54 protein-coding genes, 1 pseudogene and 1 other annotated feature (2 of these 56 only partly in view) are annotated in these 57,671 nt (G+C 25.0%); of the genes and pseudogenes, 45 read left to right on the plus strand and 10 right to left on the minus strand.

What is annotated here, in order from left to right; genetic code table 11:
• From fabD to QZ321_RS01430, 10 genes are all read left to right on the plus strand, one after another.
• Positions 1 to 565, plus strand: the 3' portion of a protein-coding gene (gene fabD, locus QZ321_RS01385; protein ID WP_291748814.1) for an ACP S-malonyltransferase. 386 nt of this gene lie to the left of the window's left edge; the window shows 565 of its 951 coding nt (coding positions 387–951); the start codon falls outside the window, past its left edge; its stop codon occupies positions 563 to 565.
• Positions 559 to 1,302 (plus strand): 3-oxoacyl-[acyl-carrier-protein] reductase, encoded by a 744-nt coding sequence (fabG, locus tag QZ321_RS01390; RefSeq protein WP_291742855.1) that lies wholly within the window; start codon positions 559 to 561, stop codon positions 1,300 to 1,302. The genes fabD and fabG overlap by 7 nt, the downstream gene beginning before the upstream one ends.
• An 11-nt stretch (positions 1,303 to 1,313) precedes the next feature.
• Positions 1,314 to 2,549: a beta-ketoacyl-ACP synthase II gene (gene fabF, locus QZ321_RS01395; protein ID WP_291742859.1), complete on the plus strand. Its 1,236-nt coding sequence runs from the start codon at positions 1,314 to 1,316 to the stop codon at positions 2,547 to 2,549.
• A 5-nt stretch (positions 2,550 to 2,554) separates the two neighbouring features.
• The gene (accB, locus tag QZ321_RS01400) at positions 2,555 to 3,043 is read left to right on the plus strand and encodes an acetyl-CoA carboxylase biotin carboxyl carrier protein (RefSeq protein ID WP_291742863.1); all 489 of its coding nucleotides are present in this window, start codon (positions 2,555 to 2,557) and stop codon (positions 3,041 to 3,043) included.
• Between the two features lie 92 nt (positions 3,044 to 3,135).
• Positions 3,136 to 3,552 (plus strand): 3-hydroxyacyl-ACP dehydratase FabZ, encoded by a 417-nt coding sequence (gene fabZ / locus QZ321_RS01405; protein ID WP_291748811.1) that lies wholly within the window; start codon positions 3,136 to 3,138, stop codon positions 3,550 to 3,552.
• A 19-nt stretch (positions 3,553 to 3,571) separates the two neighbouring features.
• On the plus strand, positions 3,572 to 4,915 hold the full coding sequence (locus QZ321_RS01410) for an acetyl-CoA carboxylase biotin carboxylase subunit (RefSeq protein WP_291742868.1): 1,344 nt from the start codon (positions 3,572 to 3,574) through the stop codon (positions 4,913 to 4,915).
• A gap of 12 nt (positions 4,916 to 4,927) precedes the next feature.
• On the plus strand, positions 4,928 to 5,800 hold the full coding sequence (gene accD / locus QZ321_RS01415; protein WP_291742871.1) for an acetyl-CoA carboxylase, carboxyltransferase subunit beta: 873 nt from the start codon (positions 4,928 to 4,930) through the stop codon (positions 5,798 to 5,800).
• Positions 5,778 to 6,584 (plus strand): acetyl-CoA carboxylase carboxyltransferase subunit alpha, encoded by an 807-nt coding sequence (locus tag QZ321_RS01420; RefSeq protein WP_291742874.1) that lies wholly within the window; start codon positions 5,778 to 5,780, stop codon positions 6,582 to 6,584. The genes accD and QZ321_RS01420 overlap by 23 nt, the downstream gene beginning before the upstream one ends.
• A 583-nt stretch (positions 6,585 to 7,167) precedes the next feature.
• Complete coding sequence (gene htpG / locus QZ321_RS01425; protein ID WP_291748808.1) at positions 7,168 to 9,048, plus strand: molecular chaperone HtpG; 1,881 nt, start codon at positions 7,168 to 7,170, stop codon at positions 9,046 to 9,048.
• 187 nt (positions 9,049 to 9,235) lie between these two features.
• Positions 9,236 to 9,763: a hypothetical protein gene (locus tag QZ321_RS01430; protein ID WP_291748805.1), complete on the plus strand. Its 528-nt coding sequence runs from the start codon at positions 9,236 to 9,238 to the stop codon at positions 9,761 to 9,763.
• Positions 9,764 to 9,777: 14 nt separating this feature from the next.
• Here QZ321_RS01430 and QZ321_RS01435 read toward each other — a convergent pair whose 3' ends face one another.
• Positions 9,778 to 10,689, minus strand: a complete 912-nt coding sequence (locus QZ321_RS01435) for a radical SAM protein (protein ID WP_291748803.1) — start codon at positions 10,687 to 10,689, stop codon at positions 9,778 to 9,780.
• A gap of 126 nt (positions 10,690 to 10,815) precedes the next feature.
• On the opposite strand from QZ321_RS01435, the gene zapA reads away from it, so the two are divergent.
• The 19 genes from zapA (at position 10,816) to QZ321_RS01530 (ending at position 31,234) form a co-directional block, all read left to right on the plus strand.
• Positions 10,816 to 11,847 carry a cell division protein ZapA gene (gene zapA, locus QZ321_RS01440; protein WP_291748800.1) on the plus strand — a complete coding sequence of 344 codons (1,032 nt, stop codon included), beginning with the start codon at positions 10,816 to 10,818 and terminating at the stop codon, positions 11,845 to 11,847.
• Between the two features lie 150 nt (positions 11,848 to 11,997).
• Positions 11,998 to 14,358 carry a U32 family peptidase gene (locus tag QZ321_RS01445; protein ID WP_291748795.1) on the plus strand — a complete coding sequence of 787 codons (2,361 nt, stop codon included), beginning with the start codon at positions 11,998 to 12,000 and terminating at the stop codon, positions 14,356 to 14,358.
• A 16-nt stretch (positions 14,359 to 14,374) separates the two neighbouring features.
• Entirely contained in the window at positions 14,375 to 14,710 is a 336-nt protein-coding gene (locus QZ321_RS01450) for a hypothetical protein (protein WP_291748792.1), read from the plus strand.
• Positions 14,711 to 14,730: 20 nt separating this feature from the next.
• Positions 14,731 to 17,088 (plus strand): endonuclease MutS2, encoded by a 2,358-nt coding sequence (locus QZ321_RS01455; RefSeq protein WP_291748789.1) that lies wholly within the window; start codon positions 14,731 to 14,733, stop codon positions 17,086 to 17,088.
• Between the two features lie 77 nt (positions 17,089 to 17,165).
• Complete coding sequence (locus QZ321_RS01460; protein WP_291744296.1) at positions 17,166 to 17,630, plus strand: DUF523 domain-containing protein; 465 nt, start codon at positions 17,166 to 17,168, stop codon at positions 17,628 to 17,630.
• Entirely contained in the window at positions 17,617 to 18,624 is a 1,008-nt protein-coding gene (locus tag QZ321_RS01465; RefSeq protein WP_291748786.1) for a hypothetical protein, read from the plus strand. Before QZ321_RS01460 ends, QZ321_RS01465 begins: the two co-directional genes overlap by 14 nt.
• Before the next feature lie 159 nt (positions 18,625 to 18,783).
• Positions 18,784 to 19,020, plus strand: coding sequence for a DUF1292 domain-containing protein (locus QZ321_RS01470; RefSeq protein WP_291748783.1), 237 nt, complete (start codon positions 18,784 to 18,786; stop codon positions 19,018 to 19,020).
• 173 nt (positions 19,021 to 19,193) lie between these two features.
• Positions 19,194 to 20,075: a DMT family transporter gene (locus QZ321_RS01475; RefSeq protein WP_291744369.1), complete on the plus strand. Its 882-nt coding sequence runs from the start codon at positions 19,194 to 19,196 to the stop codon at positions 20,073 to 20,075.
• Between the two features lie 27 nt (positions 20,076 to 20,102).
• Positions 20,103 to 20,879, plus strand: a complete 777-nt coding sequence (locus tag QZ321_RS01480) for a tetratricopeptide repeat protein (protein WP_291748779.1) — start codon at positions 20,103 to 20,105, stop codon at positions 20,877 to 20,879.
• A gap of 51 nt (positions 20,880 to 20,930) precedes the next feature.
• The gene (locus tag QZ321_RS01485) at positions 20,931 to 21,281 is read left to right on the plus strand and encodes a hypothetical protein (protein ID WP_291744365.1); all 351 of its coding nucleotides are present in this window, start codon (positions 20,931 to 20,933) and stop codon (positions 21,279 to 21,281) included.
• 69 nt (positions 21,282 to 21,350) lie between these two features.
• Positions 21,351 to 21,884: an isopentenyl-diphosphate Delta-isomerase gene (idi, locus tag QZ321_RS01490; RefSeq protein ID WP_291748776.1), complete on the plus strand. Its 534-nt coding sequence runs from the start codon at positions 21,351 to 21,353 to the stop codon at positions 21,882 to 21,884.
• Between the two features lie 80 nt (positions 21,885 to 21,964).
• Positions 21,965 to 22,309, plus strand: coding sequence for a hypothetical protein (locus QZ321_RS01495; protein WP_291748774.1), 345 nt, complete (start codon positions 21,965 to 21,967; stop codon positions 22,307 to 22,309).
• A gap of 57 nt (positions 22,310 to 22,366) precedes the next feature.
• Positions 22,367 to 22,621 (plus strand) — a binding site (T-box leader).
• Positions 22,622 to 22,739: 118 nt separating this feature from the next.
• The gene (locus QZ321_RS01500) at positions 22,740 to 23,291 is read left to right on the plus strand and encodes a tryptophan transporter (protein WP_291748772.1); all 552 of its coding nucleotides are present in this window, start codon (positions 22,740 to 22,742) and stop codon (positions 23,289 to 23,291) included.
• A gap of 88 nt (positions 23,292 to 23,379) precedes the next feature.
• Complete coding sequence (locus tag QZ321_RS01505; protein ID WP_291748770.1) at positions 23,380 to 23,793, plus strand: hypothetical protein; 414 nt, start codon at positions 23,380 to 23,382, stop codon at positions 23,791 to 23,793.
• A gap of 179 nt (positions 23,794 to 23,972) precedes the next feature.
• Positions 23,973 to 27,161, plus strand: coding sequence for a type I pullulanase (gene pulA / locus QZ321_RS01510; protein WP_294196020.1), 3,189 nt, complete (start codon positions 23,973 to 23,975; stop codon positions 27,159 to 27,161).
• A gap of 126 nt (positions 27,162 to 27,287) precedes the next feature.
• Positions 27,288 to 28,253 carry a DUF523 and DUF1722 domain-containing protein gene (locus QZ321_RS01515; RefSeq protein ID WP_291750140.1) on the plus strand — a complete coding sequence of 322 codons (966 nt, stop codon included), beginning with the start codon at positions 27,288 to 27,290 and terminating at the stop codon, positions 28,251 to 28,253.
• 144 nt (positions 28,254 to 28,397) lie between these two features.
• Complete coding sequence (locus QZ321_RS01520) at positions 28,398 to 29,213, plus strand: TerC/Alx family metal homeostasis membrane protein (RefSeq protein WP_291750142.1); 816 nt, start codon at positions 28,398 to 28,400, stop codon at positions 29,211 to 29,213.
• Positions 29,214 to 29,290: 77 nt separating this feature from the next.
• On the plus strand, positions 29,291 to 30,238 hold the full coding sequence (locus QZ321_RS01525) for a hypothetical protein (protein WP_291743414.1): 948 nt from the start codon (positions 29,291 to 29,293) through the stop codon (positions 30,236 to 30,238).
• 75 nt (positions 30,239 to 30,313) lie between these two features.
• Complete coding sequence (locus tag QZ321_RS01530) at positions 30,314 to 31,234, plus strand: LD-carboxypeptidase (protein WP_291750144.1); 921 nt, start codon at positions 30,314 to 30,316, stop codon at positions 31,232 to 31,234.
• A gap of 69 nt (positions 31,235 to 31,303) precedes the next feature.
• Here QZ321_RS01530 and QZ321_RS01535 read toward each other — a convergent pair whose 3' ends face one another.
• On the minus strand, positions 31,304 to 32,260 hold the full coding sequence (locus QZ321_RS01535; RefSeq protein ID WP_291750148.1) for a prolyl oligopeptidase family serine peptidase: 957 nt from the start codon (positions 32,258 to 32,260) through the stop codon (positions 31,304 to 31,306).
• Positions 32,261 to 32,417: 157 nt separating this feature from the next.
• On the opposite strand from QZ321_RS01535, the gene pyrE reads away from it, so the two are divergent.
• Entirely contained in the window at positions 32,418 to 33,089 is a 672-nt protein-coding gene (gene pyrE / locus QZ321_RS01540; protein WP_291750152.1) for an orotate phosphoribosyltransferase, read from the plus strand.
• 37 nt (positions 33,090 to 33,126) lie between these two features.
• Here the strand turns inward: pyrE and ilvA are convergent, their stop codons facing one another.
• On the minus strand, positions 33,127 to 34,326 hold the full coding sequence (gene ilvA, locus QZ321_RS01545) for a threonine ammonia-lyase (protein ID WP_291750155.1): 1,200 nt from the start codon (positions 34,324 to 34,326) through the stop codon (positions 33,127 to 33,129).
• A gap of 184 nt (positions 34,327 to 34,510) precedes the next feature.
• Between ilvA and QZ321_RS01550 the strand changes: the two genes are divergently transcribed.
• The 14 genes and pseudogenes from QZ321_RS01550 to QZ321_RS01615 all read left to right on the plus strand — a co-directional run bounded on the left by QZ321_RS01550 (position 34,511) and on the right by QZ321_RS01615 (position 51,867).
• On the plus strand, positions 34,511 to 35,251 hold the full coding sequence (locus QZ321_RS01550) for a pseudouridine synthase (protein WP_291750158.1): 741 nt from the start codon (positions 34,511 to 34,513) through the stop codon (positions 35,249 to 35,251).
• A gap of 10 nt (positions 35,252 to 35,261) precedes the next feature.
• Complete coding sequence (locus QZ321_RS01555) at positions 35,262 to 35,801, plus strand: class I SAM-dependent methyltransferase (protein ID WP_291750161.1); 540 nt, start codon at positions 35,262 to 35,264, stop codon at positions 35,799 to 35,801.
• Between the two features lie 113 nt (positions 35,802 to 35,914).
• Positions 35,915 to 36,811 (plus strand): MurR/RpiR family transcriptional regulator, encoded by an 897-nt coding sequence (locus tag QZ321_RS01560; protein ID WP_291741866.1) that lies wholly within the window; start codon positions 35,915 to 35,917, stop codon positions 36,809 to 36,811.
• A gap of 81 nt (positions 36,812 to 36,892) precedes the next feature.
• Positions 36,893 to 38,107, plus strand: coding sequence for an NAD(P)/FAD-dependent oxidoreductase (locus QZ321_RS01565; protein ID WP_291750164.1), 1,215 nt, complete (start codon positions 36,893 to 36,895; stop codon positions 38,105 to 38,107).
• Positions 38,108 to 38,213: 106 nt separating this feature from the next.
• Positions 38,214 to 38,870 carry a (d)CMP kinase gene (gene cmk, locus QZ321_RS01570; protein WP_291741871.1) on the plus strand — a complete coding sequence of 219 codons (657 nt, stop codon included), beginning with the start codon at positions 38,214 to 38,216 and terminating at the stop codon, positions 38,868 to 38,870.
• 41 nt (positions 38,871 to 38,911) lie between these two features.
• Positions 38,912 to 40,817: pseudogene (locus QZ321_RS01575) on the plus strand (bifunctional 4-hydroxy-3-methylbut-2-enyl diphosphate reductase/30S ribosomal protein S1).
• 87 nt (positions 40,818 to 40,904) lie between these two features.
• Positions 40,905 to 41,840: a GNAT family N-acetyltransferase gene (locus QZ321_RS01580; RefSeq protein ID WP_291750167.1), complete on the plus strand. Its 936-nt coding sequence runs from the start codon at positions 40,905 to 40,907 to the stop codon at positions 41,838 to 41,840.
• Between the two features lie 88 nt (positions 41,841 to 41,928).
• On the plus strand, positions 41,929 to 42,204 hold the full coding sequence (locus QZ321_RS01585; protein WP_294196034.1) for a hypothetical protein: 276 nt from the start codon (positions 41,929 to 41,931) through the stop codon (positions 42,202 to 42,204).
• Positions 42,205 to 43,027: 823 nt separating this feature from the next.
• On the plus strand, positions 43,028 to 44,371 hold the full coding sequence (gene miaB / locus QZ321_RS01590; protein ID WP_294196316.1) for a tRNA (N6-isopentenyl adenosine(37)-C2)-methylthiotransferase MiaB: 1,344 nt from the start codon (positions 43,028 to 43,030) through the stop codon (positions 44,369 to 44,371).
• A 240-nt stretch (positions 44,372 to 44,611) separates the two neighbouring features.
• The gene (gene mutS, locus QZ321_RS01595) at positions 44,612 to 47,317 is read left to right on the plus strand and encodes a DNA mismatch repair protein MutS (protein WP_291749281.1); all 2,706 of its coding nucleotides are present in this window, start codon (positions 44,612 to 44,614) and stop codon (positions 47,315 to 47,317) included.
• Between the two features lie 9 nt (positions 47,318 to 47,326).
• On the plus strand, positions 47,327 to 49,255 hold the full coding sequence (gene mutL / locus QZ321_RS01600) for a DNA mismatch repair endonuclease MutL (protein WP_291749278.1): 1,929 nt from the start codon (positions 47,327 to 47,329) through the stop codon (positions 49,253 to 49,255).
• Positions 49,256 to 49,268: 13 nt separating this feature from the next.
• The gene (gene miaA / locus QZ321_RS01605) at positions 49,269 to 50,195 is read left to right on the plus strand and encodes a tRNA (adenosine(37)-N6)-dimethylallyltransferase MiaA (RefSeq protein WP_291749275.1); all 927 of its coding nucleotides are present in this window, start codon (positions 49,269 to 49,271) and stop codon (positions 50,193 to 50,195) included.
• A gap of 45 nt (positions 50,196 to 50,240) precedes the next feature.
• Positions 50,241 to 50,477 (plus strand): RNA chaperone Hfq, encoded by a 237-nt coding sequence (gene hfq / locus QZ321_RS01610; protein WP_291749273.1) that lies wholly within the window; start codon positions 50,241 to 50,243, stop codon positions 50,475 to 50,477.
• A gap of 112 nt (positions 50,478 to 50,589) precedes the next feature.
• Positions 50,590 to 51,867, plus strand: a complete 1,278-nt coding sequence (locus tag QZ321_RS01615) for a methionine gamma-lyase family protein (RefSeq protein WP_291749270.1) — start codon at positions 50,590 to 50,592, stop codon at positions 51,865 to 51,867.
• A gap of 42 nt (positions 51,868 to 51,909) precedes the next feature.
• Here the strand turns inward: QZ321_RS01615 and lexA are convergent, their stop codons facing one another.
• On the minus strand, positions 51,910 to 52,512 hold the full coding sequence (lexA, locus tag QZ321_RS01620; protein ID WP_291741118.1) for a transcriptional repressor LexA: 603 nt from the start codon (positions 52,510 to 52,512) through the stop codon (positions 51,910 to 51,912).
• 154 nt (positions 52,513 to 52,666) lie between these two features.
• On the opposite strand from lexA, the gene QZ321_RS01625 reads away from it, so the two are divergent.
• Complete coding sequence (locus QZ321_RS01625) at positions 52,667 to 53,047, plus strand: hypothetical protein (RefSeq protein WP_291741119.1); 381 nt, start codon at positions 52,667 to 52,669, stop codon at positions 53,045 to 53,047.
• Between the two features lie 132 nt (positions 53,048 to 53,179).
• Here the strand turns inward: QZ321_RS01625 and QZ321_RS01630 are convergent, their stop codons facing one another.
• The 6 genes from QZ321_RS01630 to QZ321_RS01655 all read right to left on the minus strand — a co-directional run.
• Positions 53,180 to 54,250 (minus strand): tyrosine recombinase XerC, encoded by a 1,071-nt coding sequence (locus QZ321_RS01630; protein ID WP_291749267.1) that lies wholly within the window; start codon positions 54,248 to 54,250, stop codon positions 53,180 to 53,182.
• A gap of 672 nt (positions 54,251 to 54,922) precedes the next feature.
• Positions 54,923 to 55,192 carry a hypothetical protein gene (locus QZ321_RS01635; protein ID WP_291749265.1) on the minus strand — a complete coding sequence of 90 codons (270 nt, stop codon included), beginning with the start codon at positions 55,190 to 55,192 and terminating at the stop codon, positions 54,923 to 54,925.
• A 58-nt stretch (positions 55,193 to 55,250) separates the two neighbouring features.
• Positions 55,251 to 55,784: a hypothetical protein gene (locus QZ321_RS01640; RefSeq protein ID WP_291749263.1), complete on the minus strand. Its 534-nt coding sequence runs from the start codon at positions 55,782 to 55,784 to the stop codon at positions 55,251 to 55,253.
• Positions 55,785 to 55,915: 131 nt separating this feature from the next.
• On the minus strand, positions 55,916 to 56,104 hold the full coding sequence (locus QZ321_RS01645) for a hypothetical protein (RefSeq protein ID WP_291749261.1): 189 nt from the start codon (positions 56,102 to 56,104) through the stop codon (positions 55,916 to 55,918).
• Positions 56,105 to 56,225: 121 nt separating this feature from the next.
• Positions 56,226 to 56,837 (minus strand): acetate uptake transporter, encoded by a 612-nt coding sequence (locus QZ321_RS01650; RefSeq protein WP_291743975.1) that lies wholly within the window; start codon positions 56,835 to 56,837, stop codon positions 56,226 to 56,228.
• A 70-nt stretch (positions 56,838 to 56,907) separates the two neighbouring features.
• Positions 56,908 to 57,671, minus strand: the final stretch of a protein-coding gene (locus QZ321_RS01655) for an ABC-F family ATP-binding cassette domain-containing protein (RefSeq protein ID WP_291749258.1). The gene runs 1,162 nt beyond the window's last position; only the last 764 of its 1,926 coding nucleotides appear in the window; its start codon lies beyond the right edge, outside the window; the stop codon is at positions 56,908 to 56,910.

The following is a 57,671-nucleotide window of genomic DNA, read 5'->3' on the forward strand; positions in this document are numbered from 1 at the left end:
AATGCTTGCAGTAATTGGACTTAATAAGGAAAAAATTAAAGAAATATTAAAATTAGCTAGTGAAAAAGGAATAGTAGAAATAGCTAATTATAATACAAACAATCAAATAGTAATAGGTGGAGAAAATACAGCTGTTGAGTTTGCTAGTAAGTTACTTAAGGAGAATGGAGCAAGGAGAGTTATTCCTTTAAAAGTATCTGGGCCATTTCATACTTCATTATTAAATGAAGCATCTATAAAATTAAGAAATGAACTAAAGGATATAAATTTTAATGATCCTAAAACAAAAATAATAACAAATGTTACAGCAGATTTTATTAAAGATAAATGTGAAATAAAAGATTTATTAGTAACTCAAGTTAAATCTCCTGTAAGATGGAGTGAAACTATTGAAAAAATGATTAATGAAGGTATAGATACATTTATTGAAATAGGTCCTTTAAAAACTTTAAGTAGTTTTGTTCGTGAAATAAGCAGAGAAAAAAATATTAATGTAAAAATATTTAATGTGGAAGATTTAAAATCACTTAATAAGATGATAGAAGGGATTGAATCTATATGTTAAAAGATAAAAATGTAATAATAACTGGAGCTACAAGAGGCATTGGAAGAGAAATCGCATTAACTTTAGCTAAAAATGGAGCTAATATAGCTATTAATTATAGAAATTTTAATAGTGAATTAGAAGCTTTAATCAATGAAATTAAAAGTTTTGGTGTAGATGTTTTAGCAATAAAATGTGATGTAAGTGTTAGTGATGATGTTGATAATTTTGTAAAGGAAGTTAAAAGCCATTTTAAAACAATAGATGTTTTAGTGAATAATGCTGGAATAACTAAAGATGGATTAATCCTTAGAATGAAAGAAGAAGATTTTGATGATGTTTTAGATGTTAATTTAAAAGGAACTTTTAATACTACTAAATTTGTTTCTTCTATTATGGTTAGACAAAAATGCGGAAAAATAATTAATATTTCTTCTGTAGTTGGTATAGCTGGTAATTCAGGACAATGTAATTATGCAGCTTCTAAAGCTGGAGTTATTGGATTTTCTAAGTCGGTAGCAAGAGAACTTTCGTCGAGAAATATAAATGTTAATGTAATAGCTCCTGGATATATAAATACTGATATGACTAAAAATTTACCAGATAAGATTAAAGAAGAAGTAATTAAGAGCATACCTATGAAAAGAATAGGTGAACCTAAAGAAGTTGCTAACTTAGTATTATTTTTATCATCAAATTTATCAGATTATATTACAGGTCAAGTAATAAATGTTGATGGTGGAATGGTAATGGCATAGGAGGGATTAACTTGAAAAGAAGGGTTGTAATCACTGGAGTTGGAGCAATAACTCCAATAGGAAATAATGTAGATAGTTTTTGGGAAGGAATTAAATGTGGAAAAAATGGAATAGATGAGATTTCTTCGTTTAATACTGAAAACATGAAAGTTAAAATGGCAGCTGAAGTTAAAAGCTTTGATCCTAGTAAATTTATAGATAAAAAAGAAGTTAAGAGAATGGATAGATATACTCAATTTGCTCTTATAGCTGCGGAGGAATCTATTAAGGATAGTAAACTTGATTTTAATACTTTAAATAAAGAAAGAGTTGGAATAATGTTTGGCTCTGGAATTGGAGGGCTTTGTACAATTGAAAATCAAATAAGAAACTTAGTTGCTAAGGGTCCTAACAGAGTATCACCTCTTACTATTCCAATGGCAATATCTAATATTGCATCTGGTACCATTGCAATAAAATATGGAATTTTAGGAAGTGTATTAAGTTTAACTTCTGCATGTGCAACTTCAACACACTGTATTGGAGAAGCTTATAGAAGTATAAAGAATGGATATTTAGATATTATTATTACTGGTGGTGCTGAAGCATCTATATGTGAATTTGGTATTTCAGGTTTCCAGTCACTTACAGCATTAAGTAAAAGTGAAGATAAAAATAGAGCATCAATACCATTTGATAAGGATAGAAATGGATTTGTTATGGGGGAAGGTGCAGGATCACTAATATTAGAAGATTTAGATAGTGCTTTAAAAAGAGGTGCAAAGATTTATGCAGAGATAGTTGGATATGGATCAACTTGTGATGCTTATCATATAACATCACCTTGTTTGGATGGTGATGGTGCATATAGAGCTATGAGAGATGCATTAATTGATGCTGATATAACACCCGATAATATATCTTATATAAATGCTCATGGTACTTCTACAGAAATTAATGATAAAGTTGAAACTTTAGCTATAAAGAAAGCTTTAGGAGATTATTATATGAATTCATATGTTAGTTCTACAAAATCTATGACTGGTCATTTATTAGGTGCAGCAGGTGCTATTGAAGCTATTATTTCAATAAAATCATTACAAGATAACTTTGTTCCAGCAACAATTAATTATGTAAATAAAGATGATGACTGTGATTTGAATCTTGTTGTTAATGAAGGAAAGGAAGTTAATGTGGAATATGCAATGTCAAACTCTTTAGGATTTGGTGGACATAATGGCTCTCTTATATTTAAAAAGTGGAGGTAGTTAAGGTGTTGGATTTTAACCAAATAAAAGAACTCATTAAAGAAATAGATTTATCATCTTTAAGAGTATTTGAATTAGAGAATAATGATATAAAATTAAAAATTAGTAAAAATGATGAAAGTTATTTATATAAAGAAACTACTTTTAATGCAAATAATATAACTTCTTCTGAAAAATTTAATTCATCTATGCAAGATATTAATATTTTAGATAAAGAAATTGTTTCTAAAAATGAGGAAATTATTAATGAAGATTTAAGTTTAGTTAAATCTCCTTTAGTTGGAACATATTATTCATCTTCTGCTCCTGGCGAAGCTCCATATGTTGAAGTTGGTTCTAAGGTAAAAAAAGGTGATGTACTTTGTATAGTTGAGGCTATGAAGATAATGAATGAAATAACATCAGAGTTTGATGGTGAAGTTATTGAAGTTTTAAGAAAAGATGAAGAAATTGTTGAATTTGGAATGGAACTATTTAAAATACGTTCTTTATAATAAAAAAATATTATAGATATTGGTGGTGGTAAAATATTTTTAAATTTTTGCTGCCATTTATTAAAATATCTATTATTCAAGGGGATTTTTAAATGGATATTAAAGAAATTATGGATATAATTCCTCATAGATACCCATTTCTTTTAATAGATAAGGTGATAAAAGTTGAGGAAAATAAAATTATTGCAATAAAAAATGTTACAGCAAATGAGCAATATTTTCAAGGCCATTTTCCAGCTGAGCCTGTAATGCCAGGTGTTTTGATAATAGAAGCTTTAGCACAAGCCGGAGCTGTATCACTTTTAAGTAAAGATGAATTTAAAGGTAAGATAGCATATTTTGCTGGAATAAATAATGCTAAATTTAGAAGAAAGGTTGTTCCTGGAGATACATTAATATTAGAGGTTGAACTTATTAAAGTTCGTGGTAAGGCTGGTATTGGATATGGAATTGCTTACGTTGAAGATAAAAAGGTTTGTGAAGGAGAATTGACCTTTATGATAGGTTAATAATATAAAGAGGTGTTTTATGATTAGAAAAGTTTTAATTGCCAATAGGGGAGAAATTGCTGTAAGAATTATAAGAGCTTGTAAAGAGCTTGGATTAAAAACTGTTGCTATTTATTCAGAAATTGATAAAGATGCTATGCATACAGAGCTTGCAGATGAAGCTATTTGTGTTGGAACTTCAAAATCTAAAGATTCTTATCTTAATGAAAGTAATATAATAAGTGCAGCAGTTGTAACAGGCTGTAATGCAATTCATCCTGGATTTGGATTTTTATCAGAAAAGTCTAGTTTTGCAAGTATGTGTGAAGAGTGTAATATTAAATTCATTGGTCCAAGTAGTGAAACTATAAATATTATGGGAGATAAATCTATAGCTAGGGAAATAATGAAAAAGTCAGGGGTTCCAGTTATCCCTGGTAGTAATGGTATTATTGTAAATATTGAAGATGCTAAAATAGAATCTAATAAGATTGGTTATCCTGTAATGATTAAGGCTTCTTTAGGCGGTGGAGGAAAAGGTATAAGAATTGTTAGAAATGAAAATGAGTTAGAAAATGCCTTTTTTACTGCAAAAAGTGAGGCAAGAAATAATTTTGGAGATGACTCTGTATATATAGAGAAGTTTATAGAAAATCCAAGACATATAGAATTTCAAATTTTAGGTGATAAATTTGGTAACATAATTCATCTTGGTGAAAGAGATTGTACTATTCAAAGAAGAAATCAAAAAGTACTTGAAGAAGCTCCGTCTTATATTTTAAATGAAAAACTTAGAGAGCAAATGGGTGAAGCTGCAATTAAAGCTGCAAAGGCGGTTAATTATGTTAATGCAGGTACAATTGAATTTTTAGTAGATAAAAATAGTAATTTTTATTTCATGGAAATGAATACTAGAATTCAAGTTGAACATCCTGTAACTGAAATGATAACTTCTGTTGATATAGTAAAAGAGCAATTAAAAATTGCTAATGGAGAAGAACTACAACTTACACAAAATGATATAAAAATAGAAGGTCATGCTATTGAATGTAGAATAAATGCTGAAAATCCACATAAATCATTTGCTCCATGTCCTGGAAAAATTAGTTTTTTAAATATACCAGGTGGGAATGGAATTAGAGTTGATACAGCAGTTTATAATGGTTATACTATTCCACCAACTTATGACTCTATGATAGCAAAACTTATTGTTCATGGAAAGACTAGAGAAGAAGCTATTAATAAAATGTTAAGAGCATTAGATGAATTTATTATTGATGGAATAGAAAGTAATATAGATTTTCAAATCAATATTTTAAATAACGATATATTTCGCTTAGGAACTTTTGATACAAGTTTTATAAGCAATGAATATAATCTATAAGTTGGTGAAATTATGGGTATTTTTAGGAAAAAACAATATGGCGTAATAAATATGCCAGCTGATGATAATAGTGATATTCCTGTTGTTCCAGATGGAGCATGGATTAAATGTAATCATTGTGGGAAAATTTTATATAAGAAAAATTTAGAGGAAAATTATAAAATATGTCCTAATTGTAATTATTATTTTAGATTAAATGCTTATGAAAGAGTAAATTTAATTTGTGATAAAGATACATTTTTTGAATTTAATAGATGTTTAGAATCAAATAATCCGATGGATTTTCCAGGTTATGATAATAAATTAAAAATTAATAAAGAAAATTCTAATATTAATGAGGCAGTTATAACTGGGAAATGTAAAATAGGTGGCAATAAAGCTATAGTTTGTATAATGGATTCTAATTTTATGATGGGAAGTATGGGAACTGTTGTTGGAGAAAAAATAACTTATTCTATAGAAAAGGCAATTGATGAAGAACTTCCAATAATTATATTTACAGCTTCTGGTGGTGCTAGAATGCAGGAAGGAATTCTTTCACTTATGCAAATGGCTAAAATTAGCTCAGCATTAGCAAGACACAGTGAAAATGGGTTGCTTTATATAACAGTTTTAACAGATCCTACAACTGGTGGGGTTACAGCTAGTTTTGCTATGTTAGGTGATATAATTATTGCAGAGCCTAAAACATTAATAGGATTTGCTGGTAGAAGAGTTATTGAAGGAACTATTAAAGAAAAATTACCTATTGATTTTCAAAGTGCAGAATTTTTATTAGAAAAAGGATTTATAGATAATATTGTTGATAGATCTGAACTAAAAAATAAGCTTTCTTTATTATTAAAATTACACAAACCTCAATATGGTGGTGAGAACTTTGAATAAAAATATTAAAGCATGGGATAGATTGTCAATTGCTAGAATGATTGAAAGACCTAATGCAGAGGATTATATAAAATTAATATTTAATAATTTTTTTGAGCTACATGGAGATAGAAATTATAGGGATGATAAATCTATTATTGGCGGAATAGGATTATTAGAAAATTATCCAGTCACTATAATAGGTATACAAAAGGGAAAGAATTTAAAAGAAAATATGGAAAGAAATTTTGGTTCCCCATATCCTGAAGGGTATAGAAAAGCATTAAGATTAATGAAGCAAGCTGAAAAATTTAATAGACCTATTATTTGTTTTATAAATACTTCTGGCGCATATTGTGGTGTTGAGGCGGAAGAGAGAGGTCAAGGTGAGGCTATTGCTAGAAACTTGTTTGAGATATCTAATATTTCAGTACCTATTATTTCTATAATTATTGGTGAAGGTGGTAGTGGTGGTGCCATAGCATTAGCTTGTGGTGATAGGGTATGGGCCTTAGAAAATTCAATATATTCAATTTTATCTCCTGAAGGATTTGCTTCTATATTGTTCAAAGATTCTTCAAAAGCTAAAGAAGTTGCAGAAATAATGGGAATAACTTCTTATGATTTATTAGAAAAAGGGATAATTGAAAAAATTATTAAAGAACCTGTTGGTGGTGCTCAAAATGATATTGATTTTGTGGCTAATGAAATTAAGTTAAATTTGTTAGAAGAAATAAACATTTTGAAAAATAAAAATAAGACAGAATTGTTAAAGGAAAGATATTTACGTTTTAGAAAATTTTAATAAATAAATTTAAAATGAGCAGGTAAGATTAACTCCTGCTCATTTATTTTAAGGTAATTATACAGAGGTATGTGTAGTTAATACATAAAAAATGTATCTACATTAAAGATTATTACCATTTTTCTTATTTTATACACGAAATTAAAAAAATTTTTATTATTTTAATTGAAAACTTTTCAATAGCTATATTTCTATTATTGTTATTATAAAATATAAGCCCTTTGTATAAATATTAAGTAAAAATTCAAAGGGCCTTTTTATAGGAGAATATTATGAGTTTTTGTTGTTATATATTATATTTAATATATATTATATTTATGTATAAGGTGGTATATCTAAGATAAGATTCTATGAATTATTTCTAAATTATTAATTATAATTTAATATGTATATTTTAAAGATTAAAATTATTATAGTGATAAAATTTAATGAGTAAATTTTATTAGGTATTATTGAAATAAATTTTATTAAAATATATTTTTAATGTGTTGACATTAAAATTTAAAAGAGTAAAATAATTATTAAGAGTTTAGCACTCGATAGATATGAGTGCTAATAAAATATTATTAAAGGAGAGTATTTTATGGAAATAAAGCAATTTAAAGCTGAATCTAAAAGATTGTTAGATTTAATGATTAATTCAATTTATACACATAGAGAGATTTTTTTAAGAGAACTTATATCTAATGCTAGTGATGCTATTGATAAAATTTATTATAAATCTTTAGGTGATGATAATATAAATTTCAATAAAGAAGATTTTTTTATTAAGATTTCTATAGATAAAGAAAATAGAACTATAAAGATTTCCGATACTGGAATTGGGATGACTAAAAATGAATTAGAAGATAACTTAGGGGTTATTGCTAAGAGTGGATCTCTTCAATTTAAAAAAGAAAATGAAATTAAAGATGGATATGATATAATAGGTCAATTTGGAGTTGGTTTTTATTCATCATTTTTAATAGCTGATAAAGTTACTGTAATTACTAAAACTTTTGGAAGTAATGAAGCTTATAAATGGGAATCTACTGGTGTTGAGGGATATACTATAGAGCCAGCTACTAAAAATACAATTGGTACTGATATTATACTACAAGTAAAACCTAATACAGAAGATGAAAACTTTGATGAATATTTAAATGAATATAAAATTCAATCTTTAATAAAAAAATATTCAGATTTTATTAGATATCCAATTAAAATGGAATTTACTGAAAAAAAACTTAAAGAAGGAAGCGAAAGTGAGTACGAAGACTACATAGAAGAAAGAGTAGTTAATAGTATGGTTCCTATTTGGAGAAAAAATAAAAATGAATTAACTAAAGATGAGTATAATAATTTTTATAAAGAAAAGCATTATGGATTTGATATGCCTTTAAAATATATTCATTTAAGTGTTGATGGAACTGTAAGTTACAATGCAATATTATATATTCCTGAAAATATGCCTTATGATTTCTATTCAAAAGATTATGAAAAAGGATTAGAGCTATATTCTAATGGAGTTATGATAATGAATAAATGTTCAGATCTTCTTCCTGATTATTTTGGTTTTGTTAAGGGAATAGTTGATTCTGAAGATTTATCATTAAATATTTCTAGAGAAATACTTCAACATGATAGACAGTTAAGATTTATTGCTAAAAATATAAAAAATAAAATTAAAAATGAACTTGAAAAAATGCTTAAAAATGAAAGAGAAAATTATGAAAAGTTCTATAAATCCTTTGGAAGAACATTAAAATTTGGAGTTTATGATAATTTTGGTTCTGAAAAAGAAGTTCTTCAAGATTTATTAATGTTTTATTCATCTAAGGAAAAGAAAATGGTTACTTTAGATGAATATATTACTAGAATGACTCAAGATCAAAAATATATTTATTATGCTGTAGGAGAATCTATTGATAAAATAGAAAAAATGCCTCAAACTGAAATTTTATTAGATAAAGGTTATGAAATTTTATATTTTACAGATGATATAGATGAATTTGCTATTAAAATGTTAATGAAATATAAAGAAAAGGAATTTAAATCTGTATCTAGCAGTGATTTAGGAATTAATACTAATGATGAAGAAACTGAAGCTGAAACAGCTAATGAAGAAAATAAAAAGTTATTTGATGCCATGAAAGATATATTAAATAATAAGGTAAGTTCAGTTAAAATTTCTAATAAATTAAAAAATCATCCTGTTTGTTTATCAAATGAAGGAGACTTATCTATTGAAATGGAAAAAGTTTTAAATTCAATGCCAAATAATCAAGATGTAAAAGCTAAAAAAGTATTAGAAATAAACATTCACCATAATGTGTTTAATTCTTTAAAAGATGCTTATTATAATGATAAAGATAAATTAAATTTATATACTAATCTGTTATATAATCAAGCATTATTAATTGAAGGATTATCAGTATCTGATCCTGTTGAGTTTACAAATGATATATGTAAATTAATGAAGTAATTTAAATTTAATATTAAAAAAATCTCTTATTTGATAAGAGATTTTTTTATTTATAGTTATGTATTTTATAAATATATTTTACAAACATATATTAAATCTTGTATAATCAACATTGCTAAAAGAAATTAAAATATTTAAATTTAATCTAAAGAGAAAACTTTTATATTTAATAATTGGAGGGAAATACATGGAAGTTATAGATAGAGAATTAAAAGAAAAAATTAGTCAATTAGAAAAAGGATTAGAAATAGTAGGCGGTAAATTTTATTTAAAATTAGATGATAATAATAAAATTTTAAATTATATAATAGAAAAAGTTTTTAATAATGATGTTATTAATTTTAATATTTATGATACTGAATATACTATTAATGAATTGATTAAATGTAAACAAGCTTATGAAATTTATTTCTTAAAAAATAAATCAATTACTTTAAATTCAATAGTTTATAAAATTAAAAAATATGATACATCTTTAGATTCATTAATAAGAAAATATAAAAAGAGTAAATCATTAGAAGAATATAATGAAATTACTAATAAAATAAAAAAAGCTTATAGATTTGATATTAATAAATTAGTTTTAAGTAGTATTAATAGTGAGATTTTAGATAGACTTAGTTTAGAAGAACAAGAAGCTTTTTATAGTGAATATTTAATTCAAAAAAGAAAACAAATAATAGATGGAGTTATTAGTAAAATGGGGATAGTTTAATATTAAACTATCCTTTATTTTATTACTCCTTCATTGTTGAAATTTGGTACAAATTTTTCTGAACTTGATCCTGAATCTTGAATAAATCCATTTTTAACCCCTATGGAAAGAGCATAATTAATTATAGAATCATAATGCTTTTCATTAATGGCTTTATTAATTTCAGGATATATTTTAGCATTATACATGGGAGTGTATTGATTCATTAATGATATATAAACATTATCACCAAAATTTTTATAAATAGTATCTATAATTTTTTTAGAGTCAAATAATAATCCAGGAAGTAAAAGATGTCTTACAATAACTCCTTTTATCATAATTCCTTCACTATTAAATAATGGATTTCTTACTTGATTTATCATTTCATTTATTATACTTATTGCATTTGTTGAATAGCCCTTTATTTTTGAATATTTTAAAGCATATTTATCATCAAAATATTTAAAGTCTGGTAAATAAATATCTATATATCCATTTAATGATTTTATAGTTTCTAATGTATCTAATGAATTTGTATTATAAACTATAGGCAAATTTAGTCCGTTTTTTTTAGCAACTTTTAAGGCTTCTATTATTTGTGGAACGAAGTGAGTTGGAGTAACTAAATTTATATTATTTGCTCCTTTATCTTGAAGCTCTAAAAAAATTTCTGCTAATCTTTCTATAGTGATTTCTGCACCGAAACCTTGATGAGATATTTTATAGTTTTGACAAAAGACACATTTTAAATTACAATTTGAAAAAAATACTGTTCCAGAACCCTTTTTTCCTGAAATACATGGCTCTTCCCCAAAATGTAAAGCTGCTCTTGCTATTTTAACAGTATTACTACTATTACATATTCCTTTAATTTCTTTATTTCTGTTTACATTACACTTTCTAATACATAAAGTGCAATTTTCTAAAACTTTCATATAATTCATATAAACACCTCGTAAAAATTAGTATATCAGTATCTTTTCAATTAATCAATTTAAAGCAACCTGTAGTTATTTCAAATCAAATATGTTATAATTGTGGCATCATAAAAATTTGAGAGGTGTAAGTGTATGAACACGGTAACAGTTGTAATAAATGGCATTGAATATAATTTAAGAGGAAAAGAAGATGAACTATATTTATCTAAGGTTGCCGCTTATGTAGATAATAAAATAAGAGAAATTTCTGGAAGTAATAAAAAATTAAGTACAAGCTCTGCTGCAGTTCTTACTGCTGTTAATATTGCTGATGAACTTTTTAAATGTAATTTTGAAATTAAAGATATTACTAATAAAAAAAATTCTCTTGAAGAAAATAATATAAAATTAGAAGAACATAATTTAACATTAAAAGAAAGATTACAACAACTTAAAAATGAGTTAGATGAAACTATAAAATTAAAAACAGCAGAGATAGAATCATTAAATTCAGTTATTTTAGAGATGGAATCTAAATTAAAAGATTTAGAAAATTATAAATCAATAAATGAAGATTTAACTGTAAAATTAAAAGCATTAAATGAAGTAAATATTAATAATGAATCACAAATTACAGAATTAAACAAAGGTGTAGTAGCATTAAAAGATGAAAATGTTAAACTTGAAGAGAAAATTAAAACTTGTACTGATGAAATAAATAATAGAGTATTATCTTCAGAATTTGAAGAAGCTATAATGAAATTAGAAAAGGCTCAAGAAATTAATCTTATATTAAGTGATGAAAATGATGACCTTAAAGAAAAAATACATACATACCAAGATAAAATTAATAATTATTCTACTATAAATTCTGAATTAAAAGAAAATGAACTTAAATTAAAAGAAAAAATTAAATTTAAAGAAGCTGAATTAAAGGAATTTAAATTATTAAATGAAAAACAAACTTTAGAAGAAAAAAGTATTATGGAAACAAAAATTAATTCATTAGAATTAGAGTTAAAAGATGCATTAAAGAAAAAAGATGCTTATAGATTACGTAATAAGGATATTAATTTTCAATTACAAAATTATAAGTATAAAGTTTTAGATTTAGAAAAAAAACTTATTGATACTCAATTTAATTTAGCAGTAGAAAAAAGAGAGAAAAATCCATTATTAAGATAAGTCTGTTCATAATGAGCGGACTTATCTTAATTAGTATAGAAAAACAATTCCACTTGTGTTATAACAATAATTAAGTCATTATAAATTAGCTTATTAAATAATTTATAAATTTTTAAACAAAAGACTATATTAATTTTAGGAGAGATTATTATGGATAAAATAGAAGTTCTAGCTCCAGCTGGGAGTATGGAAAGTTTGTATGCTGCTATAAATAAGGGGGCAGATGCTGTTTATCTTGGTGGAAACAAATTTTCAGCTAGAGCTTATGCATCAAATTTTGATAATGAAAACATGAAAAAGGCTATTGATTATGCTCATAGCTATGGTGTTAAAATTTATGTAACAATAAATACAATACTAAAAGAAAACGAAATTGAAGAAGCTGTTAGATATGTTGGATATTTATATGAAATAGGGGCTGATGCTTTAATTATTCAAGATTTAGGGCTTTTTAAAAGAATTAAAGAAGAATTTCCAGATTTTGAACTTCATGCTTCTACACAAATGACAATTCATAATGGAGAAGCTGCAATATACTTTAAGGAAAAAGGATTTCACAGAGTTGTACTTTCTAGGGAAATGACAATTGATGAGATTAAATACATATCAAAAGACCTAAATATAGAAACTGAGATGTTTGTTCATGGAGCAATTTGTGTTAGTTATTCTGGACAGTGTTTAATGAGTTCCATAATAGGTGGAAGAAGCGGAAATAGGGGAAGATGTGCTCAGCCATGTAGAATGGAATACATATTAAAAGGTGAAAAGTCTGGTGAACAAAAAGGATATTTATTAAGTCCAAAGGATATGTGTACTATAGATGATATTAAGGATATAGTTGAAAGTGGAACTAACTCTTTAAAAATAGAAGGAAGAATGAAGAGGCCTGAATATGTTGCAGGTGTTGTAGATAATTATAGAAAAGCTGTAGATAAAGTTTTATTTAAGAAAAAATACAATGAAAATGAAGGTAAGAAACAATTGCTTCAGCTTTTTAATAGAAGTGGATTTACTAATGCGTATTTAAAAGGAAATACTGGTAAGGATATGATGAGTTTTAATTCTCCTAAAAATGCTGGTATTCCGTTAGGAGTAGTTGAAAAATCTGGTGAAATTACACTAAAGGAAAGTTTAAGCTTAGGCGATGGTATTAGGTATAAAGATAAAGGATTTTCAGTTAGTAAAATTTTATTAAATGGTAAAGAAGTTTCTAGTGCAAATATAGGAGATACAGTTAAGCTTTTTCCTATAGATTATAGGAAAGGTGATAAGCTTTTTAAAAGTTTAAATAAACAACTTTTTGAAGAATTAGAGGATTATATTAAGCCTTATAGTAAAAAGATTCCTTTAAGAGGAAAAGTTAAATTTATAGTTGATTCTCCAATTGAATTAACTGTAATGTATAACGATAAGGAATATACTTTTTACGGTGAAATTGTACAAAAAGCTGAAAAAAAACCGTTAGATAGAGATAGAATTGAAGAATCTTTAAAAAAATCTGGTGATATTCCATTTAAGTTAGATATTATAAAGTTTACAGACTTTGAAAATGGATTTTTACGTATTTCTGATTTAAATAATTTAAGAAGAGAAGCATTAGAAGGTATTTCTAAAAGTATTTGTAAAGAATATAGGAGAAATAGAATTAAAAGGGATTGCACTTTAGTAACTAACAAGGTAAGTAATAATATTGATATTCCTGAAATATATAGTTGTATCACAAAAGATCAACTTAAAGCATTATTAGAATGTAATGTTAAGCATATAGCTTTTGATATATTTAGTAGAGAAATTGGAGCTCTTAGAATATCAGATTTGATAAATACTTTTGAAGCATTAGGCAATAGTGTAAGCTTATATATTAAAACCTCATCTATAATAAAGGGTGAATTTGATAGAGTATGTAAATTTATTGACAAAGCAAAACCTTATATAAAAGGAATAATAACTTCTAACATAGGTTTAATTAATGTATATAAAAATTCATTTAATATAATTGGTGATTATAAACTAAATATAATGAATTCTCAAAGCTTAGAGTTTTATCAAAGAGAAATTACAATCCCTACGTTAAGTATGGAGATTAATAGAACTGAAATTAAAGATATACTTCGTAGAAATAAGGGTAATAATGCTTATGTAATTTATGGTAAACCTGAGCTTATGATAAGTGAATACTGTCCAATAGGAAGTACATTTGGCGGAAGAAAAACAAATATAGAGTGTAATGCTATTTGTACTAGAGACAAATTTACTCTTATTGATAGAGTAAACGAAAAAAATAGGGTAATGACAGATTTATTTTGTAGAAGCTATATTTTAAATCCAGTACCTTTAAATTTATTTGATGAAATTAGTATATTAAAAGAAATTGGAATTAAAACATTTAGATTTGATTTTAGAGATGAAAGTTATGAAGATGTAAAAAAAATAATTAATATGTATAGAAATAATGAAGTTTATGATAAAAGTAATTATACTAAGGGACAATTTAGAAGAGGAATAGAATAAGTAAGGAGGGGGATAAATGAAAATACTAAACATAGTATTATTAATTTTTGTGTTTTTATTTGGTATTTTTCAAATGAAAAAGTCTTCAGCTATATTAAAGACAGATTGGTTTAAGGGCTTATCTTATAATGAAAAAATCAATATAACAGCAAAAATAAAATTTAATTGGAAAACAAGTATTATTTTACTTGCTGTTATTGTTTGTGAAATGTTAATTTTGATTTCTTCTTTTATTGGTAAAATTCATTATTATGAAAATATGATTAATATATTAATTTTGCTAACATGTATTGTTATAACAATATTATTAGTAATTAATAATAAAAAGTTATTAAATGATATAAAAAAATAGAGTTTATATAGGAGAAACTTATGAATGACAGAGCTTTAAGAATTTTAGAATTTGACAAAGTAAAAAATAAACTTAGAAAATATGCTATAACTAGCGGAGGAAAGGAATTAATAGACTCTCTTTCTCCATATAATTCAATTTATGAAGTTGAACATAAATTAGAGGAAACTAATGAAGCTTTAGATATATTAATAAAAAAAGGAGCTCCACCGTTTGAAGGTTTACATGAAACAAAAGAAGAAATTGAAAGAGCTGTAAAAGGAGGAACATTAAACCCATCTCAACTACTTAAAATTGGATCAATGCTTAGATGTTCTAGAAGATTTAAAGAGTATATTTCTAGAAAAGATGAGGAGGTAGGTTATAAGCATCTTGAGGATTTAGCATATATATTAACTCCAATTAAAAATCTTGAAAATGAAATTGAAACAGCTATTATTTCAGATGATGAAATAAGTGATAAGGCAAGTGGAGCTTTATATAATATAAGAAGAAGTTTAAAAGAAAAAAATTCATCTATTAGAGAAAAAATTAATTCTATTGTTAGATCTAATTCTAAATATTTACAGGATTCTATTTATACAATGAGAGGAGATAGATATGTAATTCCTGTTAAATCTGAATATAAAGGTGCAGTTCCAGGCCTTGTGCATGATCAAAGTTCTACAGGAGCAACACTTTTTATTGAACCAATTAGCTTAGTTAATTTAAATAATGAAATTAAAGAATTAATGCTTAAAGAAAAAGCTGAAATAGAAAGAATATTAAGTGATCTTTCCATAAAGGTTCATGATAATGTTGATGTTTTAAGAAGTAATTCTAATATATTAAGAGAATTAGATTTTATATTTGCAAAAGGAAAATATGCTTCTTCATTAAATGCAATAAAACCATGTGTTAGAAATGATAGAAGTTTTGAAATTTTAGGTGGAAAACATCCTTTGATTGATCCAAAAATAGTTGTTCCATCCGATATCTATTTAGGAAAAAAATTTACTACACTTATGATTACAGGACCAAATACTGGTGGTAAAACGGTAACATTAAAAACAGTTGGATTGTTACACTTAATGGCGTTAAGTGGTTTATTAATACCAGCAAAAGATGGTTCAGCAATAGGATTCTTTAAAGAAGTTTTTGCAGATATAGGTGATGAACAAAGTATAGAGCAGTCATTATCAACCTTTTCATCTCATATGACTAATATAGTTAGTATTTTAAATTCTGCTTCTTCCGATTCTTTAATACTTTTTGATGAGCTAGGTTCAGGAACTGATCCAACTGAAGGAGCTGCATTAGCTGTAGCAATTATTGAAAATTTAAATGAACGAGGATGTAGAATTATAGCCACAACACATTATAGTGAATTAAAGGGATATGCTTTAAAAACAGAGGGTGTTGAAAATGCATCTGTTGAGTTTGATATAGAAACATTAAGACCTACATATAGATTATTAATAGGCATTCCTGGAAAATCTAATGCATTTGAAATATCAAAAAGACTTGGATTAGGTGATAATGTTATAATAAAAGCTAAAGAATTTATTTCAGAAGAAAACTTGCAGTTTGAGGATTTAATTAGGGATCTTCAAGAAAAAAGTATACTAGCTAATCGTGATGCAAGAGAAGCTAAAAGAATTAAAGATGAAGCTGAATTAATTAAAAAGAAATATAATGAAAAATTAAAAAAATTAGATATGGTTAGAGATAAGGTTTATGATGAAGCACGTCAGGAAGCTAAGAAAATAATTTCTAACGCTAAAGATGAGGCTGATGAAATAGTTAAAGCAATGAGAGAGCTTGAAAAAATGGGAATAGCTGAAGGTGGCAGAAATAGACTTGAGGAAGAGAGAAGAAAGCTTAAAATTAGTCTTGAAGAAAAAGAAAAAGCTATGATAAAATCTAGAGAAAATTCTGGCGAAGCTATCGATAAAGTTACTCTTGGCATGGAAGCATTCTTACCATCTTTAAATCAAAGAGTAATAATTGTATCACTTCCTGATAATAAAGGTGATGTACAAGTAGAAGCAGGCATAATGAAAATTAGCGTCAAATTAAAGGATTTAAGAAAGGTTCCAAATGAACCAAAGAAAAAGGAAAAAAAGAAAAGAGAAGTTAAATTAAATACGAAATCTGTTGATAATAGAATAGATTTAAGAGGAATGGATTCGGAGGAAGCCTGTTATAGAACTGATAAATATTTAGATGAAGCATATTTAGGAAATTTAGGTGAAGTTACTATAGTTCATGGAAAAGGAACGGGGATTTTAAGAAAAGCTATTAATGATATGTTAAAAAGGCATCCACATGTAAAGTCATATAGATTAGGTGTATATGGTGAAGGTGGTGATGGTGTAACAATTGTAGAATTAAAATAGAGTTAAAATAATGAATGAAATTCATTTGAAACCCCTCTTTAGTATGCTATAATTAAAGCATACCAAGGAGGGGTTTTATGTATTTAATAAGTGCATGTTTATGTGGAGTAAATTGTAAATACAATGGATTAAATAATTATAATGAAATATGTAATAATTTATTTATTTCTGGAAATGCTATTTTGGTTTGTCCTGAACAATTAGGGGGATTATCTACTCCTAGAATACCAAGTGAAATTATTGATAAATCTTTAAATATAATAGATCATCATAGAAAGGTAATTAATAAAGATGGAGTAGATGTAACACTAAATTTTTTAAAAGGTGCACAAGAAACATTAAAAATTGCTCAGAAATTAAATATAACAAAAGCCATATTAAAAGATGGTAGTCCATCTTGTGGTGTAAATTATATATATGATGGTAGTTTTAGTGGAAAAAAAATAAATGGAATAGGTATAACAGCACAGTTATTAAAAGAATCATCTATAGATATAATAAGTGAATTAGATTTAGGAGGTAAAATGAATGGGGATATTTGATTTTTTTAAAAGAAAAAAAGAAATTGAAGATGATATTGATTTTGAAGAAGAATTAGAAATAAAAGAAATAAAAGAAGAAGTTAATAATATAGCTAACACAATTACTGAATCAGATAATTTTAATTATAATTTTATATTAGATAATGTAGAAGAGTTTCATAATAAGAAAGAGCTTACACCTGAAGAGTTAAAGTCTTTAATAACTAGGGAAATATTAAAAGTAGTTGATAAGTCTCAAAACTTTGATTCGATGGAAATATATGCGAAAGAAGCAGCAAAGGTAATAGGAGTTGAAAATATTCTACCTTTGACAGAATTTTTATATGGCGGCATTTCAAAGCCTAATGCTTTAAAAGGGAGATATAACGGATTAGGTGCTTGGCCTAATGCTGTAAAAAATGCCGTATTAACTATATTATATTCTTTTAATGAAAATAGTGTTGATGAATTATTAAAAATTGCTAATGATAAATCTAATAGCAATATAAAGGCTGTAAATTTATTATGTAAAATGGCTGCAAAAGGAATAGAGGAAGAAAAAATTATAGATTCTATTATTTATATAATGGAAAACTTTACTCAAGAAAATATAATTTCAACATTAGGGTTTTTATCACAAGTAAAAAATAATCCTAAAGTTTTAAAAACACTAGAAATATATTTTAAAAAGTACATTTATGATAATAATATTGAATCAGCTTATGATGTTACATTAAGTATAATAAATAATGTAGGTACATTTACAATAGAACAATTAATATTTTTAAAGGCTATTGCACTTAGTGATGAAGTGTTAGAGCTATCTTTAATTTTAAAAGGTGAAAATGGAGAATTTGACTTATCTACAGTATCTGAAGATTTAAGATTAAAAGCTGCTTTAAGTTTTTATTCTTTGCATAATAATGATGAAGAAATAAATAGTAAATTAATGTATCTAAGAGATAACTCATTAGATATGGAACTTAGAAAATATTTAAGTGATATTTTAGGGTAATATATTTAAAATAATATATAAACTTATTAACTTTAAATATAAATAATAATTTTACTATCATAGTACAAATCTTCTTGAATCATTTTTTAAAATTTACATTATAATTTCCTCTTCTTTTTATAATAATATTATTAGTAATATTTATAAGGAGAGATTAAAATGTTAGAAAAAACAATGAAATTTACAGATGATTCAGGAAATAAAGTTGAATATTCTATATTAGAACAAAAATTAATTAATAATACTGAGTATGTAGCTATGGCTCCTATACATAGTAAAGATGATGTAGAAATATTTAAAATAGCCTTTGATGATAAATGGAATGAAACATTAATTCAGGTTGAATCTGAAAAAGAGTTAAATATGGTTAGACAAGTATCTAATATAAAGTTTTAATCAAAGTGTGAAAAATTATCTTATATTATAATATAGGTAGTTCACGATAAAATAAAAGGATCTATATTTATAGATCTTTTTTTATTTATTAATTTTAAAAAATATTTATTATATATAGATGATATTTATTATTTATGATAATCTATAAAAAAACAAAATTTTTAGGAGGATATATGAAAAATATAATATCGAGTAATAGAACAAAGGGAGTTTTATTTATAATAATATCTGCATTTGGATTTGCTATGATGTCTGCATTTGTTAAACTTTCAGGCGATTTGCCATCTTTTCAAAAAACATTTTTTAGAAACATAACATCTTGCATAATTGCATTTGTATTAGTAGTCATTAATAAAGAAAGTTTCTTTGGAAAATTAAAAAATCAGAAGATTTTAATTTTAAGGTCATTATTTGGAACATTGGGAATAGTTTTTAACTTTTATGCAATAGATAAATTAGTATTATCTGATGCTAATATGCTAAATAAATTAAGTCCATTTTTTGTAATAATATTTAGTGCTATTTTCTTGAAAGAAAAAATAAATTTAAAACAAGGACTAGCTATTATTATAGCTTTTATAGGAGCTCTATTTATAATTAAACCACAATTTAATTTAGAAATTATTCCATACTTGATTGGAATATTAGGTGCTATATTTGCAGCAGCTGCTTATACTTGTTTAAGAAGTTTAGGTGGAAAGGAAAAGTATTATACTATTGTATTTTATTTTTCATTCTTTTCCACTATAGTAATACTTCCATTTATGATAATGGTATACAAAGAAATGACATTATCTCAGTTAATTTATTTAATATTAGCAGGTGTATTTGCTAGTATTGGCCAGTTTGGGATTACTCTTGCATATAAATACGCTAAAGCAAAAGAAATATCTATATTTGATTATAGCAATATAATATTTTCAGCATTAATAAGTATAATTTTATTTGGTGTTATTCCAGATTATTTAAGTATAATTGGATATATAATTATATTTATTGTATCATTATATATGTTTATATATAATAAAAGATTAGATAAAACAGAAAATAAATAATTGGTTTTAAACTAAAGAGGTGATATGATGAATTTAGATAAGTGCTTTTTAAAAAAGTATAATGATTTAATGAATGAAGATGTTAAATTAGCTCTAGAATTTTCAATAAATGCATTAAATGAAAGTAATAATGCTGATTTTTATGCTTATATTGCAGATTGTTATATGTCGTTAGATGAATTTAATGAAGCTATAAATGTATTAAAAAAGGGATTAGATAATAACTGTACTAATTCAATATATACAAAAAGTTTGCTTGGAGAATCTTTATTTTATTTAAATAACTTTAAAGAAAGTAAAGCTATATTTGAAGATTTAGCAATAGAAAATCCTAATAGTTTTTTTGTTATAGCTTACTTAATTGATATTAATATTAATTTAAAGAATTATAAAGAAGCAATTATATTAGGTGAAAATGTATTAAAAGCTAATGTATTAAATGATAATGACACTGCATATATTTTAACTAATTTAGGATGGATTAAACTAAAATATTTAAATGAAAAAAGTAAATCATTAAAATACTTTAATGAAGCATTGAAGCTTGATGAAAGTTTAGGAAATGCTTATATTGGTTTAGCAGAATATTATTTTAGCATTGAAAATTATAATGAAGCTCTAATAAATTATGAACATGCAATAGATTTAAACGAAGCTACAATTGATGTTTATTTTGGTATTGCAATGTGCTATAAAGAATTAAAACAATATGATGATGCTTTAACTTATTTATATATAGCTCATGATGCAGATAATAAAAATGAAACTTATATAAAAGAAATTAGTGAAATAGAAAAATTATAATTTTGAATTAACTTTAAAGAAAGTGATTATACTAACTTTGAGGTGATACTTATGTACCAACGTATAGGAATAAATTTAAGTAAAAACTTAGATAATGCTACAAAAAGAATTAAAGTTCCTGCTATTACTCAAAGGTATTATTATAAGGATTCTGATACTTGTGAATGTGAAGAAGAATTAATTAACTTCTATACTTCTGATAATAATTGCGATATTGATTATGATGATAGTATTAATTATTTAGATGATGATTATGATGATTGTGAATGTTCATGTGAAGAAAGTGGTAATGAATCATTAATTAACAAAATTAAATGCGTAGATTCTAAGGTTGCAATTATGGCAGGAGTAGGAGCTTTAATAGGATTTATAGGTTTATATAAGATACTTAAAAGAAGATAATTGTTTTTTAAAATAAGCGTCGTATAGTAATATCGACGCTTATTTTGTATAAATTAAGGAGATGATTAAATGAAAGAAATTATAATTTGTGTTGATAAAAATGATACTGAAGTTGGATATATTGAAAAAATGGATGCCCATATAAAAGGTGTACTTCATAGAGCAGTATCTGTATTTATTTTTAATTCTAAAAATGAATTACTTCTACAAAAAAGATATAAAGGAAAATATCATTCGCCAAGTCTTTGGACAAACACTTGTTGCACACATCCTAATAAAAATGAAAATACAGATAATGCAGCTAAAAGACGCTTGAAAGAAGAAATGGGAGTTTGTTGTAAGTTAACAGAGATATTTTCTTTTATTTATAATATTACTTTTGATAATAACCTTATAGAGCATGAATTTGATCATGTGTATTTGGGAAGATATTCTGGAGAAGTTTTTGTAAATCCTTTAGAAGTTGAAGATTATAAGTGGGTATCATTAAATGAAATAAAATATGATTTGAAAAATAATCCTCAAAATTATACTTATTGGTTTAAATATATAATTAAAAATCATGTAATAGAAATTGAAAAAGCGTTAAATTCATTAAATTAATTAATATATGCTATTGTAAGTATATTAATAGTACTATAAAATATTTTATATAATATTTTACAAATGAAAGGAAAATAAAAATGAATAATAAAAAACCTCAAGAATATATATCTAATATAGCAAAAGCTTCTTCTTATTTTATATTTAAAAATGGTCCTATTAAAAATTTGTACAAAGAAGGAAAAATATCTGAAGAAGAAATAAGAACAATTCAAATTTATATGCAGGATCATTTAGCATATCTTTATACAGTATTACTTGAAGAAAATAATATAAAAAAATTTGATTTAATAATTAGTACTATGAATAAGTTTTATGTAGATGATAAAGAAGAGGTAAAATTATCAGATGATGGATTTGATAATTTTTATGAAAATTTGTTTCCACAAACATCAAACATTTCAATAAATAATATAAAAAAATAAGTAGTATCATTTTTAAAGTTTTTGTATATTATTATATTATAAAATTTAATAATAGATTTAAATTCTTAGAAAAGGAATAGTAATATTTATTAGCTTCATTAAAGAGAGTTAAGGATGGTGAGATCTTAACAAGAAGAATTTATATGAATGGACCTTGGAGAAGTTAGGGGAAAAGATTTCTTAGTATCCGAAACCGCAACTTATACGTTACATAGGACAAGTATATTAAATACTTGGATTTTAAGTGATGAAATTTATTATTTATTTTTCATAAATTAGGTGGTACCGCGGAATCAAAACTCCGTCCTATTTTTAGGACGGAGTTTTTTTATTTTCAATATTATAAGAAGTAGGGGTGATTAATATGGTATGAAGAAAAGTTAACTTAAAGGTTTTTAATAATAAATATTTATTTTTAGGGGGAATAAAAATGAAAACAAATTTAAATGTTAAAAAAATGATTATTAATTCGCTTCTGTTAGCTATAGGTGCTATATTACATCAGTTAACCCCAGCTTTAGGATTACCTATGCAGCCAGATTTTGCATTAGCAATGCTATTTATAATAATTATAATTAATAATAATGACTATAAAATATCTATAATTTCAGCTATAATTACTGGAATATTTACAGCTTTAACAACTAAGTTTCCAGGAGGGCAACTCCCTAACATTATAGATAAAGTTATTACAGCAAATATGATGTACATTGCTTTATTATTACTAAATAAATTATTAAGTAGTTTAAATATTAGTCAGTTTATAAAGGAAAAGATACTGGTAATAATAACCTTTCCACTAGGAACACTTATAAGTGGAACAACGTTTTTATTATCAGCACAATATATTGTTGGATTGCCAGCTAACTTTTTAACGCTTTTTATAACTGTTGTAATTCCAGCTATTTTAATAAATACAATAGGAGGGTTTATTCTTTATCAAGTTGTAAATATATCTTTTAAAAGAATAATAAAAATATAAAATATATTTATTGATATTTATTTTTTTATTTGTTAAATTATAAATAAGATTTTTATGAAAAATAAATAAACTTAGGAGGAAAAAAGTTATGTATATAGCATTTGGAAATAGAGTTATAGATAGTAAAGATATTAAAGATATTATTGAAGAAAATACAGAATTTAAAGTTATAAAGGATATGAGTAAGGGATCTAAAAGAGAAGATATAGTAGCATTTAATTTAAGTGTAGATATTGATATTTTAAATAGGGAAATAGATGAAAGCATTAATATTAATGAGTTAGATGAGGATTCCTTGTTTAATGAATATATGGCATCTACAGAAGAACTAGGATTTGAATTAGAGGAATACTTACCCGAAGATTCTATAATAGATTTTAAATCATATAAATGGGATCCTTCTGATAATGATATAAAAGCTGTTTTTGTGATGGCTAATGAGGATTTAGGATATAATAAACTTAAAGATGTGATGAAAAGATTACTAACTCAAGTTGAATGAATATAATGCATATAATTTTAAATAAAAACAAGATAAAATATTTTATCTTGTTTTTATTTATTTCTATTCAAAATTAACATAAAAAATATTACAATTATTTTAGTCTATAATTAAAATTTTACTTATTTAATGTATTTCTTATTAAATTTTAGTCTAGAATTATATGGTGGGGTGTTTATATGAAAAGTACGGATTATATTGAAAAAATTGAAATAAATAATAATGGAAAAGGAACTTACTCATTAAACTTATGTTATCTATCTAATACAATAAGATTTACAGCAAAATATGATGGTTATCTTTTTGGTTATGTTGTAGGAGATTTTAACGGTTGGGAAAAGTCAGAAAAGTATAAATTGAATTGGCAAGTAGATACAACTGATGGCATACTTAAAATGATTAAAGAAGTAAAATTTTCTAACGGTCTTAAACCTGGAAAATACAGATATAAATATATATTAATTGATTGCAATGGAAATGAAGTATGGATAGATTCAGAAGGTAGTGAAAAAAATAGCTTTAGTTTTACTTGGGAAAAAATTACTGATTCTATAAAAATATATTCTTCAAATAACATAGTTACTTATAAAAGGCCTGTTGAATTAATTGGTGTTTGTAGTGGTTTATATGGAAGAATATCTCTACCTGAAATGAGATGGTCATTGCAAAGTGAAATTCAAGGTGTAAAAATAAAAGATAGATATTTAATAGTAGATGATAGTGTAAAAGAAGGAACTGAAATCATTGTTTGTGGTGAAGTTATTGGTAGAAATTTAACTGCTAAAAAGAAAATAATCGTTGATAATAATAAATATAGTGGAACATTTGTGCATTTTTATTTAGAAGATAGTAACTATCAAGGACATGATTATATATGGAATTGTTGGACATTTGGTGAAAATTCCAATGGTGAAGAAATAAATTTTAATTTTAATACTGATTATGGCTTTGCTTCATATATAACAGATGATTATTTAATTATTAGAAAAAAGCATTGGGGTAATAATTGGATAAACTACTGGGCAGAGCAAACTAATACCTATGATTTAAAGGGGAATTATAAAGATATATATATAATATATGGTGACTCAAGAAGATATACTTCTCTTAAATCTGCTATAATAGCAACACAAACTAATATAAGATTTGCTGTTATGGATGAATGTAACAAAGTAAAAATATATCTTTCAAGTGAGCCATTATTAGGAGTTGATTTTGAATTATATTTAAATGGTGAAAAAGTTGAAGGTATATCTTCAATAATAAAGGGAAAAGAAGTTATTATAACTAATATTCCTAAGCATATAAAAGCTAATGACTTACTTTTTGTTTCAGCTTCTAATGAATATAAACCTTTTAAAGTATTATTTAGATGTTTTTTAGATAAATTTTATTATTCAAAAGACGATTTAGGAGTAGTTTATTTAGATGATAAAATTTCATTAAAACTTTGGTCTCCTACAAGTTATAAAGTAGAATTATTATTGTATAAGGACTGGTATATAAATGAAGAGGAGCCGTCGGTAAAATATGATATGATATATGATCATAAAACGGGAGTATATACAGCTATTATAGATAAAGAAGATATAAATGAAATGTATTATTTATATAGAATTTATTTTAAGGATATTGATACTACTGGAAATTTATATGATAAAATTACTTATGCAATTGATCCTTATGCAACTTCTGTTTGTGTAAATGGGGATAAGGGATACATTATAGACATAAACGGCAAAAATATCAAACCTTATGATTTTACCAATCATAAAATACCTGATTTAAAAAGAAAGGAAGATTCTATTATTTATGAAATGCATATAAGAGATTTTACAATAGATGAAACTTCAGGTATAAATGATAATTTAAAAGGAACTTATTTAGGGGCAGTACAAGAAAATACAATATATAAAGATATTAATAGTAAAAAAAGTGTTAAAACTGGATTAGATCATTTAGTAGAACTTGGAATAACCCATGTTCACTTAATGCCAGTTTTTGACTTTGGTTCTGTAGATGAAAGATTTCCAAGTTCTAATAACAGAAATTGGGGATATGATCCTAAAAACTTTAATGTTCCAGAAGGTAGCTATTCTACAAATCCATATAACCCTATAACAAGAATTATAGAGTTAAGAGAAATGATTATGAAATTTCATTTAAACGGAATAAGAGTTGTAATGGATATGGTTTATAATCATATGATGAATACTATTAATATGGATAATATTGTTCCCGGTTATTATTTTAGAACTGATTCTTTAGGAAGATTTACTAATGGATCAGGCTGTGGAAATGAACTTGCAACAGAAAGACCTATGGTAAGAAAATTTATAGTTGATTCATGTATGCATTGGATAAGAAATTATAAAATTGATGGAATTAGATTTGACTTAATGGAATTAATAGATATAAATACTATTAAGGAAATAGTCCGTAAATCGCGTAAAATTGATGAGAATTTTTTAATTTATGGTGAGCCTTGGAGAGGTGGTAATTCACCTTTAATTAATGGAACATCTAAAGGGACCCAGCGAAATGAAAATTTTTCAATATTTAATGATAATTTTAGAAATGCAATTAGAGGAGATAATACTCCATCAAATGGATTTATAAATGGTAATCAGCATAATAATACTTTTAGCTGGAATATTGTTGAAGGTTTAAAGGGGTCTATTTATACATTAACATCTAACCCAAGTGAGAGCATAAACTATTTAGATGCACATGATAATTATACCCTTTGGGATCAAATAGAAAAAAGTCAAAATACTATTATATCAAACGGCTCTTATAGAAAAATTATAGATATTAATACATTAGATAATACTTTTGTAAAACAATATCTACTTGGGTTATCAATATTATTTACAGCTCAAGGAATTCCATTTCTTCAATATGGATGTGAATTTTTAAAGACAAAACAAGGGGATCATAACAGTTACAAAAGTAGTGATGAAGTAAATTCTATTAAATGGAGTGATAAATTTAAGTTTATAGAAGTATATAATTATGTTAAAGGATTAATAGATATAAGAAAAAAATTATCTTATTTTAGAATAAATGATAGTGATATCATAAGAAATAAAGTTAAAGTTACATTTATTAATAATAATGAAAATAGTGGTGTTATTATTAATCATATTGACTTAAATGAATATAGTAAGGGTGAAATTATGGTTGTTTATAATGCTACAAATATTGATAATTATGATGTTAATTTTTATGTACCTAATTCTAAAACAGGTTATTGGCATGTAATTGCAAATCATAAGTTAGCTGGATTAAATGCACTAGGAAAAGTTGAGTGTAATAATATTCCAAAACTAAAATCTTATTCAACTATAATTTTATATAATAAATAATTTTATATAAAACACTACAAAATATCTTATCTTATATTTTGATATTTTGTAGTGTATTTTATTTTGAATAAATAACACAGATTAAACAAAAAATAATTATACAAGCAGTAGAAAGGATAGATAAGCATGTTGAATACTAATAAACCAGTTATAGTTATAAGTAAATGTTTAGGATTTGATAATTGTAGATATAATGGAAGTATTGAACAAAATGAATTTATAGAAAAGCTAAGTAAATATGTTGAAGTTATACCTGTTTGTCCTGAAGTAGAATGCGGCTTGACTATTCCAAGGGAATCTACAAGAATAGTTGAAATAAATGATAGAAAGGAACTTATTCAATCTAAAGATAATAAAATTATAACAGAAGATATGAGAAATTTTTCTGAGGAGTTTTTAAATAAGTTAAGTATTGTTGATGGTTTTATATTGAAATGCAAATCGCCTTCTTGTGGAGTTAAAGATGCTAAAGTATATAAAACTTTAGAAAGAGGGAGAGCTATAAGACATGAAAAGAGTCTTTTTGCTGAAGCTATTTTAAATCATTTTCCTAATATACCTATAGAAGATGATGGAAGATTAACAAATTTTAAAATACGTGAGCATTTTTTAGTTAGAATTTTTATTTTATGTGATTTTAGAAATGCTAAATATAAACTTGATTTTGAAGAACTCAAAAAATTTCATTTAAGAAATACTTTATTGTTTTTATCTTATAGTCAAAAGTATTCTAAAATACTTGATGAATTTATTTATAAAGATAAAATAGATAATTTAGAATCATTATTTAAAGAATATGAATTTTATCTTTATAGGTTGTTAGAAAAAGCACCTAGATACACTTCTAATATTAATGTTTTATTGAAATCATTAGATCAATTTAGTGATAGAATAACAGCTGATGAAATGCAATTTATTTGGAGTACAATAGATAAATATAAAAATGGATATGTACCATTTTCTGTACCTCTTTATCTAGTTAAGAGCTATATTATTAGATTTGATCTTAACCATTTAGTTGATCAGACATTTTTTATCCCATATCCTGAAGATTTAGTTCTTGTTAATGATTCAGGTAAATTAATTCATTAACAAAAAAATAATTATAATTTAATTTTTAAAAGTCTTTATTAAAATTTCAGCATAATTTATGCTGAAATTTTAATTTGATAAATAAATTTATATATCAAATCATATAAATATTCTGTGAATTAATTTTATATAAGGAGATATATTTTGAGAGCAAAAAGTGCATTAAGAAACTTTATAATGTGGGCAAGCCTTGCATTTATAGTTAACTTATTTATTTATTTTATTTTTGGTGAAAGTTATGGGCTTGAATTTCTAGGAGGATACATAATTGAATTAAGTTTAAGTGTTGATAATTTATTTTTATTTCTAATTATATTTACATCTTTTAATATTACGATTCAATATCAAAAAAGAGTTCTTACTTATGGAATTATAGGAGCTATAATATTAAGATTTATATTTATTTTTTTAGGTGTAACTATAGTTAATAAATTTCACTGGGTTTTATATATATTTGGATTATTTTTAATATGTAGTGGATTAAAGATATTATTAAATAAGGAAGAAGAGGCCGACTTTTCTAAAAGTAAAATTTTAAATATTATGAGACGTTTAATTCCAGTTACTGATGAATTACATCATGAAAAGTTTTTTGTTAGAATTAATGGCATATTATACGCCACTCCTTTATTGTTAATTTTAGTTTTGATTGAAAGTTCAGATATAATATTTGCATTAGATTCTATTCCAGCAATTTTTTCAATTACTACTAATCCGTATATAGTTTATACTTCTAATATATTTGCGATTTTAGGGTTAAGAAGCCTTTATTTTTTACTTGCAAAATTAAACAGTATGTTTAGTTATATAAAATATGGAGTAGCATTTATTTTAATGTTTACAGGAATAAAATTATTTATAGCATTCTTTGGTATTAATATTTCAACTTTAATTTCTTTATTAATTATTGCTATTATTTTATTAAGTAGTATTTTATTTTCATTAATACTAAGTAATTAATTATAATATTTAGAATATTATAAATTGAAAAAACAATAAACTGTATTATATAAAACTCTATAGGGAGGTAATACCTTTTGAGTGATGCGCTAGACTTACTTATTTATCTTGATGAGGCATTAACTAAGAATTTAAATTCGTTAGTTATAGATGGATATATTGAAAAAAGAACCTCTAAATTTATAGAAGATAGAACCTTAAATGCAAAGACAGGAACCGAAGGTAGTAACCAACATTATGGTGAAGATAGATGTGTAAGAGATGAACGTGATGGATATAAGGGTAAAAATTTTACTGAAGCTGATACTATAACAACTGTAAATAGAGATAATCAATCATTAGAAGGCAGAAGATTTGTTAGACGTGAAGAAGAGCTAACTAGGATATATACAACATTTGAAATACATCAGCAATTAATTAAAGGCTTAAGTCAATCTAATTTAATTAAAGAATTTGATGGTAATAGTTATTCTAGTTATAATATAAATCCAGGTGATTATGTTAAATTAAGCGGAAAAATATCAAATGAATCTATAGTATCTTATATTGACAGCTTATCTAATTTATTATCTTGTATTGGAACAGATAATCTTAATTCTTATTGTCAAACATTAAAAAGTACTAATAGTTCATTTGTAAACTATGACACTATGTATAAACAAATTAATTATTTACACTCACTTTTAACTAATAATAATAGTCAAGATATGATTGTAAAATGTGGAAATAAAGATGTTGTATTAACAGTTAATAATAATAATTTTATTAGTACTTATGCTAATATTTATGATAGTGCTGATTGTCCATGTACCATAATTGGTAAGGTTATTAGAAAGTGTAGTAATAATGAGGCAATTCATTTATTAAGAAAGTCTGGTCAAGCTAATTTCTATGAAAACTTTTTAGAATGTTGTTCGCCTCTTATGGAAAATATAGAAATGTCTGGATTACATTTACCTGAAAAACCTAGATTTAAAGTTCCAGGAGAATCATTACTTTTAATTCCTATTAGTATGTTAATTTGAAATTATATAAAATTACTAATTATAAGTTAAATATAATATATTTTAATATATTATATTTATAAAGGAATGAGAAAAATGATAAAACCTAAACCATTACAGATAGGAGATAAAGTAGGAATAATAGCTCCTGCAAGTCCAATTGATATAAATTTAATTAATAAATGTATAGATTCTTTAAGTTCTTTGGGCTTAGATGTAAAAGTAGGAGAAAGCTGTACTTCAGAATATGGATTTTTATCAGGCACTGATGAAATAAGAGCAAAAGATGTAAATCTTATGTTTGCAGATAAAAGCATAAAAGGTATTTTTGCATTACGTGGTGGTTATGGATGTGCTAGATTGTTAAATTTTATAGATTTTAAATTAATAAAAAAAAATCCTAAAATTTTTATTGGATATAGCGATATTACAGCTCTTCATATTGCTATAAATCAAAAAAGCAATCTTATCACCTATCATGGACCGATGATAGCAAGTGAGCTAATAAAGGGATTAGATGATTACAGTAATAATTATTATAAAAAATTTATTTTTAATTATTACAATAATGAAGAAATTTTAAATCCTGAAGGAATTAATCTTGAAGTTATTAATACAGGCATAACTTCTGGAAAACTTATTGGTGGAAATTTATCTTTAATTTGTTCCTCTTTAGGAACGGATTATGAAATAGATACAAAAAATAAAATATTATTTATAGAAGAAATAGATGAACCTCCTTATAAAATTGATAGAATGTTTACTCAATTAAAACAAGCAAGAAAATTTAAAGATGCTAATGGAATAATTTTAGGATCTTTTAATAATTGTGAAGCTAAAGATAATAAAAAAAGCTTATCTTTAAAAGAAGTTTTTAATGAAATTCTTTTACCTCTAAATAAACCTATCATTAGTAATTTAGTTTGTGGACATTGTATGCCTACATTAACTTTACCTTTAGGAGCTAAAATTCTAATTGATGCAAATAATAAAAAAATTAATATAATTGGCAAGTAAAAATTAAAATAAACAAGAGTTATATTACTCTTGTTTATTTTAATTTTATAAGTTATTTTAAATTTTTTATTATCTTTGTTTTAATATAAAATCAACTATCTTCATATATAAGTTTAAAGCTTCTGTTTCTGATAAATTTTTCAAAGTATGTGTACAATTTTGTAAAGTATATAATTCAAAATTATTATTATATTTTATGGAAGCTTCATATAATTTTAAAGAGCTTTCATATGGAATAATATCATCCTTTAAACTATGTATAATAAGGGTGTCTGGTAATTTGCTTGTTATATACTCGATAGGACTAAATTCTTTAGATAAACTTTCTATACTATCATTTGTAAGATTATCAGTTATATTTTTTGGGGCAATTGATAAGTTTATTTCACTTAATTTAGATGGCCCAAACAAATCAACTATATATTTTACTTTAGATGAATATGATTTTAAAGAATAATCTCCTATAAATTCATCATCATCCGAGAAAGCGGCCATCATACAAAGGTGAGCTCCAGCAGAAGGTCCTATCATTCCTATATTATTTGTATCAAAATTATATTTATCTTTATTCTTATATATCCATCTAATAGTATCTTTAACATCTGATATTTGATCTTTTAATATAATTTCATTATTCATTAATTCATATGAAGTGCTTATTACTGCATAACCTTCATTTTTAAGTAAATCAATAATTGGCTCTATAGCAGAGGGGATAACTTTATCACCATACATCCACCCGTTTCCAAATACATATATAATTACAGGTGATGGTGTATTTATTTCTTTATTTTTATAAATATCTAGAGTAATTTCTTTATTATTTCTTGTTTTATACACAACATCTTTATATGTAACATCTTTAATTGGTTCATTATAAAAGTTACTTGATATGGTAGGTAAACTATTTCTTAGTTTTATAATTTCAAATAAAAATTTAAATTGCTTAATTTGACAAAATGAAATAATAAAAATTATTATTATACTTATTGAAGTAATAAATAATATTCCTTTTTTTCTTTTCATATTTACCTCCTAAAATTTTATTTATACTTGAATTATTGACAAATTAAAAATTTGATAATCAAAAATATAATTTTATTATTTTAAATATTATTGGCTTTTTTAACGAATAATGTTACAATATTTAAGAAAAATATACATATTAAAGGAGTTGTTTTCTATGGAAAAATACAAACAAGAGTTTATAGAGTTTATGGTAAAAAGTAATGTTTTAAGATTTGGAGAATTCGTTACTAAAAGTGGACGTCAAACACCTTTTTTTATTAATACAGGAAACTATACTACAGGAGAACAACTTGAAAAATTAGGTGAATTTTATGCTAAAACTATTAATGAACATATTAGTTCAGATATAGATGTATTATTCGGTCCAGCATATAAAGGAATTCCATTAACTGTTACTACAGCTATATCAATGAACAAATTATACAAATCAAATGTTGAATATTGTTCTAATAGAAAAGAGGTTAAAGATCACGGAGAAGGTGGTATTTTACTTGGAGCTAAATTAGATAATAAAAAAAGAGTTGTGATAGTTGAAGATGTTATGACGGCAGGAACTTCAATTTATGAAACAGCACCTATATTAAAAGCTCAAGGTGACGTTGAAATTGCGGGATTAGTTATATCAGTTGATAGAATGGAAAAAGGTAAAGGAGAAAAATCGGCACAAGCTGAAATTAAAGATACCTTTGGAATTACAACTTATTCAATAGTTACAATGGCTGAAGTTGTGGAGTATTTATATAATAGAGAAATTGATGGAATAATATATATTGATGATAAGATAAAATCTAATATAAATGAATACTATAAAAAGTATGGTGTTTAAAAAAAATAAGTCTTACCTTAATTGGTAAGACTTATTTTTAATACATAGCTTTAATGAAATATTTTTCCTTTTCAAAGGAATTAACAATTCTCTCAATATGCTCATGACCATTAGTTTCAACAGTAACCTCTAATAATACATTGTGTATTCTATTAATAGCTTTGAATTGATTATGTTCAAGCTTTACTACATTTGCATTTTCTTTTGCTAATATTTCTGATATTTTTAATAATTCTCCAGGAACATTTTTAAGTTCTACAGCAAAACAAAATAATCTACCTTTAGAAACAAGTCCATTATTTATTAGTTTTGAGATTGTAATCATATCGATATTACCACCACTTAATATGCAGCAGACTTTTTTATTTTTTACTTTTAATTTTTTAAGTGCCGCTAATGTTACTACTCCCGAAGCTTCAACCACTAATTTATGTTTTTCAACTAATAAAAGAAATGCATCTACAATGTCACTTTCTGAAACTGTTATAATTTTATCTACATATTCTTTAATTATTTCAAAAGTTATATTACCAGGAGTTTTTACTGCAATACCATCAGCAATAGTATTAACTGTTTCTAATGTACAAATTTTATTTTTTTTAACACTTAAATCCATTGATGCAGCTTCTTCAGCTTGTACTCCAATTATTTTTATATTTGGATTTAAAGATTTAGCAGCAATACTTATACCAGAAATTAAACCTCCACCGCCAATTGGAACAACTATATAATCTAAGTCATTAATTTCTTCAAATATTTCAAGAGCAATTGTTCCTTGTCCATAAATTACATTTTTATCGTTAAAAGGATGTATAAAAACTTTTCCGTCCTCTTCTTCAATTTTTTTTGCTTTAACAAAGGCATCATCATAACATTTTCCGTGAAGTATTATATTACCTCCATAATTTTTAGTAGATTCAATTTTTAAATATGGAGTAGTTTTAGGCATTACTATGCTAGAATTTACACCCATTAATGCAGCTGCATAAGCAACTCCTTGAGCATGATTTCCTGCCGATGAACAAATGACCCCCCTAGATTTTTCTTCTTCAGTTAATGATATAATTTTATTTAAAGCACCTCTAATTTTATATGCTCCTGTTATTTGAAGATTTTCGCATTTCATATATACATTATTATTACTAGCTTTGCTAAATATATCACTATATAATAACGGAGTTTTAATAACCACATTTTTTATATTTTTTCTTGCTTCTTTAATTTTTTCTAAACTCATCAAATTCTCTCCCATCATTTCAATTAACTATTTTTTCCAATATATATTATCATAAAAATATATATTTATAAAATTAAATTTAATTATTTATATTTAAGATAAATATAAACTATAAATATTTAGTTGTATTAATTAATTATAAACTATATAATTACCTTGAATATTAATAGACGGAGTGAATAAAATGGAAGAAAGATTACAAAAATATATGGCTAGATGTGGTGTTGCTTCAAGAAGAAAGTGTGAAGAAATAATCTTAGATGGTCAAATAAAAGTAAATGGTTTAGTTATAACAGAAGTTGGAACTAAAATTAATCCAGAAAAAGATATTGTAGAATATAATAATAATGTTATAAAGGTAGAAGAAAAAAAAGTTTATATAATGCTTAATAAACCAGAAGGATATATAACTTCTGTTAAAGATGAAAAGGGTAGAAAAACAGTATTAGATATAGTTAATGTTAAAGAAAGAATATATCCTATAGGACGATTAGATTATGATAGCTCTGGACTTTTAATATTAACTAATGATGGTAGTATTTATAATAATATAATTCATCCTAGGGTATCTATAAATAAAACTTATATTGCTGTATGTAAAGGAAAGTTTTCTGAAAGTGATATTAAACATTTTAAAAAAGGAATAGATATAGGAGGATATATTACTGCTGAAGCAAATATTGATATAATTTCTGAAGAAAGTAAATTTAATAAGAAAAAAAATTGCAATGAAGTTTTATCAACTGTTGAAATAACAATACATGAAGGCAAAAATAGACAAATAAGAAGAATGTGTTCTTCTTTAAATCATGAGGTAATTAGTCTTAAAAGAGTTGCAATAGGAAATATAAAGTTAGGATATTTAAAAAAAGGTGAATGGAGAGAATTAACAAATAGTGAATTAGAATATATTAAAGGATTATAGGAGTTATTTTATGTTTAAATATGTTTCAGATGTTAGTATATTATCACACAATATTATTAAGGAATATGTAAAAAATAAAAATGTTGCTATTGATGCAACCTTAGGCAATGGATATGATTGTGATTTTCTATCTTCATGTTTTAAAAAAGTATATGCATTTGAAATCCAAAAAGAAGCTTGTGAAAAATACATAGATAAAAATAATAATGTAATAATAATAAATGAATCTCATCATAAAATAGATAAATTTATTAATGAAGAAGTGGATTGTGTATGCTATAATCTTGGATATTTACCAGGCGGTAATAAAGAAATAACAACACTTGCAGAAACTAGTCTTAAGAGTATACAACTATCTTTAAACTTATTATCTAAAAATGGAATAATATCTATAGCAATTTATAGAGGGCATAATGAAGGTATGGAAGAAAAAAATTGCATTATTAAATATTTAAAGACTTTACCTAAAAATAGCTTTGGTGTTATGATACATGAATGTATAAATAGATCAGAGAAATCTCCTTTACTAATTATAGTAGAAAAGAAATAATTTTTATTAGAATTAGTACTTTAAAAATCTTGCATTTTTTAAAGTATTAACATTGATTAAATTTATAAATAGTGTTAAACTTATTTAAGTTAATTAAATGGGAGCGTATGATAATGGAACAAAGTATTAATGATGAATCAAAGGACTTAATGAAGTTAATTCAAATTAGATTTGCAAGATTAAGTAAGGGGCAAAAATTAATTGCTGAATATATATTAAAAAATTATGATAAAGCTGCATTTATGACAGCCGCTAAGCTCGGAACTTCTGTTGGTGTTTCGGAATCAACAGTAGTAAGATTTGCAATAGAATTAGGTTTCTCTGGATATCCTAAACTTCAAAAGTCTCTTCAAGAATTAATAAAAAATAAATTAACAACAGTTCAAAGATTAGAATTATCTAGTGATTATATAACTGAAGGTCATACCTTAAAAGGTGTTTTAAAGGCAGATATGGAAAATATAAGATCTACAATGGAAAAAATTGATTATAACACATTTGAAGATGTAGTTAATAATATTTTTTCAGCTAAAAGGATTTATATAATAGGTCTTAGAAGTTCAATGGCACTTGCAGAATTTTTAGGATTTTATTTAAATATCATTTTACAAAATGTAAAAACTGTAGGATACGGTATTTCTGATATCTTTGAACAAATGATAAATGTTGGTGAGGGTGATTTAGTAATAGGAATTGGATTTCCACGTTATGCAAGTAGAACAATAGATGCATTAGCATTTGCACAAGATAGAGGAGCGACAGTTGTGTCTTTAACAGATAGCTTTTTATCTCCTTTAGCAAGTAGAGCTGATTATGCATTAATAGCTCAAAGTAATATGGCATCATTTGTTGATTCTTTAGTTGCACCTTTATCTGTAATAAATGCTTTAATAATAGCTGTTGGAATGAGAGAAAAAGAAAGTATATCATCTACATTTAATAGTTTAGAGGAGATCTGGCAAGAATATAATGTCTATTCTTATAATAATAGAAATGTAGGAGATGATTAAATATTCTATTTAATAAAAGGAATTAACAAATAAAATGTTAATTCCTTTAGTTATTATAAATAATATTTAGGAGGAATTTTAATGTCAAAGGTTATTGTGATAGGGGCTGGACCAGCAGGAATTATGTCTGCAATAACAGCATCTAAAAAACATGAAGTTATTCTTTTAGATGGTAATGATCGAATTGGTAAAAAGCTTTTTATAACAGGGAAAGGCAGATGTAATGTTACAAATGCCAAAGATATAAGTGAATTTTTTGATTATATTTATGGAAATCCTCATTTTTTATATAGTTCACTTTATTCATTTACAAATGAAGATACTATAAATTTTTTTGAAAATCAAGGAATTAAACTGAAAACAGAACGTGGTGGAAGAATATTTCCATCATCTGATAAATCCTCTGATATTATAAAAGGATTATTTAATGAATTAAAATCTAATAATGTTCAAATTAAACTTAATTCTAAGGTTACTAATATTTTATATGAAAATAATAAAATATTAGGAGTGGAAATTAATAGTTCTCAAAGGATACTAGGAGATTATTTCATTATTGCTACTGGCGGAGCATCTTATCCTTTAACAGGTTCTACTGGTGATGGATATAAATTTGCAAAAAAGCTTGGACATAGCATAATTGATTTAAAGCCATCATTAGTTCCAATTGAATTAAATGAAAAATGGTTAAAAGAAGTAATGGGATTATCTCTTAAAAATATCTCATTAAGTATTTTAAAAAATAATAAAATTATATATAAAGAACAAGGTGAAATGTTATTTACAAGTTATGGAATGTCTGGCCCTTTAGTATTAAAAGCTTCTAGGTTTATAAAAAGTGATTTTGATTACATAGCAATATTAGATTTAAAACCTGCTTTAGAAATCAATGAACTTGATAAAAGAATTCAAAAAGATTTTTTAAAGTACCAAAATAAAGAATTTAAAAATTCTTTAAATGATTTATTACCTCAAAAAATTATTCCTCTAATAATTAAATTAAGTGGGATTTCAGAAAATAAAAAAGTAAATGTTATAACAAAAGAAGAAAGAAAAAATCTTGTATATGTAATAAAAAATATAAAAATGAATATTAAGGGTTTAAGACCTATAGATGAAGCAATAGTAACAGCTGGTGGAGTTAATACACTTGAAATTGATCCATCTACTATGAAATCAAGGGTGATTAAAAATTTATCATTTGCGGGTGAAGTTATAGATGTAGATGCATTTACTGGTGGATATAATGTTCAAATAGCATTATCAACAGGTTATATTGCTGGAAATAATCTTTAAAAACAATAAATTCTATTATTTTCTTAAAGATTGTTATATTTAAAATTTAATTATATAATTAATAGGAACATAATATATGTATTTTTGAAAGGTGGAAAAAAATATAATGAAAATATCAGTAGCGATAGATGGTCCTGCTGGAGCAGGTAAAAGTACAATAGCTAAATTAGTCGGTAAAAAATTTGATTTAATGTATATAAATACTGGAGCAATGTATAGAGCTGTAGCTTTATTAGCTAAAAGAAATAATATAGATACTACTAATGTTGAAAAGTTAATATCTATGATAGACGATATGGATATGCGTTTTGAAAATGATGATTTAATATTAGATAATATAAATATTCAAAATGAAATAACAATGCCGGAAATAAGTGAAATAGTTTCTGATTATGCTTCTATTCCTGAAGTAAGAAGAAAACTTGTTTTTTTACAGAGAAAAATGTCTGAAAAATATAATGTTATCATGGATGGTAGGGATATTGGAACTGTAGTTTTAAAAAATTCAAGATTTAAATTTTTCTTAACTGCATCAGCAGAAGAAAGAGCAAGAAGAAGATATAATGAACTTATAAATAGAGGTTTAGATGTTAATTATGATAAGCTTTTAGAGGATATAATAAAAAGAGATCATATTGATAGTACTCGTGCAGTTGATCCATTAAGAAAAGCTGATGATGCTATAGAAATTGATAGTTCTAATTATAACATTAATGAAGTTACTGAAATAATTTGTAATTTTATAGAAAATGATTTACAATAGATTTAAGAGAATTAAAAAATAAAATATGCAGGAGAAAATTTATGAATGTATTATTAGCTGAAAATGCTGGCTTTTGTTTTGGTGTTAAAAGAGCAGTAGAAGAGGCAATAAAGACTCAAAAAAATTTTAATAAAAAAATATATACTTTAGGTCCATTAATACATAATGGTGATGTAGTAAAATATTTAGAAGAAAATAATATATATTCTATAGATATAGATAATATAGATACTTTAAATAAGGGAGATGTTATTTTAATAAGGTCTCATGGTATATCTAAAGAAACATTTGATTATTTAAATGAAAAGGAATTAACTGTTATAAATGCAACATGTCCTTTTGTAACTAATATTCAAAAAAAGGTTAATAAATTTTCAAATGAAGGATATAAAATTGTTATCCTTGGTGATGAAAATCATCCCGAAGTTATTGGTATTAATGGATGGTGTAATAATGACGCTATAATTACCAATGATGGTAGTTTTAAAAGTAAATTACCTAATAAAGTTTGTGTAGTTTCACAAACTACAGAAAAAGAAGAAAATTGGGACAAAACAATTAATAATTTATCTAAGGAATCAATTAAGGATTTAAAATCATTTAATACGATTTGTGCTGCAACTGAAGAAAGACAAAAGAGTGTTTATGATTTATCAAAAAAAGTTGATTTTATGATTGTTATAGGTGGTAAACATAGTTCAAATACAACTAAGTTATATCAAATAGCAAAAGAAAGTTGTGAAAATACAATTCATATAGAAAATGCTAGTGAACTACCTAAAGATATATTAGAAAATAAAAACTTTGAAAGCATTGGTATAACAGCTGGAGCTTCAACTCCAGATTGGATTATAAAGGAAGTAATTAATATTGTGGAGGGATTGTAAAATGGAAGAACAATTATTATTAATGAATGAAATGGACAGACGTTTTAAAATTGGTGATGAAATTGAAGGAGAAATACTTTCAATAAAGGATGGTCAATTACAGATATCTTTAGTAGGATATAAATCTGATGGTGTAATTCCATTTAAGGAACTTACATCTGAAGATAAACTAAATTCGTTATTGGAAAGCTTAAATGTTGGAGATAAAATAAAAGCTAAAGTAATAAAATTAAAAAATGAAGATAACTATGTAGTTTTATCTAGATTAGAATATGAAAAGGAAGAAACATTAAATAAATTAGAAGAATTATTTAATAGTAAATCTGAACTTAACGTTGTTGTTAAAGAAGTTAAAGAAAAGGGATTAGTATCTTACTATAATGGTATTAGAATTTTTATACCAGCCTCTCAAATAGATACAAAGTATGTGGAAGATAAAGAAAGCTTAGTTGGGACTACTTTAACTGTAAGATTAATAGATTTTTCAAGAGATAACCTTTCTAAAATAGTTGCATCAAGAAGAGTTATATTAGAAGAAATTAAGGCTGAAAAAGAAAAACTGATTTGGGATTCTTTACATGAAGGAGATATTGTTAAAGCTGAAATTAAGAGATTTACTAAATTTGGAGCCTTTGCTGAAATTAATGGAATCGATGGCTTAATTCATTTATCTCAACTTTCATGGAAACATGTTAATTCTTGTGAAGAAATATTAAATATTGGTGATGTTGTGGATGTTAAGATTTTAAGCTTAGATAAAGAACAAAAGAAATTATCTTTAAGCATAAAAGCTTTAACTCCAGAACCATGGAGTGTAGTAAATGAAAAATATTCTGTTAATTCGGCTGTTTTAGGTAAAGTAGTTAGAATTAATGATTTTGGGGCATTTGTGGAATTAGAACCAGGAATTGATGGTTTAGTTCATATTTCTAAAATAAGCCATGATCATATTAAGCATCCTTCTGAAGTATTAAAAATTAACGAAGAAGTAAAATGTATAATTTTAAGCATTGATTCAGAAACAAAAAGAATTGCATTAAGTATAAAAGATGCACAATAATTTTAAAAATAATAAAAAGATTACACATATATAAGTGTAATCTTTTTATATATATTAATAATTAATAAAATTAAATAGGGGTTAAATATGGTATTGTTAGAAAGGTTATCTAGTAATAACTTTGAGAATTTTAAAACTTTAAATTTAGAGAGATTTAGCAAAGAAAACTATGATAAAAACTTTTTTGAATACTATGAAAATGAAAAGTTTTTTTTGAAGGTTTTTTTAAAAAAGTTTGTTAAGTTATTTACTTATAATAAAACTGTTATAGGATTTATTTGGTATGAAGTTCCAGTTGAAATTCCAGTGCGTGTATGGTCATTATATATTAAACCTGAATATTTAAATTTAATATCATCTAAAACTTTAAGTAGTTTTAATAATACTGTTCTATCTTATGAAACTTTAGATGATGAAATTGCTAATGAAACGCTTTTAAGATTAGGATTTAAAAAAGTAAGACCCTCAATTTTAATGAATATGGATTTAAGTAATTATAGCAAAGAAAAAGAGGTAAATAGTTTAATAACTTCATTAAAATATAATAATGAATTATTACAAAAATTAAATCTATTATATAATGCTAATATGAAAGAAATAAAAATATCTATAGAAAAAGTAGCTTTAAAAAAAGACGAAGAACTCCGTTGTAAATTACAAAATTCTATTTTTTCCTCTTCTACTAGAATTCCTTTAGAAATTGAAGATATAGAAAGTGATATTGAACAAGATTATTATATCGAAGACTTATCATTATTTATTAAAGTTAATAATATATCTATTGGATATGGTCAAATAATTTATAATAAGGATATGTATACTGTTGTTAATTTTGGAATACTAAAAGATTTTAGAGGATATGGATTTGGTAAAATTCTATTAAACTATTTAATTAAAAAAGCTAAAGATAGTAAAATTGATAAACTATTTATACGAGTTGAAGAAAGTAATTATAAGGCTTTAAAATTATATAATTGGATTGGCTTTTCTCCAAAAACCATAATTAATATTTGGGAAAGATAAATTTTCTAAAATATTAATTTTTTTCTAAAATATTATTATAATATTATAATGTAAATAGTTATTATAAGAAGGGTGAAAGATAGTAGTAATGAGTGTAAATTTGATTGATATAACTAAAACTAAAGATATTATTGAAATAATAAAAGGATTTAGGATGAAACTTAGCCTTAATGATGATGATTTTAAAAAAGAGTTTTGGGATAGATGTGTAGAAATAATGTCTGAGGATGAAGACAAGGCAATACAGTTTATAAAGGATAATTATAATTCTGAATATAGAAATTATATTGAAGAAATATTTGAATCTTATTGTGAAGAAAGTAAATCAAAGAAATTTGTAATGGAAATGTGGGATTTTTTTTAAAATACTAATGAGGAATTTTATAAGGATACACTTGAATTAACTGCTTTTTATAATGATTGGGATGAAGAAGAGTGGCTTGATATTCCATAATGTAAAGGAATCTGTTATTTAATAATAGATTCCTTTATTTTGTTTAAAATTAGAAACAAAATAAAATTAATGATAAAATATTATTATTACTAATAAAGTAAATTCTGGAGGTAAATATAAATAATTCTTTATATAGCCTATGTTTTGTAATATAATTATAAAGAGGTGAAAAATAAGGGAGAAAATAAAAGAGCTAATCAAGATAATAGATTTACTTGAAAAGCTCGTCATAAAATTAATATCGCTTATCGGCTGGATACTGATATTAATAGCGATATTAAAATAAAACCTTGGGGTTAGGGTAAAACCTAACTCCTTATAAAAATAATAACAGAATTATCCTTCAATTTCAATATGATAAAATTATACAAAGAATTAGCATTAAAAATCTTTTGTAAATCTATGTTTTCGAATTTCTGTGTATTGTATCTTCATGTAACTATCATGATATAATATTTCTTTTTCCATTATCCTAAAACCTTACTTAATTTATGTTAAATTTATTATAACATAATCTTGTTTAATATGTATAATAATTTATAATAATAAAAAGCTAAGATTTATTTCTTAGCTTTTTATTTTACTATAGAAGGTTATATATTTTCTTTTAATATTTACTATTTATTTATATAATAATTTTATGCTATAATACATTAAGAATTTATATAATACATAAATAACAATGGAGGAAAGATTAATGTCGAAAGAATTTGATTATACATTATTAGATAATATGAAGGAACAAGATAATAGAGAAGAAAAACACTTCTATATTCATACGTATGGTTGCCAAATGAATGAAGAAGATTCAGAAAAACTATCTGGAATGCTAAAAAGACTTGGATATACAAGAACTGAAGATAAAAATGAAGCGGAAATAATATTATTCAATACATGTTGTGTAAGAGAAAATGCTGAAAACAAAGTATTTGGTAACTTAGGACAATTAAAAAAATTAAAAGAGAAAAATCCAAATTTAATAATTGGGATATGTGGATGCATGATGCAACAAGAAGGAATGGCAGATAAAATATTGAAGCAATTCCCATATGTTAATATTATTTTTGGAACCCATAATGCCTATAAATTCCCTGAATATTTAAATAGAGTGAGAACAGAAGGTGTTCAAATAAAAGAAATATTTAATAAAGAAGAGGAAATTGTTGAAGGATTACCAATAGATAGACAAAGTGATGTAAAGGCTTTTGTAACTATTATGTATGGATGTAATAATTTTTGTACTTATTGTATAGTTCCTTTTGTAAGAGGAAGAGAAAGATCTAGAAAACCAGAAGATATAATAAACGAAATTAAAGATTTAGTTTCAAATGGATATAAAGAAATCACTTTATTAGGACAAAATGTTAATTCTTATGGTAAGGGATTAGAAAATGAAGTTTCATTTGCTAAGCTTTTAAGAATGATAAATGAAATTGAAGGTCTAGAAAGAGTTAGATTTATGACTTCTCATCCAAAGGATTTAAATGATGATGTTATTAATGCAGTAAAAGAATGTGATAAGTTATGTGAACAAATCCACTTACCAGTTCAAAGTGGATCTGATAGAATTTTAAAGAAAATGAACAGACATTATACAAGAGAATACTACATGTCTTTAGTAAATAAAATCAAAAAGGAAATACCTGATGTTGCTATAACAACAGATATAATTGTTGGTTTTCCTGGAGAAACAGAAGAAGATTTCTTAGACACTTTAAATTTAGTAAAAGAAGTTCAATATGATTCAGCTTTCACTTTTATATATTCTAGAAGAAATAATACGCCAGCTGATATGATGTTAGATCAAGTTTCTGAAGAAGATAAACATCACAGATTTAATAGATTAGTTGAAGTTTTAAATAATTCTGTTATAGCTAAAAATAAAGCTTACGAAGGAAAAGTTGTTGAAGTGTTAGTTGAAGGTACTAGTAAAAATGACGAAAGTAAACTTTCTGGAAGAACTAGAAATGGTAGATTAGTTAATTTCTCTGGAGAAAACATTAATATTGGAGATATAGTTAATGTTAAAGTTACTAAAGCACAAAGTTTTTCTTTATTAGGTGAAGCTATAAAATAATTTTTAGGATAATTTCTATATAGAAATTATCCTTTTTATTTTTGTTTATTATTATATTTTTTTTTGATATAATGAATTTAAATTTGCTATTTTTATAATATTTATTTAATTTTATTAATTAAAAAACTAAGATTATTTCTTAGTTTTAATATTTTTTAATAGTAAAAAAATAATAAACAAATATATAATTCTAAATATTTAAATTATATATAAATTTAAAATACAAATGAGGTGATTAACATGGGACTTACTCCAATGATGAGCCAATATATGAATATAAAAGAAAAATATCAAGATTGTATACTTTTTTATAGATTAGGCGATTTTTATGAAATGTTTTTTGAAGATGCAAAAACTGCATCTAAAGAATTAGAATTAGTTTTAACAGGTCGAGAATGTGGACTTACAGAAAAAGCTCCTATGTGTGGAATTCCTTTTCATGCTGCTTCTAATTATATTTCTAAATTAGTATCAAAAGGATTTAAAGTTGCTATATGTGAACAAGTTGAAGATGCATCTCAAAGCAAAGGAATTGTTAAGAGAGATGTAATTAAAGTTATTACTCCAGGAACGTTTTCTGAATCGTTAGGAGAAGATGAATATAAAAATACATATATAATGGCTATATATAATCAAGATGGATACTATGGAGTTGCATCATCTGATATTTCCACAGGTGAATTTAAAACTACATTTTTTAAAGAATTAAAGACAACTCTTTTAGATGAAGTTTCTAAAATTTCACCTAAAGAAGTTATTATAGATATTAATTTTGATGAGGAATTAATAAGTGATATTTATAATATAAGCAATGCATTGATAACAAAAAAAGATATAATTACTTTTAATTGTACTGACGATGAACTTATAAATCAATTTGGTGAAGTAGAAGTTACAGGCTTGGATTTAAGAAGTAAAGTAGCCTCTTCAGTATTATTAAAATATATATTAGACACACAAAAAATGAGTCTTTCTAATATAAATACTCTTCAAACTTATGACATAGTTAATTATATGACTATAGATAGTAGTTCTAGAAGGAATTTAGAGTTAACTGAAAACCTTAAAGAAAAATCAAAAAAAGGTAGTTTAATTTGGGTTTTAGATAAAACATCTACTACAATGGGTGGTAGAACATTAAGAAAGTGGATAGAAGAACCTTTAATTAATATAAATGAAATTAATAATAGATTAAACTCTGTAAATGAATTATTTAATAATATTTATTTTACAGAGGAATTAAGAGAATCTTTAAAAGACATATATGACATTGAAAGAATAGTTGGTAAAATTGCTAATAAAAATGTAAATGCAAAAGATCTAGTATCTTTAAATATATCTTTGAAAAAACTACCTGAAATAAAAGAAAAGTTATCTTTATTTAAATCAGATTTATTAAATAGATGGTTTAAAAATTTAGATACATTAGAAGATATAAGTGTCTTACTTTCAAATGCATTAATAGAAGATCCGGCAACTTCTATTAAGGAAGGAAATATAATAAGGATTGGTTACTCTAATAAGGTAGATGAACTTAGAGAAGCAAAATCAAATGGAAAACAGTGGATAGCTTCATTAGAAAGTAAAGAAAGAGAATTTACCGGGATAAAATCATTAAAAATAGGATATAATAAAGTTTTTGGATATTATATAGAAATATCTAAAGCTAATTATAATTTAATTCCAGAAGGAAGATATATAAGAAAGCAAACTTTAGCAAATGCTGAACGTTATATTACAGAAGAACTTAAAGTTGTAGAAGAAAAAATTCTTGGAGCCGATGAACGTTTAATGGCACTTGAATATGAATTGTTTATAGAATTAAGGGATAAAGTAGAAAAGCAAATTCCTAGATTAAAAAATAGTGCAAATATAATTTCATCCTTAGATGTCCTTACAACCTTAGCTAAAGTTGCTATAGATAATGATTATATTAAACCTAGTATAAATAATGAAGGAATAATAGATATAGAAGATGGTAGACATCCTATAGTAGAAAAGGTAATAGGTAATGGAGAATTTATATCTAATAATACTTTTATAAATAAAAATGATAATAGATTACTTTTAATAACAGGTCCTAATATGGCTGGTAAATCAACTTATATGAGGCAAGTTGCATTAATTACTCTTATGGCACAAATAGGTTCTTTTGTACCTGCTAAAAAAGCTAATATATCTGTTTGTGATAAAATTTTTACAAGAATAGGTGCTTCAGATGATTTAGCAGGTGGGAAGTCAACGTTTATGGTTGAAATGTGGGAAGTATCTAATATATTAAAAAATGCAACTCCTAATAGTTTAGTCTTATTAGATGAAGTTGGAAGAGGTACATCAACTTATGATGGTTTAAGTATTGCATGGTCTGTTATAGAATATATATCTAAAAATATTAACTTAAAATGCAAAACATTATTTGCTACTCATTATCATGAATTAACTAAATTAGAAGGAATAATTCCTGGAATTAAGAATTATTCAGTTGCAGTTAAAGAAACTGAAGATCAAGTTATATTTTTAAGAAAAATAATTGAAGGTGGAGCAGATCAATCTTATGGTATTGAAGTTGCTAAACTTGCTGGCTTACCATTAGAAGTAATAGAAAGAGCTAAACAAATTTTATATAAATTAGAAAATGAAAAATCAATAGAGATAGATAAGTTATTTAATAATAAAAAAGATGAAAATTTAAATAATAAAAAAGAAGCGGCTTTAGATTTAGATAAAGACGATTCTTTTGAAGAAATATATATAAATAATATTAAAGAAGAAAATAAAGTTAATATTGTTAAAGAAAATAATGAGCCACTACAAATAGATTTTTCTATGATTGAAAAAGAAGATCTATTACTTAGAATTTCAAATATAGAAGTTATGAATATGACTCCTTTAGATTCAATGAATACTTTATTTAAAATAGTACAAGAAGCAAAGAAATTAAAATAGGAGGTTTCTATGAATCGAATTAACATATTAGATGAACACACATCCAATAAAATAGCTGCTGGAGAAGTAGTAGAACGTCCTTCATCTGTAGTTAAGGAGCTTGTAGAAAATTCCATAGATGCTAATTCTAAAAATATAACAATTGAAATAGAAGATGGTGGAACATCACTTATAAGAGTTATAGATGATGGTATAGGAATTCATAATTTAGATATAGAAAAAGCTTTTTTGCCACATGCTACGTCTAAAATAAAAACAGTTGAAGATATATATTCTATAAACACTTTAGGATTTAGGGGAGAGGCTTTACCCTCTATAGCCTCCGTATCTAAATTAACCTTTAAAAGTAAGCCTTATGGATGTGATTTTGGTAAAGAAATAATATTAGAGGGTGGAGAAAAGATATCATTAAGCGATATTGGAATGAATAATGGTTCTTTAATTGAAGTTAAGGATTTATTCTTTAATGTTCCTGCAAGAAGAAAATTTTTAAAATCTAACTCAAGAGAAGGAAGCTTAATAAGTGATATTGTTTTAAGAATAGCTTTGTCTAATCCAAATGTATCTTTCAAATTATTTAATAATGGGAAAAAGATATTGCACACATATGGTGATGGTAATTTAAATAATGTTATAAGAAATATCTACGGTAAAAGTATATCTGAAAATGTACTAAATTTTAATTTTGAAAGCGAAACTTTAAAAATTTATGGTTATATAGGAAAAGAAATAATAGCTAAGAGATCTAGGAATAATGAAAGTATATTCGTTAATAATAGATATATAAAAAATAAAACAATTGTAGCAGCAGTAGAAAATGCATTTAAATCATTTTCTACTGTTAACAAATTTCCGTTCTTTGTGATTTTTATAGATTTATTACCTGATTCTATAGATGTTAATATACATCCTACAAAAGCTGAAATAAAGTTTAAAGATGAAAGATTTATTTATAAAAAAGTATTTGATATAATACATGAAACTTTAAAAGAAGATATATTTAATTCATTTTCAATAGAAAACAAACCAGTAAATAAGGAAATTATTGAAGAAATTAAGTTAGATTTAGATATAGAAAATACTATTAATAAAGAAAGTGCTATTTCTAATAATAAATTTGAACATTCTATAAATGATATATATAAGAATATTACAATACAAGATGTTACTGTAGAAGAGGATTTATATAATAAATTAAAAGAAACTAATAGAAATAATAATTCTGAATCATTAAATAATGAAACTGTACATGAAAATAATAATATTAATTATTTTATTAAAGATAACAAATCAACTTCCTCTTCAAACTCTGTGATAAATGATGATAATTTACAAGGCTCAAAAATAAACTCTGCTAAGTTTCCTGATTTACGTGTTATTGGTCAATTTAGTAAGACTTATATATTAGCTGAATATTTAGATACACTATATATAATAGATCAACATGCTGCACATGAAAAAATAATTTATGAAAAATATATTAAAGATATAGAAAGCAATGATATTATAGTTCAGCAATTATTAATTCCTTGTATAATAGATTTATCTTTAGACGATTATGAATGTTATAAAGAAAATATATCTATATTTACTAATGCTGGATTTATTATAGATGAATTTGGCGGTAACACCATTGCAATAAAAGAAGTTCCTTACTTTTTAGGTAAATTAGATACTAAAAACTTTTTATTAAGCATAATTGATAATTTGAAAAATTTAGGTGGTGGTAAAACTACAGAAGTTAAATTAAATAAAATTGCTACTATTGCATGTAAAGCTGCAGTTAAAGCTAATGATTACTTAACTCAAATTGAAATGGAAAAACTTATTTCAGATTTAAGATATATAGATAATCCTTTTAATTGTCCACATGGAAGACCTATAATAATTAAATTTACGGAATATGAATTAAATAAAAGATTTAGAAGAATAATATAGAAAGGTTTATAATATGAAAAATAAAATACTAGTTTTAACAGGCCCAACTGCAGTAGGAAAGACAGCCTTATCTATAGAATTAGCTAAAAAACTAAATGGAGAAATAGTTTCTACTGATTCTATGCAGATATATAAATATATGGATATAGGATCGGCAAAAATACCATATGATGAAATGAACGGTATAAAACATCATATGATAGATATAATAACACCTGATAAACCATTTTCAGTTGTAGATTTTAAAAATATTGCTGAACCAATAATTGATAATTTATTAATTAATAATAAATTACCAATTCTAACTGGAGGGACAGGACTTTATATAAATTCACTAACTTGTAATATGAATTTTACAGAAGCATCAAGTGATGAAGAATATAGAAAGAGTTTAGAAAAACTTGCTATATCTAAAGGAGATTCTTATATTCATGAAATGCTGAAAGATATTGATCCCATAAGCTATAATTCAATACATCCTAATAATAGAAAAAGAGTAATAAGAGCATTAGAAGTATTTAAAATAACTAATAAACCATTTAGCTCCTTTAATTCTAGTAAAGATTTTTATAAAAGCAAATATGATGTTCATTACTATGTATTAGATATGAATAGAGAAAAGCTTTATGATAGAATAAATAAACGTGTAGATATTATGTTTGAAAATGGACTTTTAGAAGAGTGTATTAAATTAAAAGAAAATGGGTATAATTCATCTATGCAATCTATGCAAGGAATAGGATATAAAGAATTACTTTTATATCTTGATAATTTAATAACTTTAAATGAAGCTATAGAAATGATAAAGCAAGGCTCTAGAAATTATGCAAAACGTCAATTAACTTGGTTTAGAAAAGATCCAAGGGCTAAATTCTTAAATAAAGATTTATTATCAGATAATGAAATAATTAAGATAATATTAGATGATTTAAATAGGTAATTTTAATTGTTTAATTTAGCTATTTCAGTTATGGAGGTATTTATTGTGAATAAACAAAGTAATAATATTCAAGATATTTTCTTAAACAATGCAAGAAAAAATAAAACTTTAGTTTCCATTTATTTAATTAATGGATTTCACCTAAAAGGACTTGTTAAAGGCTTTGATAATTTTACTGTTATTTTAGATTGTGAAGGTAAACAAATGTTAGTGTATAAACATTCAATAACAACAATAAATCCATCTAAACCTCTTCCTTTTTTAGATAATGAGAATTTTTAAGAACTGTTTTTAACAGTTCTTTTCTTATATATAATTATAATAAAAATACTTTATATTTTCACAATAATTATATATAATTTATTATGAAAATATAAATAATGGAGGAGTTTTAATGTTAAAAGAAACAGAAAAGTTAATGATAGAATATTATAATATAAAACCATATGTATTTGAATTATATAAAAAAGCGTTGCTTGATGTTGAAGAACAGTTCAAAATATATGATGAGATAAGGGAATATAATCAACTTAAAATTCTTAATGCTTTCCAAGAAGAAAAAATAAGTGATATGCATTTTACAAATTCATCAGGATATGGATATGATGATATAGGTAGAGATACTTTAGATAAAGTTTATGCAAGAATATTTAATACTGAAAGTGCTTTGGTTAGACCTCATTTTGTAAATGGAACCCATGCTATTGGTTGTGCATTAATTGGAAACTTAAAAACAGGAGATACAATGCTATGTATTACAGGTACTCCTTATGATACATTACATAATATAATTGGAATAAATGGTAAAGAAAATATAGGATCTTTAAGAGATTACGGGATTAATTATAAACAAGTAGATTTAAAAAATAATACTTTTGATACTGAAAAAATTATAAAAATAATAAAGGAAGATCCTACAATTAAATTAGTACATATTCAACGAAGTACAGGATACGGATGGAGAAAATCATTTTTAGTTTCTGAAATAGGTGAGATAATTTCAAAAATAAAAGAAGTTAAAAATGATATTTGTATTTTTGTAGACAATTGCTATGGAGAATTAATAGATAAAATTGAACCTACAGACGTAGGAGCAGATTTAGTTGCTGGATCACTTATAAAAAATCTTGGTGGTGGTATTGCACCAACAGGAGGGTATATAGCCGGTAAAGAAAAATATGTAAATAATGCAGCTTATAGATTAACAACCCCTGGAATAGGAGGAGAATGCGGATCGACCTTTGGAGTAATGAGGCAATTGTATCAGGGTTTGTTCTTAGCTCCACATATAGTTATGGAAGCACTTAAAGGGGCAGTATTTTGTTCCAGAATAATGGAACTTTCAGGCTTTGAAGTTTTACCTAAATATACAGATAAAAGAAGTGATATTATTCAAGCTATTAAATTCAATAATAAAGAAAATTTAATTAAATTCTGTAAGGGGATTCAAAAGGGTTCTCCAATAGATTCTTATGTTGAATGTGAACCATGGGCTATGCCTGGATATACTGATGAAGTTATAATGGCAGCTGGTGCATTTATTCAAGGTTCATCTATCGAATTATCTGCTGATGCTCCTATAAGAGAACCATATATAGCATATTTACAGGGTGGATTAACATTTGATCATGCTAAAATAGGAATTTTAATTTCATTAAATAATATAATTTAAAAATAAAAAAAGAACTTATAAATTTTATAAGTTCTTTTTTTATTAATAAGATCTAAATAATCCAACTAATCTACCTAAAAGTTTACAATTATTAACTATAATTGCTTCCATATTATCATTTTCCGGCTGTAATCTTATATGATTTTTTTCTTTATAAAATCTTTTAATAGTAGCTTCATTTTCTATTAATACAACAACTATTTCACCGTTTTTTGCTGTTTTACATTTTTCTATTATCGCTAAATCTCCATCAAAAATTCCTGCATTAATCATGCTGTCTCCGCTTATATTTAGTATAAATAATTCTTGATTATGACTTATATAATCAAGGGGAATAGGGAATACATCTTCTATATTTTCATTAGCTAATATTGGTAAACCTGCAGTTACTTTTCCTATTATAGGAACATTTATTATTTCTTTTTTTATAGAATCATCTTTTATTTCTAATGCCCTTGGTTTAGTTGGATCTCTTTTTATTAACCCTTTACTTTCTAAACGTTTAAGATGACCATGAACTGATGATGTAGATTTTAATCCTACAGCTTCACAAATTTCTCTTACAGAAGGAGGGTATCCTTTATTATCGGTGTAAGTTTTTAAAAATTCGTATATTTCATTTTGCTTATCTCTTACTTGACGCATTTTCAACACCTCACTTAATTTAGGTATATTATAACACATAGATATTACAATATCAAACTTACGTTCTTTTTCTATCAATTATTTTATTATATTATTGAAATATAATAAAATAATTGATAGAATTATAAAGTTAATAAAGCAAGGTGGTGATTTTATGACTTATAAAAATATAGAAGATGATTATTGTGATTTATTCTCAAAAAAAATTTGTGATAATTGTGGAAAATGCTTAGAAGAAGAGGGAATTGATATTAGGGCAATTAATATTGAAGATATAGCTAAAACTGTAGAAGAAAATGAATTTATTGAAGAAGAACTTAAAAATGCCATGGACTTAATCAAAGAAGAAAAAGAAAATATTTATGAAGAAGATGAAATTTTGCTAGAAAATCATGAAAATATTTTAAATAATGATGATTATATTGATGCTTTTGATAATATTGTTTACTTTGATGAGCTAGGAGTAGAGGATTATACAGATTTAGAAGACTTAACAGAAGAAATTTATCCTGGTATAAGAAAAATTAAGAAATAAAAGTTATTTAAATTAAAAGAAACTCTTGTTATTATTGAGTTTCTTTTAATTTTTTTAGATATTTTTATTAATTTATCAATATATTTAAATTTATATGCTTTTTCCTAACAAGAACATTTGTTCTTAGTAGAATTATTTTTTTAAATTAGCTAGAGGATTTGAATTAGCAGCCTCTCTTAAAATATCTTCATCAACATGAGTATAAATTTGTGTAGTAGATATATTTTCGTGACCTAATATATTTTGTAAACTTCTAATATCAACATTTCCATGTTTATACATAAGTGTAGCAGCAGTATGTCTAAGTTTGTGAGGAGTATATTTATCCTTTGTTAATCCAGCATTTTTAATATGTTTTTTTACTAATAACTCAACAGTTCTTTTATTAATTGGAGTGTTCCTAGATGATAAAAATAAATATTTTTTATTTTCATCACTAGCTTTAGAATCATTTCTATTTGAAATATAATTATTTATAGCTTCTAAACATGCATTATTTAAATAAACTGTACGTTCTTTATTTCCTTTTCCTATTATAGTTAAAGTATCACCTTTTATTTTATCTATTTTTATAGAACATAACTCTGATAAACGCAATCCACAATTAAGGAACAAAGTTAAAATACAATAATCTCTCAAGTAATTGCAATTAGAACTATCAAGAGATGAAAGAAGTGAAATACTTTCGTCTAAAGTAAGATATATTGGGTGACGTTTATTTATTTTAGGAGATTCTAATTCTGCTGCTGGATTACAATTAATTATTTTTGCTTTTACGTATAAATAATTAAAAAATGATTTAAAAGTAGCTACCTTTCTTGCTCTTGCATAAGCTCCATTTGATCTTTGTTTTTCTACAAAAGATAAAAAGCTATAAAGATCTGTTAAAATAATACTTTTTACAAATTCTTCTCCTAAATCATTAATAGGTATTTCTTCAAATTCTACGTCGTCTGGAATATAATAACCTTTATATACTTTTAAATATTTAAAAAGCAAACATAAATCTATTTTATAAGCTTCAATTGTATTTGTTGATTTACCTTTAATAGTTTCTAAATAGTTAAAAAAATCTATAATAACCTTAGGAAGAGAATTTACTTCTTGAATATCGATTCCAAATCTATTTTTTATATTAGTTTTATCATTTTTAATAATTGAAGTTATATTAATTTTAGTTTTTGTATTTTCTATTCTATCCATAAAGATCTCCTTTTATATTATAATATTTAATATTAGTATATCATAAGAAATTTAAATCAACAATTAATTTCGCTAAATAATCATTTAGCGAAATTTTTATAAGCTTTTAATAGCATTTTTATTTATTATAAAATTATAAAACTAGTTTTAAATTTTTATTTAAAGTATTATAATGAATAAAGTATAAATTTTGAAATATTCATAATAATAAAGCTTCACAACAAATACCTATTGTATAAAATTTTAAATTCAAACTTTTTATTAAAACTAGTAAATGTATATGTTTTTGTAATATAAAATTTAAATTTAATTACAGAGCGTCTTCAGTATCAACAGTACAATCAGCCCTAAATACATCACCATCAGCCCACGCTACACTAGGCATACACGATAACGATACCATACTAGCTAGAAATAAACCTAAATACCTTCTAGCTTTCTTAACCATACCTATAACCTCCTTTATTAAATTTTAAAAGAACATATAAGCTATACAGTAATCTATAATTTAAAAGTAAATCTACCAAATAAAGACACTATATAAGCCCACAAATACAATAAACACATCTAAAGTCATATACCCCCATTCCCTAATAAAGAAAGCTATGTAACAAAAAAGAGAGTACCTAAACGATACTCTCTATATTTAAATAACATATATAAATATTCTAGCTATTTCTTAGCACCACAACCACTACAAGTATGCCCCGTAGTAACAGTTTCTACCCATGCCGCCTTATCAACTATCCATTTCTTTTCTACTACTGCTGGATGGTTAATTGTATTAGTCCCAACTTGAACTTGCTGATAATCCCCATGAAAACTACCACAAGCCATATTTCCCGCTAAAGCTTGGTCTTCTATATGACCCCAAGGGTCAGAAGTTATATCCGCTCCACAACCATTACATATTAAAACTTCTTTTTCTTCATATATAGGCACAGACTCTGTCCAAGCCTCCTTAACAACTACATCTTCCCAATGACCTACCTCATCATGTTTAACCTGCTGTAACAGCTACCCAATTATGAACATGCTCAGGCTTAGGAGTTTCAACAGGCTTACTAGGCTCTTGAGGTTTAGGAGTTTCAACAGGCTTACTAGGTTCTTGTGGCTTAGGCGTTTCAACTGGTTTATTTTGAGTAGGCTTATTTTGAACTGGATTATTCTCTACAGGCTTACTCTCAGAAGGTCTAACAGCAGTACCCCCATTGTTTGAATTACTAGAATTATTATTTCCACTACCTACATTATCATCCTTAATATAATCACTAGGATTAACTACAGGAATATCTTCCTCATCAATTATTATAATAGGTACTATATTACCATTCTTATCTAAAATATGACCTTCCGGAATCTCTATATCTTCAGCTACATTTTCTTTAAACTCAATTTCCTCTTCATTATTTTCATTTGTATCAATAGCTTTTACTGGAATACTAGCAACTTCATTATTAACAATATCTTTTTCGCCTTCTTTACTACTCTTCTCTACTATTATATCGTCATTAGAAGATATTAATCCCTGCATAACATAAGCTCCTGCACAAACACTAGTTAGTAGAGCAATTACCCCCCGTTACCATTATTTTACTTTTGTTTTTACTTTCTCTCAACAATTTCATAACCTTTTCTTTTACCATAAAAAAATCCCCTCTTTTTTTATTTTTCAATTTCTAATATTTTAATAACTAAATCAGCTTTTAACAATTCTGATTTAGAAAATCCCTTTCTAAAGTATCGTATTTGTTTATATTTATCTCCATTCATTTCAAAATCAAGAATATCAATACGATCACCACTATATATTATCGGTTCTTTTTGCCCTTTAATATTAACTTTAATTTTCATCATTTGCTCCTTATGTAAACACTTTATGATTTTAGTATACAACATAATTTTAAAAAAATAAAGAGAAGAGGAAAATTTTTTCAATATTTTTCCTCTTCTCTTTATGTAAGATATAATATTTTTATTTTTTAAAAATTCCAAAAGGTCTTCCAACTGGTATAAATACTCTTCCAAAATGCTTATTCAATACTGCAGCTGCTGAACCATAGAACGACATTATTGCAATTAATAACTCTGACCATGCAGCTAATTTATGTGAAACTTCTGGTACTATACCAAAAGAGTTTAATGATAATCCTATAAATAAGAAATCAATTAAAACAAATATTATAAATAATACTTTATGAGTTTCCATAGCTCCTATTGTCATAAATAAAGTGAATATTAAATAACCTAAGAAAGCAAATCCTAATTGTTTAGTATCTGTAGCTTGAGCTAATTTTTCTCCAAAAACTCCATTTTGAATTAACCATGTAAATCCCATTGAATACCAAAAGAATGCATATGCTCCAAACGCTGTAGCTCCAAAAGTATTATCATGCTTAAAATCATTTATACATGCAAATAATTGAGCTGTAGCTCCTAAGAATATTGCCCATGGTAAAACTAAAGATACTCCTGATGTTAATCCTAACTTTTGAGATGAAGCAACTAATGTTATTAGAGCTAGTCCAAATAATCCTAATGCTGACGGATCAGCAGTAACAATCTTTACCTTTTGTGTGTTTTCCATATTTTCCTCCTAAATAACGTTTATTATGACCTAATCAAGATTATCAGAAACTTAATATATTGTCAATATTTTATGATTTATTGCTATTATATTCCTCTATCTTTTTAGCTATCCCTTCTAAATATTCCTGACGTTCATACTTTAATAGTAATTCTTCTTCTAAATTTAATTTTTCTTGATCTAATTGATTTAACAATCCATAATTACTTGAATTTTTATTCATTTCCTCTTCTATTTCACATATTTTCATTTCTATAACTTCAATATCATTATAAATAGTTTCAAATTCTTTTTGCTCCTTAAATGAAAACTTTGGTCTTTCATCCTTATTTTTAATATATTCTTTTTTCTTAATATTTTCTATTTTAAAATCTTGCTCCATTTTTTCTTTTAAAAACTTTATTTCTTTATTTATTAAATAATCACTATAATTTCCATTATAAATATTAATTAATCCATTATCTTCAAAAGAAAAAATCTTATTACATATTCTATCTAAAAAATATCTATCATGGGAAACAACTATTACAACACCCACAAATTCATCAATAAAATCTTCTAAAATTTTTAAAGTTTCTATATCAAGATCATTTGTTGGTTCATCTAATATAAGAACATTAGGAGCAGACATTAAAACTCTTAATAAATGCAATCTTCTTCTTTCACCACCTGATAATTTTTCAATCATAGTATATTGCATTGTTCCATCAAATAAAAATCTTTCAGCCAATTGAGATGCACTTATTTTATTTCCATCTTCAGTAGGTATCCACTCTCCACCATCTTTTATATAATCTATAGCCTTCATAGATAAATCCATGCTAGAATCATCTT

The organism is uncultured Clostridium sp., assembly GCF_910588715.1.
In the GTDB taxonomy this organism is placed as follows: domain Bacteria; phylum Bacillota; class Clostridia; order Clostridiales; family Clostridiaceae; genus Clostridium.

What these genes read in the sequence shown, in the direction of transcription:
- fabG (WP_291742855.1), top strand. Translation starts at nt 559, where the DNA reads ATGTTAAAAGATAAAAATGTAATAATAACTGGAGCTACAAGAGGCATT.
- fabZ (WP_291748811.1), top strand. Translation starts at nt 3,136, where the DNA reads ATGGATATTAAAGAAATTATGGATATAATTCCTCATAGATACCCATTT.
- QZ321_RS01410 (WP_291742868.1), top strand. Translation starts at nt 3,572, where the DNA reads ATGATTAGAAAAGTTTTAATTGCCAATAGGGGAGAAATTGCTGTAAGA.
- accD (WP_291742871.1), top strand. Translation starts at nt 4,928, where the DNA reads ATGGGTATTTTTAGGAAAAAACAATATGGCGTAATAAATATGCCAGCT.
- QZ321_RS01420 (WP_291742874.1), top strand. Translation starts at nt 5,778, where the DNA reads ATGGTGGTGAGAACTTTGAATAAAAATATTAAAGCATGGGATAGATTG.
- htpG (WP_291748808.1), top strand. Translation starts at nt 7,168, where the DNA reads ATGGAAATAAAGCAATTTAAAGCTGAATCTAAAAGATTGTTAGATTTA.
- QZ321_RS01430 (WP_291748805.1), top strand. Translation starts at nt 9,236, where the DNA reads ATGGAAGTTATAGATAGAGAATTAAAAGAAAAAATTAGTCAATTAGAA.
- QZ321_RS01435 (WP_291748803.1), bottom strand. Translation starts at nt 10,689, where the DNA reads ATGAATTATATGAAAGTTTTAGAAAATTGCACTTTATGTATTAGAAAG.
- zapA (WP_291748800.1), top strand. Translation starts at nt 10,816, where the DNA reads ATGAACACGGTAACAGTTGTAATAAATGGCATTGAATATAATTTAAGA.
- QZ321_RS01445 (WP_291748795.1), top strand. Translation starts at nt 11,998, where the DNA reads ATGGATAAAATAGAAGTTCTAGCTCCAGCTGGGAGTATGGAAAGTTTG.
- QZ321_RS01450 (WP_291748792.1), top strand. Translation starts at nt 14,375, where the DNA reads ATGAAAATACTAAACATAGTATTATTAATTTTTGTGTTTTTATTTGGT.
- QZ321_RS01455 (WP_291748789.1), top strand. Translation starts at nt 14,731, where the DNA reads ATGAATGACAGAGCTTTAAGAATTTTAGAATTTGACAAAGTAAAAAAT.
- QZ321_RS01460 (WP_291744296.1), top strand. Translation starts at nt 17,166, where the DNA reads ATGTATTTAATAAGTGCATGTTTATGTGGAGTAAATTGTAAATACAAT.
- QZ321_RS01465 (WP_291748786.1), top strand. Translation starts at nt 17,617, where the DNA reads ATGGGGATATTTGATTTTTTTAAAAGAAAAAAAGAAATTGAAGATGAT.
- QZ321_RS01470 (WP_291748783.1), top strand. Translation starts at nt 18,784, where the DNA reads ATGTTAGAAAAAACAATGAAATTTACAGATGATTCAGGAAATAAAGTT.
- QZ321_RS01475 (WP_291744369.1), top strand. Translation starts at nt 19,194, where the DNA reads ATGAAAAATATAATATCGAGTAATAGAACAAAGGGAGTTTTATTTATA.
- QZ321_RS01480 (WP_291748779.1), top strand. Translation starts at nt 20,103, where the DNA reads ATGAATTTAGATAAGTGCTTTTTAAAAAAGTATAATGATTTAATGAAT.
- QZ321_RS01485 (WP_291744365.1), top strand. Translation starts at nt 20,931, where the DNA reads ATGTACCAACGTATAGGAATAAATTTAAGTAAAAACTTAGATAATGCT.
- idi (WP_291748776.1), top strand. Translation starts at nt 21,351, where the DNA reads ATGAAAGAAATTATAATTTGTGTTGATAAAAATGATACTGAAGTTGGA.
- QZ321_RS01495 (WP_291748774.1), top strand. Translation starts at nt 21,965, where the DNA reads ATGAATAATAAAAAACCTCAAGAATATATATCTAATATAGCAAAAGCT.
- QZ321_RS01500 (WP_291748772.1), top strand. Translation starts at nt 22,740, where the DNA reads ATGAAAACAAATTTAAATGTTAAAAAAATGATTATTAATTCGCTTCTG.
- QZ321_RS01505 (WP_291748770.1), top strand. Translation starts at nt 23,380, where the DNA reads ATGTATATAGCATTTGGAAATAGAGTTATAGATAGTAAAGATATTAAA.
- pulA (WP_294196020.1), top strand. Translation starts at nt 23,973, where the DNA reads ATGAAAAGTACGGATTATATTGAAAAAATTGAAATAAATAATAATGGA.
- QZ321_RS01515 (WP_291750140.1), top strand. Translation starts at nt 27,288, where the DNA reads ATGTTGAATACTAATAAACCAGTTATAGTTATAAGTAAATGTTTAGGA.
- QZ321_RS01530 (WP_291750144.1), top strand. Translation starts at nt 30,314, where the DNA reads ATGATAAAACCTAAACCATTACAGATAGGAGATAAAGTAGGAATAATA.
- QZ321_RS01535 (WP_291750148.1), bottom strand. Translation starts at nt 32,260, where the DNA reads ATGAAAAGAAAAAAAGGAATATTATTTATTACTTCAATAAGTATAATA.
- pyrE (WP_291750152.1), top strand. Translation starts at nt 32,418, where the DNA reads ATGGAAAAATACAAACAAGAGTTTATAGAGTTTATGGTAAAAAGTAAT.
- ilvA (WP_291750155.1), bottom strand. Translation starts at nt 34,326, where the DNA reads ATGAGTTTAGAAAAAATTAAAGAAGCAAGAAAAAATATAAAAAATGTG.
- QZ321_RS01550 (WP_291750158.1), top strand. Translation starts at nt 34,511, where the DNA reads ATGGAAGAAAGATTACAAAAATATATGGCTAGATGTGGTGTTGCTTCA.
- QZ321_RS01555 (WP_291750161.1), top strand. Translation starts at nt 35,262, where the DNA reads ATGTTTAAATATGTTTCAGATGTTAGTATATTATCACACAATATTATT.
- QZ321_RS01560 (WP_291741866.1), top strand. Translation starts at nt 35,915, where the DNA reads ATGGAACAAAGTATTAATGATGAATCAAAGGACTTAATGAAGTTAATT.
- QZ321_RS01565 (WP_291750164.1), top strand. Translation starts at nt 36,893, where the DNA reads ATGTCAAAGGTTATTGTGATAGGGGCTGGACCAGCAGGAATTATGTCT.
- cmk (WP_291741871.1), top strand. Translation starts at nt 38,214, where the DNA reads ATGAAAATATCAGTAGCGATAGATGGTCCTGCTGGAGCAGGTAAAAGT.
- QZ321_RS01580 (WP_291750167.1), top strand. Translation starts at nt 40,905, where the DNA reads ATGGTATTGTTAGAAAGGTTATCTAGTAATAACTTTGAGAATTTTAAA.
- QZ321_RS01585 (WP_294196034.1), top strand. Translation starts at nt 41,929, where the DNA reads ATGAGTGTAAATTTGATTGATATAACTAAAACTAAAGATATTATTGAA.
- miaB (WP_294196316.1), top strand. Translation starts at nt 43,028, where the DNA reads ATGAAGGAACAAGATAATAGAGAAGAAAAACACTTCTATATTCATACG.
- mutS (WP_291749281.1), top strand. Translation starts at nt 44,612, where the DNA reads ATGGGACTTACTCCAATGATGAGCCAATATATGAATATAAAAGAAAAA.
- mutL (WP_291749278.1), top strand. Translation starts at nt 47,327, where the DNA reads ATGAATCGAATTAACATATTAGATGAACACACATCCAATAAAATAGCT.
- miaA (WP_291749275.1), top strand. Translation starts at nt 49,269, where the DNA reads ATGAAAAATAAAATACTAGTTTTAACAGGCCCAACTGCAGTAGGAAAG.
- QZ321_RS01615 (WP_291749270.1), top strand. Translation starts at nt 50,590, where the DNA reads ATGTTAAAAGAAACAGAAAAGTTAATGATAGAATATTATAATATAAAA.
- lexA (WP_291741118.1), bottom strand. Translation starts at nt 52,512, where the DNA reads ATGCGTCAAGTAAGAGATAAGCAAAATGAAATATACGAATTTTTAAAA.
- QZ321_RS01625 (WP_291741119.1), top strand. Translation starts at nt 52,667, where the DNA reads ATGACTTATAAAAATATAGAAGATGATTATTGTGATTTATTCTCAAAA.
- QZ321_RS01630 (WP_291749267.1), bottom strand. Translation starts at nt 54,250, where the DNA reads ATGGATAGAATAGAAAATACAAAAACTAAAATTAATATAACTTCAATT.
- QZ321_RS01640 (WP_291749263.1), bottom strand. Translation starts at nt 55,784, where the DNA reads ATGCAGGGATTAATATCTTCTAATGACGATATAATAGTAGAGAAGAGT.
- QZ321_RS01645 (WP_291749261.1), bottom strand. Translation starts at nt 56,104, where the DNA reads ATGAAAATTAAAGTTAATATTAAAGGGCAAAAAGAACCGATAATATAT.
- QZ321_RS01650 (WP_291743975.1), bottom strand. Translation starts at nt 56,837, where the DNA reads ATGGAAAACACACAAAAGGTAAAGATTGTTACTGCTGATCCGTCAGCA.